Origin of the sequence: Mesorhizobium comanense (genome assembly GCF_005503535.1) — a bacterium.
Classification (GTDB): Bacteria; Pseudomonadota; Alphaproteobacteria; order Rhizobiales; family Rhizobiaceae; genus Mesorhizobium; species Mesorhizobium comanense.
Genome location: NZ_SCNN01000026.1, coordinates 1 through 56417 on the forward strand (window position 1 = coordinate 1; position 56417 = coordinate 56417).

Sequence of the window (56417 nt, forward strand, 5' to 3'; positions counted from 1 at the left end):
GTCTTGCTCACGGTACTCCCCATTTCGGTGTTTCCCTTGCGGCAGGCAGACTGTCGGGTTTAGGCCGCTCCGTCAACAGGTTTGCCGGGCGCACCGAAGGGCTGGCCGTCCCTGGCATTCTTCTCCCGCCAGGCAAGCGGCGTCATGCCGGTTACACGGCGGAACTCGCGGTTGAAGTTCGACTTGGTCTGGAAGCCGGCCGAAAACATGATCTCGGTCACCGGCTGACCGGTCTCGGCGAGCAGCCGGCAGGCCTCGACGATGCGGTGTTCGTTGACATATTGCGAGACGTTCTTGCCTGTCGCCCGGTTGATCGCAGCCGAAATCTGCCGTGCCGGTATGCCGGCGCGCCGGGCAAGGCGATTGAGGTTCAAATTGGCGTCACGGTAGAGCTTTTTCTCCCGCAGCACTTCGTCGACCCCGCGAAGCGTGTCGGTGTCTTCCCGCGTGTCGACCCGGGAGGAGGCCTCGGCATGCTCTGTCGCGTTGGGCGGTATATGGCTCTGGCTGGCGGCGGCCGCGCCCACGCCGACAATGACCAGGATGAAAAGGTTGGCGATGCCGATCACCGTCGCAGCGCGCTCGGCATGGCCGGATGCCACCTCGAAGGATACCAGCATGTCGACCATGCCGGACAGGCACAGCGCCACCGCCGCGGCAATGATGGCGCGGTAGGCCGGGACCGCGCCGTCGAAGGGCGCCAGGCGAAGCCCGTCGGCACCGGAGCGAAGCAGCCAGAGGATGGCGGCTGCGTAGATGAAATCGATCGCTATCAGTGCCGTGTCGAGCGCATCGCGCCGGGCGACTATCAGCACGGCGACGATGAAGGCTGGTGCAGCATGGAGCGCGAGCAGCGCGGGCCATCGGCGATCGCTGGTCCGCACCAGCCTGGCGACGCCGGCATAAAGCAGCGAGGGCATGATCGCGGCCGTCACAGGCGCGATATAGCCCACCGCGCCGATGCCGTAGCCCCAGCGCAGGCCGGCGAAAACCGATTGCAGCGCCGCGAGCAGGATCAGGGCCAGGAAAGGAAGATTGAGCGCCGCGCCGTCCTGGCGTCTCGCCATCACCCAGAACAGGATGAACAGCAAAAGCGCGACGACGAAGGGCAGGGGCACGAAAGGCATGGTCGGTCGAAGGGCTCGCGAAACGGCAGGCGGGCCTGAGATCTAGCCGATGTCGTTTCGATTCCCAAACGCGCCGAACGCGCGCGGTCTTACCGCATATCACCGTTTCACGGAAACGGTGATATGCGGTAACTCTTTGTTTTGTCGCAATTTCAGACGGAAAACCGCTCACACTTTTCCTGAAATTGCTCTAACTCAGACGAACTTGACCAGCATCAGGCTGAAGCAGCCTATGAACAGGAAGGCGCAGAAGGCGAGCGCCAGCGGGCGCAGGCCGCGCGAGCGCAGTTGCGAAATGTCGGCCTGCAGGCCCATCGCGGCCAGGCCCATGGTCAGCATGATGGTGGTGGAGAGCGCCATCGCCGACTTCACTTCGGCCGGGATGGTGACCAGGCTGTTCAACGCCACGACCGCGACGAAGGCGGCGACGAACCAGGGCATTGGCGGGCGGGCGGCGGAGCGGTCGCCGCGGCTGCCGCGCCGTGCCATCAGGCCGAGCGCGATGACCATCGGCGCCAGCATGGCGACGCGGGTGAGCTTGGCCACGGTGGCGATCTCGCCGGACTGGGTGCCGTTCTGGAAGCCGGCGCCGATGACCTGCGCCACCTCATGGATGGAAGCCCCGGCCCAGAGGCCGAAAGCGTGCTGGTCGAGGCCGAGCAGCGGCGCCAGCAGCGGGAAGCCGAGCATGGCGACGGTGCCGAACAGGGTGATGGAGGCCACCGCGTAGGTGACGTCCTCGTCGCGCGCGTCGGTGACGATGTTGGTGGCCACGATCGCCGAGGCGCCGCAGATCGAGGTGCCGGCGGCGATCAGCTGCGCCAGCTTGGCGTCGACGCCGATCAGCCGGCCGAGCGTAATGGTGAACAGGAAGGTGGCGCCGAGCGTGGCGGCAACGATGCCGACGCCGCTCGCACCGATCGAGACGACCTGGCCGAGCGTCAGCTGGAAGCCGAGCAGCACGATGGCGAAACGCAAAAGGCGCTTTTGCGAGAAGGCGATGCCGGCCTTGGCATGGGCGGGCGTGCCCAGCACGTTGGAATAGATCATGCCGGCCACCACGGCCAGGATCATGGGACTGAACAGGGCGAAACCGGAGACATTGTGTGCCGAGAAGGCGACGGCCGTGATCATCGCCACGAGCACGACACCCGGAACAACGCCGTTCCACACCGAATCGAGGCGCTTGCGGCCAGCGGCGAGATCGGCCGAAATCGTGCTTTTCGGAATATCGTTCGTGATGTGGGTGAAGGACGACAATGCAATTCTCCAGGCGAGTACGCCAAGGAAATGCCATTCCTGAACCAATCTTTCCAACGAATTGTTCTGGTTAGAATGATCGATTTTTACGAACGATTGAGGTCAAGGGTCGTACAAACCGCAGCGCCGCCACTTCTTTTGCAACGCCGGTGATTGGCGAAATCGGTAGTGAGAGCGTCCTTCTCCCCGTCACTATACGGGGAGAAGTGCCCGGCAGGGCGATGAGGGGCTGCGCAAACATTCGGGTCGTGCAGCAAAGAGGCCAAGACTACAGCTGTGCTTCGATCGCCGCCTTGTCGATCACCGACCAGACATTCCTGATCCGGTCATCCAGATACTCATAGAAAACATTCTCGCTTAACGAGACCTTCCTGCCGTTGATCGGCAGGTCGAAGAACGTCCCCCTTGGCGTGCAGTGGAACTGGATGCGGCTGGCGATGAAGGGCGGGTCGGAGATCAGCAGTTGCACATCGAAATAGAGATCCGGAATTTCGCGGAAATCGCGCTCCAGCATTTCGCGGTAGCCTGACAGGCCGACGCGGCCGCCGTTGTAGTGCACCTCGTCATGGACGAAGCGATGCAGCCTTTGCCAATCCTGATTGTTGAGGCAGTCGATATAGCCCCGGTAGAGGTCGGCTTGCGTCACGGCGATGGCTCCGCTGCTGTTCGGAATGGATCACGCAGCAAGATAGAAGACGCCTCGGCGCCGTCCAGGGGCGGTTTATTGTCCCAGCGAACGCCGGATCGCTCCTCGTCTTTTCGCGCCCGGCATTGCATCGACTTTGCGGCACTGCCGGCCGGATGGTGCCGACAGCCTACAGTTTCATGCCGAGCCTGGCGGCGATGGTGTGGTCCTGGCTGGCGCCGCTGGTGCCGACGGCGGTGCTATAGTTCAGCCCGAACGTAACGCCGCCGATCCGCGCATCGACGCCGAGCCCGATGGACAGGTAATCCGTCGCGAAGGCATCCGCGTCGAGCGTGTACGGCATGGTGCCGATATCGGCATAGCCGAGGCTGGCGCGGCTGGAGCCGGAAAAGTCATGCGTGTATTCGAAGCGGGCGCGCGGCGTGAGCACGCCCCAGTCGGTCGGGACCGTGTTTTCAAGCCGCAGGCCGAGAGTGCCCGACAGCGTGTCGACCGTCTGCTCGCCATAGGTCAGATTGTAGATGTCCCCGCCCGTCTCGGTGAAGCCGTCGAGCATGGAATGCGACCCCGACAGACGGCCATAGGGCGACATCAGCGAGCCTGTCCGGCGAAATTCGTACCCCGCCGTCAAGGACGCGAAGACCTGGTTTCCGTCGCGCGATCCGGAGGCGAAATCACCGGTGGCGGTCACGTAGCGCAGGCTGTCGAAGCTGAGTGCGCTATAGCCGGCAAGGCCGTCGAGGAAGATTCCCGGCGTCGGCCGATAGCTGCCATAGGCGGCGACGGAGATTGCCTGGGCGCGGCTTTCGGTTCCATTGCTTCCGACATCGGTGACGTCGTGGCCGTATCCCAGTCCGAGACCGGCCGTGAATGTGGGCGAAAAGCGGTAGTCGGCGCCGGCGCTCAGGCCGACCAGCGTATGGTCAAGCTTGATGGCGCCATCGTCGTTGGTGCCGAAATTGACGTAGCCGCCGCTCCAGAAGGCGAGTTCTCCGAACGGGTTTGCGGCCGGCCCGGATTGATAGGCGGTGCTTCCGTTGCCCGTGCCGGGCGAACCGGACCCTGTCGGGATCGATGCCGTCGCGCCGCCGCCGGTCGAAGGGTAGCCGGCCGAAGCCGTCGTCTTCGAAGCCTCGGTTGCATCGACCTGGCTTGGGGGCTGGCCACTTGGCAACTGGCCCCGCGGCAGCTGGCTGGGCATGCCATAGCCGGCGTCTGTGCTCTGCAGGACGCAGGCGCCGTCAGGAACAGGCTGGCCCGGTCCCTTCCGCTGGCCATTGCCTTGCGGGCCGCAATCGTCGCCGTTCGAGGCGCCGTCGACGCTCACGCCGACATTGATCGAATTCTCGCGCTGCTCGCCTTCATTGTGCAACTGCTCCAGCCGCTGGCCGAAGCTGCGGATCTGGTTGTCGGCAAAATGTCTTGCCTGCTCCGTCTGCGCGCGGACGAGGCCGACCACTTCCGGGTCGAGTGAAGGATCGGGGCGGGCCGTCACGGTGATGGTGACCGTGGCGGGCTCCGAAACGCCATCGGAATTCGACAGCGTGTAGGTCAGGCTGGTCGTGCCGGCATAGGTGGCGGAGGCGGCGAAATGCAGCACATAGGTATTGTTTTCGTGCACGATTGAAGCCACGCCGGCCTCGCTTGCCGGAGGCGAGACGATGGCGGCGTCGGTAAACGGCCCGTTCAGAGCGCCCTGCGTGAGGTCGACCGTTCCGCTGGTGCCCGCCAGCAGGCTGAGCGTGTGATCCTGCGCCTCCGGCAATGTGCGGTCGACGACCAGCGTATAATCCCGGTCGCCGGTAAAGCTGTTGTGGTCCGTCGCCGTCACCGTGAAGGTGAAGGTGCCGAACTGGGTCGGAGTGCCTGAAATCTGACCATTGGACACGGTAAGCCCATTGGGCAGCGCGCCCGCTGTGACCGCGTAGGTGTAGGGTGCCGTTCCGCCATCGGCCGACAGCGGGACCGGGCCGTAGCTGTCGAAAAGATTGCCGTTGGCCAAGCTGTCCGGCTCGACGGTGATGCCGGGTGCCGTGATGGCAAACGTGTAGGCGCGCGCGCCGGTGAAGCCATGGGCATCTGTTGCCGTCACCGTGACATTGAAGGTGCCGGTCGCGGTGGGCGTACCTGAGATCTGATCACCAACCAAGGTGACGCCGGCGGGCAGGGCTCCGGTAACCCCATACGTGTAGGGCGCCGTGCCCCCGGTGGCCGAGACCGTCACCGGCCCATAGCTGTTGGAGCCGACACCGTCGGCCAGCGTGGCAGGGTCAACCGTGATGGCCGGTGCGGCGATGGCGAGCGTATAGGCCTGGCTTCCCTTGAAGCCATTGCTGGACGTGGCCTCCACGGTGAAGGTGAAGCTCCCCGTCGCGACGGTTGTGCCCGCAAGCACGCCGCCCGATGACAGGACAAGCCCGGCGGGCAAGGTCCCGGACGTGACCAGGAACGTATAAGGGGCCGTTCCGCCGTCGGTGCTGCTTGCGGTTATGGTCTGGCTGTAGGCGACACCGCCAGTGCCGTCGGGCAGCGCCGTTGGCGCAAGCTGCACCGTCACCGTCGTGCAGACCAGCGCCAGATCGGTCACGTCGGCGCCCGAGATCGTGCCGGATGAGGGCGTAACCTTGCAGATTTGTCCGGCTGGTTCGCTCTGTACCGCGACGCTCCAGCTTGCGCCATCGGGCAACCCGGTGGCGAAGGCGAAGCTTGCCGCCCCGGAAGCCACATTCACCGTCTGGTTGCCGGCGGGGCTCGTCAATTGCAGGTCGACCGCGCCGGTCTGACCCGTGGCGGTGCCGCTGATCGTGTAGAGCGGCGGCCCGAAGCAGACCAGCGCCGAACCGTCGCCGGAGTTGGCGCCTTCCGAGACGGAAGCCGATTGCAGCGAGCCGGAACTCGATGTTCCGCCCGCGCCGCCGCCGCCGCCGCCATTCCAGTTCGCCGAGCAGCTTGTCGTCCCGACGCCGGCGCCGCCACCACCGCCGCCGACCATGGAACCGCCGCCGCCGCCGCCCCCGCTGCCGGCGCCGGGGAAAGACCCAAAGGAAGTAAAAGTAACGGCCGCACCGCCTTGTCCGCTGGACGAACCATTGGTGCCTGGAAACCTTCCGCATCCGGCCCCGGCTGCGCCGCCCGCGCCCGGTGTGCCGCCCTGGCCGCCGTAGGGGCCGTTGCCCGGAATGTCTGCACCCGAAGATCCGCCGCCGCCGCTGTCACCGCCGGCCCCGCCGGCCACGGGATTGTTCGGATAGGAGCCGGCGTTGCCGCCGCCGCCGCCGCCGCCGGCCATGGCGACCGGAGAGCTGTTCAACCGCAGATCGGTGCCGCCGCCGCCATTGCCGCCGTCCGGCGTGGCGGAAGCGCCGCCTGGATTGACCGCCAACGAACCTCGTCCGCCTACCCCGATCGACAGGACATCCCCTGGCGAGACAGCCAATGTGCCGCTGACCTCGGCGCCATGCCCGCCAGTGCCGCCGAGGCCGGGGTTGGCGGCATCGGTTCCGTTCTTGCCGTTGCCGCCTTGCGCGCCCCTGAGATGAATGGTCGCGGAGTGGACCCGTGGGGGGACGGCGATGGTCTGGTCGCTGCCTGTGAAGCTGAAGCTCTCGGCTGTCTCGCCGGCGCCGCATGACTGTGCCAGGCTGGGTGATGCCCAGCCCAAAGTCACGGCAAGCACCACCGCGCCGAGCCTTCGTGCGGTTGCCCGCGCGGCGAAACCCCCACCCATGACGCCCCCGTCATCACTTAGATTTTGAATTCCTTATATTTCGGGCTCTGACGCGGCAATGCGGAATCCTGACCTGCGGAAAGTCCACCCTGAAAAAGTCAGCGGGGCTTTCCGGCCCAGTCGCGCTAATCACGATACCGCAACGCATCGACCAATAACGAGAAGGCCGGCGTCGCCTGGCGGCGGCTGGGGTAGTAAAGGTGGTAGCCGGGGAAGGGCGGGCACCAGTCCGCCAGTACCCGCACCAGCCGGCCGTCGGCCAGCGGCTCACGGACCTGGTCCTCGGGCAGATAGGCAAGGCCGAGGCCGGCGAGCACGGCGTTCATGCGCAGCCCCGCCGTGTTGAACACGAGCTGGCCCTCGACGCGCACCTTCAATTCGCGTCCGGCTTTCTCGAATTCCCAGGCATAGAGCCCGCCATAGGTCGGCAGGCGCAGATTGATGCAGTTGTGGACGGTCAGGTCCTGCGGCGTGCGCGGCTTCGGCCGCCCGGCGAAATAGGCCGGAGCGCCCACCACCGCCATGCGCATGTCGGGGCCGATGCGCACCGCGATCATGTCGCGCGCCACCTGTTCGCCGAGCCGCACGCCGGCATCGTAACGCTCGGCGACGATATCGGTCAGCCCATAGTCGACGATGATCTCGACCCGGATGTCGGGATAGTCCGGCAGCAGCCTTGATATCGCCGGCCACAGCACGGTGTCGGCCGAGTGCTCGCCGGCGGTGATGCGGATGGTGCCTGCGGGCTTCTCGCGCAGCGCGCTGAGTGCGGCGAGTTCGGCCTCGATCTCGTCCAGCCTCGGCCCGATGCTGCGGGCCAGGCGCTCGCCGGCCTCGGTCGGCGACACGCTGCGCGTGGTGCGGGTGAGCAGCCGCACACCCAGCCGCTCCTCCAGCGCGCGCAAGGTGTGGCTGAGCGCCGACTGCGAGACGCCGAGTTGCGCTGCCGCCCGGGTAAAACTCCTTTCGCGCGCGACCGCGAGGAAGGCGGTCAGTTCGTTGAGATTGTCGCGCGGCATTGATGAGCCTTTCTCATAAGTGCATGCCGGATATAGCAGCTAATCGCGATTAATCGCAGGGCCTAAATAGATGACATCACAGCGGACGGCCCAAAGTGGCGGTCTTCAGAGCCGTGGCCGTGCGATGCCCGGCGTCAAAAGGGAAAAGACCATGGATATCAAGCGAAGCGGCTCTCAGCCCTCGGCGAAAGGCGCGGCGGAATACTTCACCGGCACGGTGCGCGTCGACGCCCCCTTCAAGGGCGGCGAACCCGCCCGCGTCGGCGGCGCCACCGTGACCTTCGAGCCCGGTGCGCGCACGGCCTGGCACACGCACCCGCTCGGCCAGACGCTGATCGTTGTTTCAGGCGCCGGCCTGGCGCAGCGCGAAGGCGGACCGGTCGAGCAGATCCTACCCGGCGACATCGTCTGGTTCGCGCCCGGCGAGAAGCACTGGCATGGCGCGGCGCCGACCACGGCGATGAGCCACATCGCCATCGCCGAAGCGCTGGACGGCAAGGTCGTCGACTGGATGGAGCATGTCAGCGACGAACAATATCAGGCTTGAGCGAAGAGCCGGCCTCGTCCGGCAATGAAGGAAATCATCATGACCGACGCACCAGTACCGCACAGGAACCCGTTCTCCGACATCGCCCCGGGGCTCGCCAGATACACCGACGACGTGTTGTTCGGCGACGTCTGGAAGCGGCCAGGCCTGTCGCCACGCGACCGCAGCCTCGTCACCGTCAGCAGCCTGATCTCGGGCTACCGCATCAACGAGATGCCCTTCCACATGAAGCGGGCGCTCGACAATGGCGTCACCCGCGACGAACTCATCGAGGCCATCACGCATCTCGCCTTCTATGCCGGATGGCCTGTCGCCAGCACGGCGATCGGCATTGCCCGCAAGGTCTTCGAACAGGCCGACGCCGAGAACAAGGAATAGGAAAATGCCCTGGTCGAGGGACGAACTCGAAAGCATCGCGGCAGCCGACGATCTTCATGTCTCGCCTTTGCGCGATGATGGCGTGACCTTGGGCACGCCGACGTGGATCTGGTCGGTGGTTGCCGGCGGCGCGCTTTACGTGCGCGGCTACAACGGCCAGCAGTCGCGCTGGTATCGGGCCGCGATCAGGCAGAAGGCCGGGCGCATCACCGTTGCCGGCATGACCCGGGACGTTACCTTCGAAGCAGTCGAGGGAACCGTCGCGGCGCGCATCGATGACGCCTACCGGGCGAAATACGCAGCCAGCCCATATCTCGCACCGATGATTGCGGCGCGCGCCCGCGCCGCCACGGTGCGGATCACACCGAAGGAGAATTGAAATGCAAACGCGCACACTTGGAACAAGCGGCCTCGAAGTCTCGGCCATCGGGCTTGGCTGCATGGGGATCAGCCAATCCTACGGGCAGCCAATGGCAACGCCGGATGCTGTCCGTCTGATCAGGGCGGCGTTCGAGAGGGGCATCACCTTCTTCGATACAGCCGAGGTCTATGGACCGTTCACCAACGAGGAAGTCGTCGGCGAGGCGCTGCAGCCGATCCGCGACCAGGTGGTGATCGCCACCAAATTCGGCATCGACATCGCCGGCAGCGCCGGTCACGAGGGCATGGACAGCCGGCCGCAGCACATACGCGACGTGGTCGAGGCCTCGCTCAAGCGGCTTCGGACCGACCGCATCGATCTTCTCTACCAGCACCGCGTCGACCCGGTCGTGCCGATCGAGGAGGTGGCGGGCACGGTGAAGGAGCTGATCCTGGAGGGCAAGGTGAAGCATTTCGGCCTGTCGGAGGCCGGCGTGCGCACCATAAGGCGCGCGCATGCCGTGCAGCCGGTCGCGGCCCTGCAAAGCGAATATTCGCTATGGTGGCGCGAACCCGAGGAAGCGATCCTGTCGGTGCTGGAGGAACTGGGGATCGGCTTCGTGCCGTTCAGCCCGCTTGGCAAGGGTTTTCTGACCGGCGCCATCGACGCCAACACGACGTTCGACAGCAGCGACTTCCGCAACAGCGTGCCGCGCTTCGCCGAGGACGCCCGCAAGGCCAACCAGGCGCTGGTCGACGCGATCGTGGCGATCGCGGCACGCAAGAAGGCGACACCGGCCCAGGTCGCGCTCGCCTGGCTGCTGGCGCAAAAGCCCTGGATCGTGCCGATCCCCGGCACGACGAAGCTCAACCGGCTCGAGGAGAATATCGGGTCGGCCGCCATCGTGCTGACGCCGGACGATCTTGCCGCCATCGAAACCGCCGTCTCGGCGATTTCCGTGCAGGGAGAGCGCTATTCGCCGCAGCACGCGGCACGGATCGATCGCTAGGGGCGGGCACAGAGGAGAGCGAAATGCGTCAGCCGGGCCTGCTCTCAAGGCGAAGTGCGCTCATGACCGCGCTTGCAGCGCCGCTGAGCACCGGATTGGGGCGTCCCGCCGGTGCGGCAAGCGCGCGGCGGGGCTCGGAAATCCTGGTCGCCTACTACACCCGTACCGGCAACACTGGGATCATCGCCCGGCAGATCCGCCGCGCCCTGGGGGCCGACCTGTTCGAGATCCGGACCGCCGATCCCTACCCGGAAGACTATGAGGAACAGGTGGCCGAGGCACAGCGGCAGCGCGATTCCGGCTTCGAGCCGCCGCTCGCCGCCACGGTGCCCGACATCGGGCCTTATCGGGCGGTGTTCCTCGGATTTCCGATCTGGGGCATGACCGCGCCCGCGGTGATCCGCTCCTTCCTGTCGCGGCACGACCTGTCCGGCAAGACCCTGGTGCCGTTCATCACCCATGGCGGCTATGGGGTCGGGCAGAGCCTGGATGTCCTCGCCGGCCATGCGCCAGGAGGGCGGCTGGTGGAAGGCTTTTCCAAACGGTGCGACCAGGAGCGCGAGACGTTGGCCGAGGTCACACGCTGGCTTGGCCGGGTCGAAATATCCGGCTGAACGATCATTCGAATACGCAAGCTGCCGCTTTGACGGCAGCGAAATCAGAAAGGAGATCATCATGAGCGAGAACATCAAGGGCAAGGTCGTCGTCATCACCGGCGCCAGCAGCGGGCTGGGCGAAGCCGCGGCGCGGCTACTGGCCAAAGACGGCGCGAAACTGGTGCTGGGCGCACGCCGCCTCGACCGGCTGGAGACGCTGGCCGGCGAATTGTCGCTCGGCAAGGACGCAGTGCTCGCGACCGACGTGACCGATGCGGGCCAGGTCCGGCGCCTCGTCGACCATGCGGCGAAGACGCATGGCCGCGTCGACGTCATCATCAACAATGCCGGGCTGATGCCGCATTCGCCGCTGGAGCGCGGCAAGATCGAGGACTGGGACCGGATGATCGACGTCAACATCAAGGGCGTGCTCTACGGCATCGCCGCCGCGCTGCCGCACATGAAGGAGCAGAAGAGCGGCCACATCATCAACGTGTCCTCCGTCGCCGGCCACAAGGTGGGGCCGGGCGGTGCGGTCTATGCCGCCACCAAGCACGCGGTGCGCATCATCTCGGAAGGGCTGCGGCAGGAAGTAAAACCCTACAACATCCGCACCACCATCATCTCGCCCGGCGCGGTGGCGACGGAACTGCCCGACAGCGTGACCGAGGCCGATGTCGCGCAAGGGGTGAAGGCGCTCTACGACCGGGTGGCCATCCCGGCGGATTCCTTCGCCAGGACGGTGGTGTTCGCCATGAGCCAGCCTGATGATGTCGACATCAACGAGATATTGTTTCGGCCGACGGCGCAGGAGTATTGAGGGCTAGGTGATCGTTTCAGATTTCGACCTCGTCCGTTTAGGCGTTGGCGCTGCCCCTCATCTGCCTGCCGGCATCCTCTCCCCGTATAGTGACGGGGAGAGGGGCGCTGTCATCGCCGGCTTCGCCAATCACCTGCGTTGCAGAGTAGGCGCCAGGTTGCGGCCAGCCCCTTCTCCCCGTCACTATACGGGGAGAAGTGCCCGGCAGGGCGATGAGGGGCAGCGCCAACTTCGGCAATTGGCGGACCTGGCCACAGTGGCCTGTCTTGACGCGCCGCTCTTCCTGCTCCAGCCTGCCGTCATGTTCGCCCTCGCGCCCACCGACAACCAGCGACGCCGCCCACTGTGGAGCGGCAAGCTGATCGCGCGACGACAAGACCCGGCAGAATAGATCCGGTTCGTTCGTTTCCAGCCCCGCCCGCGACAGCAGCCGGCGGGGTTTTCATGCCTGGAGTTTCTTCAATGACAGACAAGTCCATCTCCTTTCGGCCGGCCGAGCCCGCTGACGCCGCCGCGATCCGGGACATCGTGCGATCAGCCTACGCAAAGTGGGTGCCGGCAATCGGCCGCGAGCCGCTGCCGATGCGCGCCGACTACGACAAGGCGGTGGCCGAGCATCCGTTCGACCTTGCCATCGAGGATGCGCGTATAGTCGGCATGATCGAAACCGTGCTGGCTGACGATCATCTCTGGATCGAGAATGTCTGCGTCGCGCCGCAGGTACAGGGCAGGGGGATCGGGCGGCTGTTGCTGGAGCGGGCCGAGCGCAAGGCGGCCGAGGCCGGGCTGCGCGAGCTTCGGCTGCTGACCAATGGCGCCTTCGAGGCCAATGTGTTGTTGTACAAACGGCATGGTTATACGATCGACCGGGAGGAGCCGTTCATGGGCGGCATGACGGTCTATATGAGCAAGAGATTGACGCGATAGCGGTCAATCGGAGGCAAGGGTACGACGATGGCTGCCACGGTCAAACTGAAGCAACTGCCCGGGGCGTACGCGGTTTCGCGGCTGGGGCCGAGCGACGGCATTCCCGGCTGGGCGGACGGGCCGGGCTTCGTCAGCATCACCAGGACCGACGACGAGCTTTCGATCACGTGCCTGCAGGATCGCGTTCCAGGTTCGGTCAAGCACGACGGCGACTGGGTCGCCTTCAAATTGCAGGGGCCTTTCGCCTTCGACGAAACCGGCATCGTGTTGTCGGTCATCCAGCCGCTGTCGGAAAACGGGCTGGGCATCTTCCTGGTGTCCACCTTCGACGGAGATCATCTGCTGGTCAAGGCCGCCGACGAGGCCGCGGCCAGGCGGCACCTGGGCGACGCCGGACATACGCTGGTGTGAGGTCGCCGGGGAGCGTGCACAGGGGTAGCGCTCTACGGCGCCCCCCTCAGTCCTGCCGGACATCTCCCCCACAGGTGGGGAGATTGGCTGTCATCACGGCTTTCGCCAATCTCCAACGTTGAAAAGGAAGCGCCGATCGCGCGAACTGCCAATCTCCCCCCTCGTGGGGGAGATGCCCGGCAGGGCAGAGGGGGGCGCGAAGGAACTCGACGGCGGTTTTTGAGGCATCAGCCTCCGTCGGGAGACCACTGCCCACGCTGGCTCAATCACTTCGCGTGCTGGCTCAACCACTTCGGGGGTTGCGTTTGACAGCGCCGATTGTGCATCGTTATCTCTAGCCCGATATCACGGCCGAAAACGGCCTGGCGGCACCCCAAGGAGAAAACCATGTCACACAATCTGCAGTTCTATATCGATGGCGCGTGGGTCGATCCTGTTGTGCCCAACACATTCGATGTCGTCGATCCGTCGAACGAGGATGTCTTCGCGCAGATCTCGCTCGGCTCCAAGGCCGATGTCGACAAGGCGGTGGTCGCCGCCAAGCGCGCCTTCAACACGTTCGGCTTCACCTCCGTGGAAGAGCGGCTCGACATCCTCAACCGCGTCGTGGAGGTCTACAAGAAGCGCTCCAAGGACCTGGCGCTCGCCGTGTCGCGCGAGATGGGCGCGCCGCGCCAGATGGCGCTCGACAGCCAGGTCGGCATCGGGCTGGCGCATCTGACCAAAATGGTCGAGACGCTCAAGAATTTCCAGTTCCGTCACGTCAAGGGCAGTCACCTCATCGTCAAGGAGCCGATCGGCGTCGTCGGCCTGATCACGCCCTGGAACTGGCCGCTGAACCAGATCACCTGCAAGGTCGGCCCCGCGCTCGCGGCCGGCTGCACGATGGTGCTGAAGCCGTCGGAAATCGCCCCGCTCGACGCCATCATCTTCGCCGAGATCATCGACGAGGCCGGCGTGCCGAAGGGCGTGTTCAACCTCGTCAACGGCGACGGCCCGGGCGTCGGCCAGGCGCTGTCCAGCCACCCCGACATCGACATGATGTCGTTCACCGGCTCGACGCGCGCCGGCATCCTGGTGGCCAAGGCCGCCGCCGACACGGTCAAGCGCGTGCATCAGGAACTGGGCGGCAAGTCGGCCAACATCCTGTTCCCGGATGTCGACCTCGCCACCGCCGTCACCAAGGGCGTCGCGGGCTGCTTCGGCAACTCCGGCCAGTCCTGCAACGCGCCGACACGCATGTTCGTGCCGCGCGACCGTCATGACGAGGCCGCCGGTTACGCCAAGGCGGCGGCGGAGAAGTTCGTGGTCGGCCCCGCCGACGGCGCCGACACCAAGCTCGGCCCTGTCGTCAGCCAGGTGCAGTTCGACAAGATCCAGGACCTGATCCAGAGCGGCATCGACGAAGGCGCCACGCTGGTTGCCGGCGGCACGGGCCGTCCGGCCGAACTCAACCGCGGCTACTACATCAGGCCGACCGTGTTCGCCGACGTCACCCACGACATGCGCATCGCGCGCGAGGAGATCTTCGGGCCGGTGCTGGCGATCCTGCCCTACGACACTGTCGAACAGGCCGTCGAGCAGGCCAACGACACCGTCTACGGCCTTGCCTCCTACATCCAGGCCAAGGACATCCAGAAGGCCCGTGACGTGGCGGCGCGCATGCGCTCCGGCAATGTCTACATCAACTACCCGACCTGGGACGCCGGCCTGCCGTTCGGCGGCTACAAGCAGTCGGGCAATGGCCGCGAGTATGCCGAGTACGGGCTCGAGGATTTCCTCGAGATCAAGGGCATCGCTGGCTATGAGGCGGCGGAGTAAGGCATCGATCGCGCGGGGAGGCCGGTGGCCTGAAGCCGGCGCTGCCCCTCACCTGCCTGCCGGCATCCTCTCCCCGTATAGTGACGGGGAGAGGGAAGCTGCATTGCCCTCGGCGCTTTTCTTGCAATGTTGATAATTGGCGAAACCCGTCGATGACGGCGTCTTTCTCCCCGTCACTATACGGGGAGAAATGTCCGGCAGGACAATGAGGGGCGGCGCAGACGACCGCATCTCTCGCGCCCTGACAGGTCATCGCAACGCGTCACCCTCCCGATACCGCTAGTTGTTGGCGCCTGCGGCATCGGGCAGGTTCGGCCGTCCTTGAACAATGGGGTGGCTGGAATGAAAATTGCGAAAATGCTCGGCCTCGCGGCCATGGTGGCGACGGTGCTCGCGGTTGGCGTGGAGGCCAACGCCAAGTCGACGATCGCCAATTCGCCGTGCAAGGAGGACCGGCAGCGGCTCTGCCCGCAATTTCCAAACGGCAAGGCCGGCCCGTGCCTGAAGAAGCATCTGAAGGAACTGAGCCCCGCCTGCAAGGCGAAGGTGCTGGGGGACTAGGCGGGGGGGCGCGAAGCCTGCTTCATGGCGACTTGGCGCATGCATTGTGTTACGCGGCGCTGATCGACCCCCACTCCGTCGAGCTTCGCTCGACACCTCTCCCCCGATCGACGGGGGAGAGGAAAGGCGCTTGGCTTTTTTGAGCTCGACGCCCGTCCGGCGAGGCTCCCTTCCTTTCCCTCCGGAGGGGGAAAGGTGGCGCTGCGAAGCAGCGACGGATTGGGGGAACCACAGCGCAATCAAGCCCCGGGGTGACAATCAAGCCTCGGCTGATCAGTCACGCCAGTCACGGAAGAGGTGTGCATAGCGTAGACGAAAGTGGGGCGGGGAACCCAGGTTTGTCGATGCTCCATCCCCTTGCCAATTGGCAAATTCATGCTATATCTCTGCCAATAGCAGAGGTAAGCACCATGCAGCTTCAGTCCATCGTCACCACGCCGGCTACGGTCGGGTCCGCCATTTCGGATGAAGAGGCGGGCGCCCTGGCGCGCACCACGGTCAACCTGTTCAAGGCGTGGAACCTGACCGATCTCGAAGCCTGCATCCTGCTCGGCGGCATCTCGGCACGCACCTGGGCGCGCTGGAAGGAGGGCGGCATCGGCCGCATCGACCGCGACCTGCGCACGCGCATGGCGCATCTGATGGGCATTCACAAGGGGTTGCGCTATCTCTTCACCGAGCCGGCACGTGGTTATGCCTGGATCCGCAAGCCCAATGCCACCTTCGGCGGGCAATCGGCGCTGGATCTGATGCTGCGCGGCGAAATCTCCGATCTTGCCGCTATGCGCGAATGGCTGGACGCGGAGCGCGGTGCATGGTGAGCGGGCTCGCGGTTCGCCGCCGCGTCCACTGGCCGAAAACCTTCCGCATCATCCGCTCCATCCATCCGCCGATCGATCTGTTCGAGGATATTGCCGATCCGCGCGACTGGGAGGCGCTGGCCTCGGTCGAGGAGAAGACCAACCCGCGCATCCGGCTGGAGATCGGCGATCTCGGCAAGGTGACGGCGGCAAGGCGTGTGTCCGGCCCCGGCGCCAGCTTCGTGATGGCGCCCTTCGTGCATTGCTCGACCTTGCGGCCCGGCCGCTTTTCCGACGGCAGCTACGGCATATACTATGCCGGCGACAGCGAGGATGTGGCGCTGGCCGAGACCATCCACCACCATCAGAAATTCATGCGCGCCACCCATGAGGCGCCGGGCTGGACGGCCGACTTTCGTGTGCTGGTCGGCAGCGTCGATCGCGATCTCGATGACGTCAATGCCGTGCCTGGCGTGCTCGATCCCGATGACTATGCCGCCTCGCAGGCGGAGGGGCGGGAGCTGCGCGCCGCCGGCAGCGACGGGCTGCTGTGGAACAGCGTGCGCATGCCTGATGGCCAGTGCATCGGCGTCTTCTGGCCCGATGCCGTCACGGTTCCCAAGCAGGGCCGCCACTACAGTTACCACTGGGATGGCGGGCGCGTCGATTTCGTGCGCCAGCACGACACGGGCAAGGTGCTGGCGGTGGTGTGAAGCCGGTAGAGCTTCGTACCGAAACAGCACAATAAGCCTCGATGTCGTGGACAAGGACGATTTTGCGGGGATAAAAGGCGATTTGTGGCGCAGTCTGCGCGGGAGGATCGATGCAAACACCGCTTCAGGCCCGTATTCTTGACCAGTTGCGGCAATTGCTCGGCGAGGCGCTGGAGCCTGGCGACCGCATCAACGAGGCAGAGATTTCGGACCGGCTCGGCGTCTCGCGCACGCCGGTCCGGCGCGCGCTGCAGCAGCTGCAGGCCGAAGGCGCCGTCGACTACGAGCAGAATCGCGGCTTCCGGCTCGCCGATGTCTCGCTGCTGCTGAAGAACTCCGAGGCCGAGCAGGAGATGCTACTCGACGAGCGCGTGATGCGCGACATGGCGATCGGCGAGTTGCGCTCGGTGATTTCGGAACGCGCGCTGATGCAGAAATACGCGGTCGCCAACGGCGTGCTGATGTCGACCCTGCGGCGGCTGACGCGAGACCATCTGGTCGAACCGTCGCCGGGGCGCGGCTGGATCTTCGCCGATGTCGGCGCCGAGGCGCTGGCCAACGGCTACCGCTTCCGCCAGATCATCGAGCCGGCGGCGATCCTGTCCGACGACTACGCCATCGATGCGCCGGCGCTGGAGGCGATCGACGCCGATCACGCCCACGCCATCGAGAACCTCGAGGCGATGGACCGTCGGCGCCTGTTCGACCTCGACGCCCGCTTCCACCGGCTGGTGGCGCAGGGCGCCAGGACGGCCGACCTGGTCGATGCCATCGAGCGTCAGAACAACATCCGCCGCGTCACCGAATATCTCGGCTTCGTCAGGCTGGAGCGGCTGCGCCAGTCGATGATCGAGCATCGCGGCATCATCGCCGCGCTGCTCCATGGCGAGCGCCAGACGGCCGCCGCGCTGATGCGCATCCACCTCCAGGTTTCGCGCGACGAGACCTTTGTCCACATGGAGCAGGATCTCGAGCGGGTGAGGGGCGGCAAGGTCAGGCTGAGCGGGGACGACGAGGAAGGCTGAGGCTTGGACGAGGCTGGCGTGAAGGTGACATAGCCGCTCGTTCAATTCGATTATTGCGTTTATTTCGGATATTGCGGATAATGTCGCATCAAGGGCAATGATGGAGACGGACAATGGCCAAGCTTGTCGAGCGCCCGCTTCCGCCCTCGGCCGACGACGCCGAGTTGGCCGCACAGGCCAGCCGCCAGCTTTCGCGCGGCAAGCATGAGGGCGCCGAATTGCGCGTGCAGGTGGGTAACGAGACCTTGCGCCTGCCAAACAGTGTTGGTGACCTGCTTTACCGCCTTCTCACGGAAATGGGCCAAGGCAACGCGGTGACGGTGATCCCGGTTCACGCTGAACTCACCACGCAGGAAGCCGCCGACTACCTTAATGTGTCGAGGCCGTATCTCATTCGCCTGCTTGAGGAAGGCAAGCTGCCATTCAGCCTGGTCGGCACGCATCGTCGGGTCAAGTTCAGCGATCTGGCGGCGTACCGGGGCAGAGCGGAGGACGACCGGAAGAGGGTGATGGACGAGTTGGCGGCGCAGGCCCAGGAACTGGGGATGGGCTATTAGAACATCTCCATACAGCGCGGTCCTGGACGCTTGCGTTCTCTATCCGGCTCCGCTGCGAGACCTGCTGTTGGAACTCGCGGCAGGAGGGGGCCTGTATCGAGCCAAATGGACGCAGGATATCCACGAGGAGTGGACCAGGAATCTTGCAAAGGACCGGCCAGACCTCAAGCCCGAGCAGATAGCCAGGACGCGAGACCTGATGGATCGTTCCGTGCCTGATTGCCTTGTCGAGGGTTATGAGGAGATCGTACCGGCCCTGAAGCTCCCCGATGAAAACGACCGGCATGTCCTGGCGGCTGCCATCGTTTCGGGGGCCGATGCCATTGTCACATTCAATCTCAAGGACTTTCCCAAGCCGATCCTCGACAGATACCAGCTGGATCTGATCCATCCCGACGATTTCATCTTCAACCAGTTCGGGATCAATGACGCTGCTGTCCTGGTGTCTGCGCAGCGATGTCGTCTGCGTCTCAGGAATCCGCCGCGAAGTGTCGCCGAATATCTGGACACGCTGGAAAGGCAGGGCTTGCCGAAGACCGTGAACCGTCTTCGCGCTTACGCGGGAGTCATCTGACTTAGCCGGCTCCCGCCACCCCCCTCAACACCGCTCGAACAGACGGATCTTTTCCCAGTCGGTGACCGCGCCTTCGAAGGCGCCCAGTTCCCAGCGGCCGCAGTGCAGATAGTGGGCGACCACGTCCTCGCCGAAGGCATGCCTGAAGACGGATGAAGCTTCGAGATGGTCGAGCGCGCGGTGGAGCGCGCCGGGGATGCGCGGCACCTCGTCGGCGCCGTAGGCGTCGCCGACAAAGGCATCGGCGAGTTCGAGCCGGTCCTCCATGCCCTGCAGGCCGCTGGCGATGAGCGCGGCGAAGGCGAGGTAGGGATTGGCGTCGGCGCCGGGCACGCGGCACTCGAAGCGCAGCGAACGGCCCTGGCCGAGCACGCGGTACGCGGTGGTGCGGTTGTCGACCGACCAGGCGAGCCGCGTCGGCGCGAAGGTGCCGGCACTGAAGCGTTTGTAGGAATTGACGTTGGGTGCGTAGAAGAAGGTCGCCGCCGGCGCGTGCGCGATGGCGCCGGCCAGGAAATGCCTGAATGTGTCCGACATGCCGCCGGGCCTTCCGGCATCGTGAAACGCGGCCTTGCCGCTGCCGATGTCGCGCAGCGAGATGTGGATGTGGCAGGAATTGCCCGCCAGGCCCTGGTCGAGCTTGGCCATGAAGGAGACGGACTTGCCTATCTGGTGGGCGATCTCCTTGCAGCCGTTCTTGTAGAGCACCAGCCGGTCGCAGGTCTCCAGCGCCTCGGCATATTGCAGGTTGATCTCCTGCTGGCCGGGGCTGCATTCGGCCTTCGAACCCTCGACCGGAATGTCGGCGGCTTCCATCAGGTTGCGGATCGCCCTGATATAGGGCTCGTCCTTGCTGGTCTGGAAGATGTGGCCGTCCTCCGGATACCAGCTGGAGAATTTCAGCGCCTCGTAGCGGTGGGCGCGGGCCTCCTCGAACGTCTCGTTGAACAGATAGAATTCGAGTTCCGCCGCCATGTCGGCGGCGAGGCCGAGATCGGCCAGCCGCCCGAGCTGGCGGCGCAGCATCTGGCGCGGCGAATGGTCGAGCGCCACGCCGGCGGGCGTGGCGACGTCGGCCAGGAGCATCGCCGTCCTCGGCAGCCAGGGAATGGCGCGCAGCGTCGAGAGGTCGGGCACCAGCGCGAAATCGCCATAGCCGCGCGCCCATGATGCGGCCTCGTAGCCCGGCACCAGCGTCATCTCCATGTCGGTGGCGAGGAAATAGTCGCAGAACAGCTGTTGCCCGGCGCCGGTCTCCAGGAAGAAGCGCGCCGTCAGCCGCTTGCCGATCAGCCGCCCCTGCATGTCGGTCATGGCGACGATGACGGTGTCGATCGCGCCTTCGGCAACGGCCTGGCGCAGTTCCTCCATGGTCAGGCGGCCGGCGGCCGGCTTGCGCAAGTCGCCGGGCAGCCAGTCATGGCCGCCGGCCAGCGGCATGCCGAAGCGCGTGGTGAGTTCATGGTTCACGGTCGTTCCTCCCAGGTAAAGTCATTGGCCAGGTAAAGTCATTGGCCAGGTGAAGTCGTTGGCCAGGTGATTGTTCATCGCGCCCGCGGCCGGCATTCGATGCGTAACCCGCCGGAATTGCACTTTTCATATCTCAAGCGCATTCGTGGTGCGTGGTACAGCGGGCCGCTTCGGTTGCCGGCCTTTCCGGTTCTTCCAGCAAAGATCGGCATGAATCAGCGTCTTGCCGAATGATCCGCGTGCCATCAAAGTCAGAAATCTCCCGCTTTCCTTGAATGCGTTTTGAACACGAATTGACAGACGGCGCAAGATGGTGTTCTCTCAAAATAGTTCTTTGAATATGTAAAACGCATTACGAAGTCATCGCGCCGCAAGCCGGCGCACTCTCGGGGAGGATCATATGGACATCGCCGCACAATCATGGGAGCGCCGCGAGGCGTCGAGCTTCTTTCACACGTTCACCGACCTGCCGTCGATGCGCGAGGACGGGCCTGTTGTCATCGACCGGGGCGACGGCGCCTATATCGTCGACACGGCGGGCCGGCGCTTCTTCGAGGGCAATTCAGGGCTGTGGAACATGACGCTCGGCTTCTCCGAGCAACGGCTGGCCGATGTGGCGGTGCGGCAATACCGCGAATTTCCGGGCTACCACACCTTCTTCGGCCGCAACTCCAAGCCGACGGTGGAACTGGCCGAAACGATGCTGGCGCTGGCGCCGCTGCCGATGAGCCGCGCCTTCTTCACCAATTCGGGCTCGGAGGCCAATGAATCCGTGGTCAAGCTGCTGTGGCTGATGTGGGCGGCGGAAGGCCAGCCGCAGCGGCGCAAGCTTCTCACCCGCAAGAACGCCTATCATGGCGCGACCGTGATGGCATCGGCGCTGACCGGCAAGGACTATGTCAAGGCGTTCGGCCTGCCCGGGCCGGAGATCGTGACGCTCGATTGCCCGCATGCCTGGCGCTTCGCGCTACCGGGCGAGGACGAGGAGGAATTTTGCGCCCGTCTGGCCGCCAATCTGGAAGCGCGCATCCTGGCCGAAAAGCCGGAGACCATCGCCGGCATGTTCGCCGAGCCGGTCATGGGGGCGGGCGGCGTCATCGTGCCGCCGGAAGGCTATTTCGCGGCGATCCAGCCGGTGCTCAGGAAATACGGCATCCCGCTGGTCGGCGACGAGGTGATCTGCGGCTTTGGCCGCACCGCCAAATTGTGGGGCGCGCTGGCCGTGGGCCAGCAGCCCGACATCGTCGTGGCGTCCAAGAGCATGTCGGCGGGCTATTTCCCGATGGGCGCGGTGATGCTGTCGTCCGATATCGACAAGCGCGCCACCGCAGCCTGCGAGGCCTGGGAGGAGTTTCCGCACGGCTTCACCACCGGCGGCCATCCGGTGGGCTGCGCCATATCGCTCGAAGCGATCCGCATCATCACGCGGGAGGGCGTGCTGGAGAACATCCGCTCGGTCGGCGCGCTGTTCCAGGCGGGGCTGCGTCGGCTGGCCGACCATCCGATGGTCGGCGAGGCGCGCGGCCTCGGCCTGATGGGCGCGCTCGAAATGGTCGCCGACAAGAAGACCAAGCAGTCCTTCGACGGGTCGCTGCGGATCGGCGAGCGCATCGCGCGCGAAGCCCGCGACCGTGGCTTCATCATCCGCCCGCTCGGCGCCTCGATCGTGCTCGCCCCGCCCTTCATCTCGACGCGCGCGCAGATCGAGGAGTTGCTGGCGGTGCTGAAGGAAGTGCTCGACGTGGTTCATGCCTCGGTGGGGCGGCTCTAGGGGATCCACACGTGTGACTGGCGTGACTGGTCAGGGCGAGGCTTGATTGCGATGTGGTTCCCCCAATCCGTCGCTGCTTCGCAGCGCCACCTTTCCCCCCTCCGGAGGGAAAGGAAGGGAGCTTTTCTGGACGAGCGTTGAGCGCAAAAGGCCTGGCGCCCTTCCTCTCCCCCGTCGATCGGGGGAGAGGTGGCTCGGCGAAGCCGAGACGGAGTGGGGGTCGACCAGCGCGCATCGCTAATGTGCTCCGATCCGCTGGAATAATGGAACGGATTTGCTCCCATATCGTTTCTATCCGATCTATATATCGGACGAGATCGATGCAGGGCGAGAAATGGACCGCGACATCATATTGAAGGCGCTGGCGCATCCGGTTCGGCGCGATGTGCTGGCGTGGCTGAAGGAGCCTGAAAAGCACTTCACCGCGCAGGAGCATCCGCTGGAGATGGGTGTCTGCGCCAGCCAGTTCGAATGCTGCGGTCTGGCGCAATCCAGTGTCTCGGCGCACCTGGCGACGCTGGCCTCGGCCGGCCTCGTCACCACGCGGCGCGTCGGCCAGTGGGTGTTCTACAAGCGCAACGAAGACACCATCGCCGCCTTCCGCGCCGCCCTGTCCGATCTCTGAAGAGCCCCATCCCCCCAAAGTGCATGAAAGGCATTTCTCCATGGCTACCCTCTTTGATCCCTTGAACGTCGGCGACCTTGCGCTCTCCAACCGCATCGTCATGGCGCCGCTGACGCGCAACCGCTCGCCCAACGCGGTGCCCGGCGACCTGGCCGTCACCTATTACAGCCAGCGCGCCAGCGCCGGGCTTATCGTCACCGAGGCCACCGCCATCAGCCATCAGGGGCAGGGCTATGCCGACGTGCCCGGCCTCTACGGGGCGGACCAGCTGGCCGGCTGGAAGCGTGTCACGGATGCCGTCCACAAGGCCGGCGGCAAGATCGTGGTGCAGCTCTGGCATGTCGGCCGCATCTCGCACGACACGCTGCAGCCCGGCGGCGGCAAGCCGGTGGCGCCATCCGCGATCAGGGCGAAATCCAAGACCTTCCTGGTCAAGCCGGATGGCAGCGGCGAGTTCGTCGAAACCTCGGAACCGCGCGCGCTGGAACTTGCCGAACTCCCGGGCATCGTCGAAGATTTCCGCCGCGCCGCGAAAGCCGCGGTCGAGGAGGCCGGTTTCGACGGCGTCGAGATCCACGGCGCCAATGGCTACCTGATCGACCAGTTCCTGCGCTCAGGCACCAACCATCGCGGCGATGCCTATGGCGGTTCGATCGAGAACCGCGCAAGGCTGCTGTTCGAGGTGGTCGACGCGGTCACGGGCGCGGTCGGCGCCGGCAGGACCGGCATCCGGCTGTCGCCGGTGACGCCGGCCAACGACGCTTCCGATACCGATCCGCAGCCGCTTTTCAACCACGTCGTGGCGGGCCTCGGCACGCGCGGCCTGGCCTATGTCCATGTCGTGGAGGGCGCGACCGGCGGAGCGCGCGACTTCAGCCAGGGCGATCGGCCATTCGACTATGCCGAACTCAAGGCCGCCTACCGCAAGGCCGGCGGCAACGGCGCGTGGCTGGTCAACAATGGCTATGACAAGGCGCTGGCCGAAAAGGCCATCGCCGAGGGCTATGCGGACCTTGTCGCGTTCGGCAAGCTGTTCATCGCCAATCCGGACCTCGTCAGCCGGCTGAAGCACGATGCCGCGCTGAACGATCCGGACAAGGCGACCTTCTATGGCGGCGACGCCCGAGGCTACACGGACTATCCGACGGCGGCCTGAGCCTGGCGTTCCCTGCTGGGTTTTGTAGCGGTCCCAGGAAAAAAGAGCCCCTCGCTGGTCATCGCGGACCAGCGAGGGGCAACCGGCTCCACAGGGGAGGGGAACCGGGTCAGGCGCGTTGCGGCACCGCCGATTGGGCGCGCGTGCGGAAGAAGGCGGCGCCGGCGCCGAACCTTGCAATCACCATCATCACGCAGCTGAGCGCGATGATGCCGATCAGCGACCACAGGGCCGCCGGCTCGAGATCGCGGATCGAGGCCAGCGCGATGGCCAGCAGCGTGACCGCGCCCAGCATCGGCACCAGGCCAAGGCTGATGAGGTTTCCGAAACTGGCGGCGACGGTGGCGCGGAAGGCCCAGGTGGCGGTGAAGCCGGTGACGGCATAAAACAGCGCGAACATGATGCCGACGACGCTGACCACCGTGTCGAAGGCACCGGCGACCGAGGACAGGAAAACGTAGAGCCAGGTCGCCACGATCATGGCGAGGCCGAAGATGATCGTGGCCTTGGCCGGCGTGCGGTATTTCGGGCTGATCTCGCCCAGCACGCGCGGCAGCAATTTGTCGCGGGCCATGGCGAAGGATATGCGGGCGGCGCCGACCAGGAAGGCTTGCGTGGTGCCGAGGATCGACAGCACGATGGCCAGCGCCATCACCTTGTCCCAGGGCGAGCCGACGAGCTGGTGGGCGATGAAGATCAACGCCGAATCCTGATGCTGGCTGATGGCGGCGAGCGGAGCAGCCCCCTGCAGCGTCACCACCAGTACGGTGTAGTAGACGCCGAGTATGCCGACCGACCACAGGGCGGCCTTGCCCGGATTGAGTTCCGGCTTCTCGGTCTCCTCGTTGAGGTAGATCGATGTGTCCCAGCCGGTGAACAGATAGACGGCGACGATCATGCCGGCGACGAGGCTGCCGCCGCCGCCGACGCCCGAGGGCATCAGCCAGGCCCAGGACGGCGTCACCGTGCCTTCGCGCTTGAGGATGAAGACCACATAGACGCCGATGCAGCAGAACGAGATCAGGATGACATGCTCGATCGCCGAGATGATGGTCTGGAAGCGGGCGGTGAGCTGGATGCCGATAATGGCATAGACCATGGTGATGCCGCCCAGGATGGTGGCGGAGATCACCTCGCCCCACGGGTTCGAGACATCGGCGAAACCGAACAGGGTCAGGATCGACGGGCCGATCGGCAGTATGTCGCTGACGGTGCCCAGGATGTAGCCGGCGAGCATGACGCAGCCGACGAGATAGCCCAGATACGGGCTGACGGCGCGGCCGACCCAGACATAGGCGCCGCCGGCATTCTGGTCCCACATGTTGAGCCGGTGATAGGACCAGGCGATGGCCAGCATCGCCGCCGTCGTCGCCATGATCGACAGGCCGCCGGCATAGGCGGTGGCCGGAATGAGCAGGCCGAGCGAAACCGCCGTCGCCTGGCCCGGCGCCGAGGAGGCGATCGAGATCAGCACGCTCTCCCACACCTTGATCGCGCCGGGCTGCAGCCCGGGCGACGCGCCACTCGAAGGATTGGTCATGTCAGTGTCTCCCATTGTTGTTTCTGGCATTGTTGTCCCTGCTGCCGGTATCGCCGGTTCGCGACTGGCTTCCGGCAGGCGTCATTGATCGTTCCCCCGGGAGCGTCCTGCCCCCGGAGCCTTGTTCCCTCTTGGCAATGGAATGCCGTGGCGAGCAGCGACGGGCGCTGCTCGCCTGGGCTTCCAGGCCGGTTTTTCGAATGCTGGCTTACGATGCCATCAAATTGCACTTGAGTCAATAATAGTGCAATTTTATGCGATGGTGACGAGAGGCTGGTTTCATAGGACTTTGGAACTCAGAACGCTGACGTTCTGCTTAGTCCGCTTTGCAGAAAGGTTAATCCTGCTCTCAACTGTCGTGATTTTTAATATTGATAAAAGCAATCGTCGCTGACGCCGCGCTCTACGGCGCCCCCCTCTGTCCTGCCGGACATCTCCCCCACAGGTGGGGAGATTGGCTGTCACCGCGGCTTTCGCCAATCTTCACCGTTGAAAGATGAAGCCGGCGCCGCAACCGCCAATCTCCCCCCCCTCGTGGGGGAGATGTCCGGCAGGACAGAGGGGGGCGCCGTAGAGCGCTACGCTTACCGGCGAAGCCCCTTCACCCGAACGTAAACGCAAACGCCTGCGCGCCGGGGTCGAGGAAACGGATCTCGAACAGCCGGTCGCTGACGGCGCCGCTCTGGCGCACCAGCTGGTAGAGGCGCTGGCCCGATACCGTGCCGTTGCCGTCGGCATCGATATCGGTGCCGTGATCCTCGCCCGGCGGCTTGCCGTCGACGGTGACCTTGAAGCGCACCGGCTTGCCGTCGGCCGAGGGTCCCAGCACCAGATGCAGGTCGCGGGCATGGAAGCGGTAGGCGATGCCGCCGCCGGGCTGGTTCAGCAGCGCGTTCTCCTTGGCAATCGTCCAGTTGCCGTCAAGGCCCCATTGATTGAGCTGCGGCGAGCCGGCGGCATAGACATGGCCGGCGTCCCGCACCGCGCCGCCGGGCGAGACGAAGTTCTCCGCCCTGCCATAGCCGACATAGGTTTCGGGCGAGCGCATGTCGGCCTCGGCGGCGGCTGCCTCCGCGCCGGTGGCGCTGACCTTGACGATGTCGCCCGCCACCTTGGTGTTGCCGGCCTCGGCCAGCAACTGCTGGATGATGCGTTCCGACCCGTCATAATCGCCTTCGCCGAAATGGTGATGGCGAATCTGCCCCCTGGCGTCGATGAAGTAGTGCGCCGGCCAGTACTGGTTGTTGAAGGCGCGCCAGATGGCGTAATTGTTGTCGATGGCGACGGGGTAGTTCACCTTGAGGTCGGATACCGCGCCCCTGACATTGCCGACCACTTTCTCGAAGGCGAACTCGGGCGCGTGCACGCCGATCACCACCAGTCCCTGATCCCGGTACTTCTCGGCCCAGGCTTTGACGTAGGGGATGGCGCGCAGGCAGTTGATGCAGGAATAGGTCCAGAAGTCGACCAGCACCACCTTGCCCCGGAGAGTTTCGGCGGTCAGCGGCGGCGAATTCAGCCACTCCACCGCGCCGTCGAGCGACGGCAGGGCACCCTCGACCGGCAGGTCCATGGCCGGCTGCGCCGGCTTGCCAGTCATCGCCATCGATGGGGCCATTGCAGGCGCGCCGGTCATCGCCATGGTGGCTGGCGCCATGGCCGGTGAATTGTCGGACTTGATCGCCGGTTCGCCGCTCTTCATGGCGACGCCGGCCATGGCGGATTGATCGTTCCTGGCGGCGTTGAACTTGTCGAGCAGGCCCTGTTCGAGTGACGAGGTGCTGGCGAGCGAAACCTGGGTGAGGAAGCCGGTGTCCAGCCCGAGCGCTATTGCCGCGACCGCGGCCAGCACCAGCACGCCCAGCCCCCGGCGCACCCATTCGCCGACGCCGAGCGAGCGCTTCATGGCGGCAAAGACGCGGCCGCCGACCAGCAGCGCCAGCGCCAGCGAGGTGGCCGCGCCCAGCGCGTAGGCCAGCAGCAGAAGCGAGGTGCCGACATTGGCGCCCTGCAAGGCCGCGCCTGTCAGGATCAGGCCAAGCACGGGGCCGGCGCAAGGCGCCCACAGCAGGCCGGTGGCGACGCCCAGCAGCAACGAGGGCAGCACGCCGGAGCCGCCGCTGGCGGCGCTGCGGTCCGCCGACATTGACAGCCTCGCGCCGAGATCGACCAGCGGCCGCGTCAGCCGCTCGGAAAGGCCGGGCAGCAGCAGCGCGACGCCGAACAGCGCCAGCAGCGCGATCGCCGCGACGCGGCCATACTGGTTGGCCTGCACTGCCCAGCCGCCACCTACGGCGGCCAGCGTCGCCACCAGCGCGAAGGTGGCGGCCATGCCGGCCAGCATCGGCAGGCCGCTCCTGACGAACGGCTTGTCGGCGCGGGCGAAGACGAAGGGCAGGACCGGCAGGATGCAGGGGCTGACGATGGTCAGCACACCGCCGAGATAAGCGAGCAGGAACAGGATCATGGTGACGGCTTCCCAGTGTCGGTTGCGGCCGGATTGAACATTCGCTCAAGACGACATACAGAGCCATACGAAGGCAAACGCTATTTTGTTACGGATATAACGACGATCACGCGCAGTTGAAGCTCATGGCGGAACCGCGGCTGTGCACGGGTTCTGCCGATGGCTTCAGACACGGCTTCGTTCGAAGGCAAAAGGGGTAAAAGAATGGCTCCAGCGAAGAAGCCGGTGATGATGATCTACGCGGCCGGCAGCCTGCGCCATGTGCTGCCGTCGCTCGTCTCGGCGTTTCATGCTGTCACGGGCGTCACCGCCGAAACCCGCCTCGGCCCCGCCGGTCTGCTGCGCGAGCGTATAGAGGCAGGGGAGCGGCCCGATATCTTCCTGTCGGCGAGCTTTGCGCATCCGGCGCGGCTTGCCGAGCAGGGGCTGGCGCGGCCGGCGGTGGTGTTCGCCCGCAATGCCATGGCCGCCGCCGTTCGGCGCGATGCCTCGATCACCGGGCGATTACGCCTGGGCGATCTTCCGGCGCATCGAGGCGGTCAGGCCGGGCGCCTTCGCGCTGCTCGACGCCAAGGCGCAGAAGCTGGTGGGCGGTTCGGAGGCGCAGAACATGCCCGGCCGCTACGATCCGATCGCGGCGGCGCTGGCCGCCGGCACGGCACATGTTTTCCTCGGCTACCGCACGGGGTTGACGGGTCTGGTGAAGGAAACCGGCGGTCTTCAGATCGTGGAGATACCGGCAGCGGTCAATGTCGTGCCGGAATACGGGCTGGCGACGCTGGCGCAGAGTTCGCCGGCCGCGATGGCCTTCGCGCTGTTCGTCATGTCGGCCGCCGGGCAGGGCATCCTGCGCGATTTCGGCTTCCGGCCGGTGGCGTTGCCGGAAGGGATGTGAGCGTGGCATCTCTTCCTTCTCCCCTTGTGGGAGAAGGTGGCCTCGCGCAGCGAGGTCGGATGAGGGGTGTTCCAGCGGAGTGAGACGATAGCGTTCCCTGGAACACCCCTCATCCGTCTCGGCGCTGTGCGCCGATCCACCTTCTCCCACAAGGGGAGAAGGGAGGCAGCGCGCGATCGCCTGCCGGGGTGAGCTTGCCGCCTCAGGTCTCGCGCTATATGCATTGAAACATACCGATTGCGTCCGGGAGGTTTCCAATGATTTTGCGTCGCGGCTCGATGCTCGCCCTTGCCCTGATCTCCTCGCTCATGGCCTTCGCGCCGGCGATGGCGCGCACGGTCACCGATCAGCTGAACCGCACGGTGACGGTGCCCGACAAGGTCGAGCGCATCGTCGTGCTGCAGCACCAGACGCTCGACATTCTGGTCGAGCTCGGCGCGGCCGACAAAATCGTCGGCGTGCTGCGCACCTGGCCGAAGCTCATTCCCGGCCTCGACAAATACGCGCCGCAACTGACCGGCCTGCCGATGCCCGGCGATCTGTCGACCGCCAATGTCGAGGAGGTGCTGAAGCTCAAGCCCGACGTCGTCTTCGTCACCAATTACGCGCCGCCGGCGATGATCGAGCAGATGTCCCAGGCCGGGCTGCCGGTGGTGGCGATCTCGCTGTCGAAAGGCGAGGGGGTCGAGGCGCCGAAGCTCAACCCGACCTTCGCCGATGACGACGTCGCCTATGCCGAAGGGCTGAAGATCGGCGTGCGTCTGATCGGCGACATCGTGGGGAAACGCGAGCGGGCCGATGCGCTGCTGGATTACGCCTTCGCGCAGCGCAAGCAGGTGGAGGACCGCGTCGCTTCCATTCCCGACGCCGAGCGCGTCAGGCTCTACATGGCCAATCCCGAGATGAACACCTATGGTTCGGGCAAATACACCGGCGTTATCATGAAGCGCTCCGGCGGCATCAATGTCGCGGCCGGTGTGCGCGGCGCGACCAAGGTGTCGATGGAGGACGTGCTGGCCTGGAACCCGCAGGTGATCTTCGTGCAGGACCGCTATGCGCCGGTGGCCGACGAGATCAGGAAGGGCGCCGCCTGGCAGCATGTCGACGCGGTCGAGAACAAGCGCATCTACATCACGCCCGAATATGTGAAACCCTGGGGCTATCCGCTGCCGGAAGCGCTGGCGCTCGGCGAATTGTGGATGGCCAAGAAGCTCTACCCCGAGCGCTTCGCCGATATCGACATGCAGAAGCAGGCCGATGCGTATTATCGCCAGTTTTACGGGCAGGCGTATACGGGGCCGAATTGAGGGCCGGGGTATCAGGACTTGGGTTCCTCGCCCCACGCAGTGGGGAGAGGTGGCTCGGGCGCAGCCCGAGACGGAGAGGGGAGCAACGTCCGTGAAGCCAAAGCCGGCTCAAAACAAGACGCATGATGAGAAGCGGGTTGCGCGTCAGTTAACAGGCAAATCTTGACCGTCGCGCTGCCCCCTCTCCGTCTCGGGCTTCGCCCGATCCACCTCTCCCCCGCTTCGCGGGGGCGAGGAACCGCCAATCGCGAAGCTCGCCATTCAAGAAAGTTGTGCCCAGCCACCACGTGCAGGCGCTAGCCCATGCGCACATCCGTCACCCGCAGCCTTGCAACCATCCTGCTCGTCGCGCTGCCCATCATCCTCTTTCTCATCTCCTTCCTGCTCGGCCGCTATCCCGTCGAACCGCTCACCGTCATCAAGGTGATCGCGGCGCAATTTCTGCCGATCGCGCAGGACTGGCCGCCTGTCGTGACCTCCGTGGTGCTCGATGTGCGGCTGCCGCGCGTGCTTGCCGCCATGGTGGTCGGCGGCGGGCTGGCGGTCGCCGGCGCCTGCTATCAGGGCGTGTTCCGCAATCCGCTGGTCTCGCCCTTCACGCTGGGCGTCTCGGCGGGCGCCGGCTTTGGGGCGGCGGTGGCGATCCTGCTGTTCGGCGAGCGCTACGCCACGCAGGCCTGCGCCTTCGCCTTCGGCCTGCTGGCGGTGGCGATGTGCTTTGCCATGAACCGCTTCTTCCGGCTGAACTCGACCATCGCGCTGGTGCTGGGCGGCGTTATCGTCGGCTCGCTGTTCACGGCGCTGCTGTCGCTGCTCAAATATGTCGCCGATCCCAATTCCAAGCTGCCGGTCATCGAATTCTGGCTGCTCGGCTCGCTGTCTTCCGTCACCACGGCGGACCTCGTGCCAGTGATCGTCGTCACGGTGCCTTGCGTCGCCGGCCTGCTGGCGCTGCGCTGGCGGCTCAACGTGCTGGCGATGGGCGACGAGCAGGCGCGCATCATGGGCGTCGAGGTGGCGCGGCTGCGGCTGGCGATGATCCTGCTGTCGACGCTGATCGCGGCGTCGGCCGTGTCGATCAGCGGCATCATCGGCTGGGTCGGGCTGGTCATCCCGCATTTCGCGCGCATCCTGGTCGGGCCGGATTTCCGGCGGCTCTTGCCGGCCACGCTGTCGCTCGGCGCCTGTTACCTCCTGATCATCGACGATGTCGCCCGCACGGTCACCGCGGCGGAAATACCGCTCGGCATCCTGACGGCGATCGTCGGCGCGCCGGTGTTCATGCTGCTGCTGGGGCGCGGCAGGCTGGGCTGGGCGTGAAGGGATGATCCTCGCAGCCGCCAATCTGGCCTTCTCCTATCCCGGACGCGCCAGTCCGGTGTTTTCGGGCGTCAGTCTCGACATCGCCGCAGGCGAGGTGGTCTGCGTGCTGGGGCCGAACGGCGTCGGCAAGTCGACGCTGCTGCGCTGCCTCGCCGGGCTTTCCGCGCCGGGCGCCGGTTCGGTGCTGCTGGAGGGCCAGCCGATCGCTTCCTTGTCGCGCGCGGCGGTGGCGCGGCTGCTGGCGCTCGTGCCGCAGAGCTACGAGACGGTGTTCGCCTTTTCGGTGCGCACGGTGGTTGAGATGGGGCGGGCGCCGCATCTCGGCCTGTTCGACGCGCCGGGCGAGGAGGCGGCGCGGATGACCGAGGACGCGCTCAAAACGCTCGGCATCGGCCATCTCATCGACGCCGCCTATTCGGAGATCAGCGGCGGCGAGCGGCAGCTGGTGCAGATCGCGCGCGTGCTGGTGCAGGCGCCCCGGCTGATGATCCTTGACGAGCCGACCGCGCATCTCGATTTCGCCAACCAGGCGCGCTTCCTTTCGCTGGTGCGCCGGCTCGCGGCAAGCGGGCTCGCTGTCATCCTCACCACGCACGCGCCCGACCATGCCTATGCGCTGGCCGACCGCACGCTGGTGATGTCGCCGCACCAGCCGCCGGTGCTGGGGGCCACGGGAGAGATCCTGACGGAGACGGTTCTGTCCGGTGCCTATGGCGTGCCGATCCGGCTGATCCGCTCGGGCGGGCACGTCGCCTGCGTGGCCGAGCTGGACGCCCAGTAAACCTTGCCGGCATCGACTGGCTTGCATGATTTCGTCGTCAGGCCGACTTGCGCGGCTCAAGGATTTGTCTGATCAAGCCTTTATGAGCACAGCAACCGGCAGTCGTGATCCTGGTATTGTCTGCATGATGTTTCATCGATACCGGAGCGGGCATGCGCAGCGGGCCTTGAGCAGCGTTGCCATGCTGCTCGCACTTGCCGTTCCCGCTCTGGCCGCCGGCCCTCTGGAGGATTGCGGCAACGACAAGCTGACCGCGCCCAACCGCATCGTCGCCTGCACCAATGTGTTGGAGGACAAGGCCGCTTCGGCGAGCGACCAGGCGCTCGCCTATTTCAACCGCGCCAACGCGTTGGACACGACCGGCGAGTATGACCGCGCCATCGCCGATTACGACAAGGCCATCGCCTTCGATCCCAAGGATGCCGACGCCTTCAACAATCGCGGCCTCGCCTGGGACCACAAGGGCGACTACGACCGTGCGTTCGCCGATTACGGCAAGGCGATCGAGCTCAACCCGAGGCTTGGCATCGCCTATGGCAACCGGGGCGTGATCTGGAACAGCCAGAAGCGAGACTACGACAAGGCAATCGCCGATTTCGACAAGGCAATCGGCCTCGAGCCGGAAAACAACAGTCTCTACAATCTTCGTGGCAACGCCTATCTGCGCAAGGGCGACTACGACAGCGCCATCACCAGCTACAGCCAGGCGATCTTTCTCGACCCCGAGGATCCCGACCAGTATTTCAATCTCGGCCTGGCCTGGACCTCCAAGGGCAATCCGGAGCGCGCCATCGCCGATTACAGCCAGGCGATCAGCCTCGATGCGAACCATGTCCATGCCTATCGATGGCGCGCTGACGCCTGGATGAAACTGGGCGACACCGACCGGGCGCTGTCGGACTACAGCGAGGCGATAAGGCTCGATCCCACCGATGGCGAGACCTTGCGCGACCGCGCCGACATCTGGCGTGGCAGGAAGGACTACGACCGCGCGATTGCCGACTATGCCCAGGCGATCACCGTCAACGCGAACGACGCGGTGGCTTACAACAATCGCGGCTGGACCTGGTCGCTCAAGAACGACCCCGACCATGCCCTGGCGGATTTCAACATGGCGATCGGCATCGATCCGAATTACGCCAGGGCCTACGACAATCGCGGCCTGATCTGGGCCGACAAGGGTGACTACGACCGGGCCATCGCGGACTATGAGCAGGCCATCGTCCTCACGCCGGGAGATGCCTGGGTCTACAATGACAGAGGCCGGGCCTGGGCAGCCAAGAACGACTTCATCCGCGCCATCTCGGATTTCAACGTCGCCATAATGATCAAGCCCGACATGGCCATTGCGTTCAGGAACAGGGGCTGGGTGTTCAGCCGCGAGGCGCACTATGACAGCGCCATCGCGGACTATGATCAGGCCATCAAGCTCGCCCCGCGCGATACGTTGGCCCTCAGGAACCGGGGCTGGGTGTTTGCCCGCAAAGGCCAGTATGACCGCTCGATCGCCGACTATGATCAGGCTATCTCGGTCGATCCCGGCTATGCCGGAGCCTATAGCGGCAGGGGCCGCGTCTTTATCTACAAAGCCGACTACGACCGCGCCGTGGCGGATTGCAGCCAGGCCATCAGCCTCGATGCAAAGGACGTGTCCGCCTTTGCATGCCGCGGTCTGGCGCGGGTGTACAAGGCGGACTACGATCAGGCCCTGGCCGACTATGACGAGGTGGTGCGGCTCGATCCCCGCGATGCCGGCGCCTATGGCGACCGTGGGCTGCTGGGCTTCTATACGGGCTCGCTGAAAAAAGCGCAGGCCGACTTCGAACAGGCGTTCGGGGTCAATCCCGACGGTCGCTACAACGCCTATTACGCCATGTGGCTCGATATAGCGCGACGGCACGACGGGCTGCCGAGCGTTTTGGGCAATGCCAGGCTGGATGTCACGAAATGGCCGGCGCCCGTGGTCAGCCTGTTCCTCGGCCGGCAAGGCCCCGAAGCCACGCTGGCCGCCGCCGACGATCCCGACGCCACGACGAAAAACGAGCATCTGTGCGAGGCGCGCGTGTTCGTCGCGGAGTTCCTGCGGCTGCAGCATCGCGACGCCGAAGCCGTGGATCTCTACCGGCTCGCCCTGCGCGACTGCCCGCGCGCCTTCACCGAATACACGGCGGCTTTCATGGCCCTGCGAGCCATGGGCAAGACGCCGTGAGGTTTGGTTTTCGCCCAACCCTGACCGCCGTCACGATGCTCCTCCTCGCGCTCGAGACGGCGGCGGTGGCGGCCGTCAAGGACCATGCCGACTGCGTCAATGAAGGGGTCGAGGCGGTCCGCAAGACAACCGCCTGCACCGCCATAATCGAAGACAAGACGGAGACCGTGGAAAACCGTGCCGCGGCCTATTTCAAACGCGCCGGCGTTCTGGCGAGCCGCGGCGACAAAGACAATGCGTTCGCCGACTACGACAAGGCAATCGGCCTTGATCCGGGGATGTCGGGCGCCTACTACAACAACGGCATCATCCTGATATTCAAGCGCGACTACGATCGTGCGATCACCTACCTGAATCAGGCGATCTTCCTGGATCCGGACAATGCCGAATTCTACTACAACAGAGGCCTTGCCTGGTCCTACAAGGGCAATGACGAACGTGCGATCGCCGACTACGATGCGGCCATCAAGCTCAATCCCACGGACGCCAGGGCATACCACAACCGGGGTCTAAGCTGGGCGCGGACCGGCGATGGCGAGCGCGCCAAGGTTGACTACGACCAGGCCATCTCGCTCGATCCGAAAAATGCCAGCTCGTACAGCCTTCGGGGTGATGTCTGGGACGCCAAGGGCGACGATGACCGCGCGATGGCCGACTACAGCAAGGTGATCGGCCTCGATCCCGAGAACGTTCATGCCTACTATCGTCGCGGCATGATCTGGTGGCGCAAGGGCGACTACGACCGGGCGATCGAGGACTACGGCAAGGTGATCGACCTCGATCCGAAGGACCCCAGCGTCCGTTACAACAGAGCTCTGGCGTGGTCGCGCAAGGGCGACAGCGATCGCGCGATCGCCGATTTCGATCAGGCGATCACTCTCGATTCCAAAATGGCGGCCGCGTATTTCAGCAGGGGCACGGAGTGGCTCAAGAAGGGCGAGAGAGACCGCGCCGTTGCCGATTATAGCGAGGTCATCACGCTCGAGCCGACAAACGCCATGGCGTTGAACGATCGAGGCCTGGTCCTGAACGAGATGGCCGAGTATGAGCGTGCGCTTGCCGATCTGGACCGGGCGATCGCGCTCGATCCCAACCAGGCCAAAACCTACGGCAACAGGGCGATTGCCTGGATGGGCAAAGATGATCTTGCCCGCGCCGCTGCCGACTACGACCGGGCGATCGCGCTCGATCCGAACCTTCCCAACTCATATGCCGGTCGTGGCATGGTGCGTTTCTATTCCGGTATGCCGGCCAAGGCGCAGGCCGATTTCACCAAGGCGGCAGCGCTTTCGCCCGGCAATGCCTATTTTGCCATCTGGCTCGACATTGTCGAACGGCGCAATGGTGAGCTCGGCCATCTAAAGGATGCGGCCGCAAGGCTGGACATGTCGAAATGGCCGGCTCCGGTGATGAAGATGCTGCTGGGGCAAGAAACTTCCGCGCAGGCCCTGGCCGATGCCGGTTCCGCGGACCTTGCGGTGAGGGGCGGGCGCGTGTGTGAAGCCAATTTCTACACCGCCGAACTCGATCGGCTGCAGGCCCGCGACGACGAAGCCCTGCAACTCTACCGCATCGCCGTCAGCACCTGTCCCAAGGATTATGTCGAATATCGTGGCGCAGTTGCCGGCTTGCGGTCCCTGGGCAAATCGCATTGAAGCTTCCGGGAGGCGAACGAAATGCGGGCATTCGGCCACGATGTGTGCGCAGGCTTTCGCTGCCGGCGCGTGCATTGCGCTCCACCGGTAACACGCCGTCGCTGGAGGACTAGTTTGCGGGGATGGGCGGCCGCCCTGTCGAACTTACCCCTCCAGCAGCCTTTCATAGAAGCCGCCGAAGGCGCCGTCGGGTGAGACCAGGTGGATTTCCAGGATCCAGTGGCGCACGCGGCCGTTGGCGTCGAGGTTGCGCATCGGGTCGGGGTTTTCGGGGCTGACGTGATGGAGCTGCTTGACGCCCGGAATGCGGGCGTGCGGGAATTCGGCCACGATGTGGCCGGCGATCTTGCCGCCGAATTTCCAGCCGGCCTTGCGCGCCGAGTCGCAGGCGAAGGCGTAGAGTTCGGCGCCGGAAATCTCGGGGTTCTCCTCGAAGTGGCGCTTCACGATGTCGAACTGGCGCGGCAGGTCGCGGCAGAGCGCGTGCTTTTGCGGATTGGGGCCGACCGCGTAGCTGCGGCCGACATCTGCCTCCCATTCTTCCAGCACCGGACCAAGGTCGAGGAAGACAATATCGTCGTCCTCCACCGTGCGGATCGGCGGATTGTCGGCGGCGGTGGACAGCGTGTTGATGCCGGCGCGCACGATGCGCTTGTGCCAGTCGCGCTCGATGCCGAACTTCTCCCTGGCCAGCGCGCGGATATCGAGTTCGATCTCGCGTTCGGTGCGTCCCGCCTGGATGAACCCGGCATCCTCGATCGCGTCGAGAAGGTTCAGCGCCATGCGCTCGGCACCCCTGAGCGCTTCGGTGCGCGCCGCTTCGTCGTGCTGTGCCGTCGCTTCCATGATTTCTCCTTTTCGATATATCTGGATAAATACAGCGGTGAGGTATCGGGCTCAAGCATCCACGGCATTCCAGGGCGCTGTCATCGATTGTGACAGCATCCCCGCCGGCGTGCTCCCGGCCGGTTCCTTGTCCCGCCGGCAATATCGGGCGATAAGGGCCGATATTGAATTTCCGGCCGTTTCATCATGGAGTTTTCGACATGACCGTTCATCCCCAGCTGCCATCGGCGCCCCGCAAGTTCCAGAACCTGATCGGCGGGAGCTGGGGTGACAGCCAGGGGGGCGAGATCGTGCGCCTGAGCCCCGCGCATGGCGTGCCTGTCTCGGTGGTGCCGCGCGGCACGGCCGCCGATGTCGACAAGGCGGTCGTGGCGGCCAGGCGCCGGTTCGAGGGTGGCGGCTGGGCGGAGATCCCGGCGGGCAGCCGCGCGGCGATCCTGCGCAAGGCCGCCGACCTCATCCTGCAGCAGAAGGACGAACTGGCGTTGATCGAGACGCTCGAAAGCGGCAAGCCGCTGTGGCAGTCGGTCAACGAGGTCACCGGCGCCGCCGACCTCTGGTATTACGCGTCGGGCCAGGCGCAGGCCATGCATGGCGAGACGTTCAACAATCTCGGCCACGACTCGCTGGGTCTGGTGCTGCGTGAACCGATCGGCGTTGTCGGCCTCATCACGCCGTGGAATTTCCCGTTCTACATCCTGGCCGAGCGGCTGCCCTTCATCCTGGCGGCCGGCTGCACCGTGGTCATGAAGCCGAGCGAGCACACATCCTCGACGACGCTGATGATGGGCCGCATCCTCGAACAGGCCGGCCTGCCGGAAGGCGTGGTCAACATCGTCACCGGCTACGGCGATCCGGTCGGGCAGGCGATCGTCAACCACATGGACATCGACATGGTGTCGTTTACCGGCTCGACGCGTGTCGGCCGCTCGACCGTCATCGCCTCGGCGGCCAACATCAAGAAGGTCAGCCTGGAACTCGGCGGCAAGAACCCGGTGGTGGTCACCGCCGATGCCGATCTCGACAAGGCCGCCGACGGCATCGTCTACGGCGTGCTGCACAATGCCGGCCAGTGCTGCGTGTCGGGCAGCCGGCTGATCGTCCATGAAAGCGTCGAGAAGCCGCTCACCGAGCGCATCCTTGACCTCATGGGCAAGGTGCGCGTCGGCGACCCGCTGGTTCCCGAGACGCGGGTCGGCGCCATCGTCAACGAAACGCAGATGACGCGCATCCTCGGCCTCATCGACCAGGGCAAGTCGCAGGGCGGCAGGCTGGTGACAGGCGGCGCGCGCATGGAGCCGCAGGCCGGCTATTTCGTCGAGCCGACGCTGTTCACCGGCGTGACGCCGGACATGACCATCGCCCGCGAGGAGGTGTTCGGACCGGTGCTGGGCATTTCCACCTTCAGCTCGACCGCCGATGCGATCCGCATGGCCAACGACACCGAATACGGGCTCGCCGCCACGATCTGGTCGAGCGACCTGCGCAAGAGCATGGACCTGATGCGCGGCATCCGCGCCGGGCGCATGTGGATCAACACCACGATCACAGGCGGTCCGGAAATGCCGATCGGCGGCTACAAGCAATCCGGCCTCGGTCGCGAGACCGGGCCGTCCGGTATCGACGAATATACCGAGGTGAAGTCGGTGATCGTCGATCTCGGCGCCCGGCAGCCCTGGGTGATCTGACCGGCGGGACAAGCGGATGGACGAGAGGCTCGCGGGCGGCTGGACAGTGCGGCGCACGGTGATCGATTTCCTCACCGGCGCCCGGCATCGTTTCGAGGGCACCGCCGTCATCACGGCGTCCGCCTTCACCGAGCAGGGCCTGTTGCGGTTCGGCGTGCGCGAGATGCCGGCCAGCCGCAGCTACAGGATCGAGCCCGGCGAGACAGCGACGCGCGTGCTTCATGCCGACGGCCGCGACTTCATCGAGCTTGAAGCGAAGGCCGCGCAGAGCGTGCGCCATCAATGCGGCGCCGATCTCTATGCCGGCCGGTTCTTCTTTCGCGGTGATGAATGGGCCGAGGTTTGGCGGGTCAACGGCCCGCGCAAGAACTATGCGAGCCTTGGCTGGTTCCGGCGTCAAACGGATGCATCGCGCGGAAGACATGACATATACCAATTTTTGGTATAGAATGTCCTGATCAACTAAAGGAGCGTCCGTGCCCCGAAATACATCTGTTTCCCTTGGCGATCATTTCGCCGGTTTTATCGATGCGCAGGTCGAGACGGGCCGTTATGGCTCGGCCAGCGATGTCGTGCGCGCAGGTCTGCGCCTGCTTGAGGAACAAGAGGCCAAGGTCGCCGCTCTGCAAGCCGCCCTTATTGCCGGCGAGGCTTCCGGCACACCGGCTGCCTTCGACAGCGCATCATTCCTGACGAGGATGCGGGCCAAGCATGCCAAGTGAGAGCCGCGAATGCCGGTTCTCACCCATGGCGGAAGCGGATCTGGAAGAGATCTGGCTCTACACATACAGGCAGTGGTCGCTGAAGCAGGCAGACCGGTATCACCGCGATCTGATCGATACAGCCGAAGACCTGGCGCGGGGCGTGAAAACCGGTCGTCGTGTCGATGTCCGCGCCGGCTACTTCAAATACCCGGTTGGCCAACACTTCGTCTTCTTCCGCCTGTCCGAGACCGCGCTCGATGTCATCCGCGTCCTGCATCAGCGCATGGACGTCGAACGCCATCTGTGGGAACGCTCTTGAAGGCGCAGGCCTCAAGCGAGGGCATCGGCCAGCAGCTTCGCCTGCGGCGTCAACGCCTCGAAGCTTCGGGCGCACAGGCTGAGCTGGCGCGTCGCCCATTCATCGGTCAGCCGCAGGCGGCGCAGCGTTCGTGCCGCGCGGCGCGCCGCGCTTTCGGGCACGATGGCGATGCCGGCGCCTTGCGACACCAGCCGGCAGACATTGTCGAGGCCGGGCACGCGGATGCGGAAGTGCAGGTGGCCGCCAAGGCGGGCGGCCTGCCGGGCGATATGTTCCTGAAGGGGATGGCCGGCGCCGAGGCCGACAAAGGCTTCGCCGAGTATGTCGGCGAGGCCGGTGGCGTGGCCTTCGAGGCATAGCGCCCCGGGCCGGTCCCGCGCGGCGATCACCACCAGGCGATCGATGAAGAAAGGCCGCTGCTCCAGATGCGCGAGGCCGGCCCAGGTCGCGGCGATGCCGAGATCGGCGGCGCCGCTGGCCACCGCCTCGGCGATCTCGTGGCTGGGGCGCTCGTCGAGTTCGACGTCGATGCCGGGATGCGCGGCAAGGAAGGCTGGCAAGGCGTCGCGCAGGATTTCACCCGTCGCCGCCGTGTTGGCCATCAGGCGGACGCGGGCGCGCAGGCCGCTGGCATAGGCGCCGAGATCGCCGGCCATCGCCTCGATCTGGTTCTGCACGGCGCGCGCATGGTGGAGCAGCGCCTGTCCGGCGGCGGTCGGCGCGACGCCGCGGCGGCGGCGCTCCAGAAGCGGCGCGCCAAGGCTCTCCTCCATGCCCTTGATGCGGGCGCTGGCCGAAGCCAGGGCAAGGCCGGCCAGTGCCGCGCCACTTGTGATGCTGCCGCGCTCGGCCACCAGCAGGAACAGCCGCAGATCGACAAGGTCGAAGCGCATTTTCGTTTCTCCCCAGCCTTCGGCCTGGACGAAGGCTGATGCCGCAACTTCCACATTGTGGCTTGTCCCCGCATACGTCAAATCATTTGCACGGAGATGTGCAATGAGCGGAAGAACACCACACCGGCAGGGCCTGGGCATTCTTGAGAGCATGGCGGTCGTGCTGGCCGTGGCGGTCGCCTCGCTTGCCATGGCGCGGGCTTACACTGATCCGAGGGAGCGCGAGCCGGCAACGGTTTACGGCCGCGAGGCCGCGCCGGAGCGGGCCGGCCCGGACGCGGTGGACATGCTGCTGCATGACTGAGCGCGCCGACATGCCGGAGATCCATTCATGCTGAGCGCCGCTGTTGTCGCCTGGGTGGGCGCCGTCTTCCTCGCCGCTGGGTTCGTGAAGGGCGTCGTCGGCATGGGGCTGCCGACCGTTGCGATGGGGTTGCTGGCCGTGACCATGCCGCCGGCGCAGGCCGCCGCGCTGCTGCTCATTCCGTCCATGGTGACCAATCTCTGGCAATTGTTCACCGGCCCGGCCTTTGGCGGGCTGTGTCGGAGGCTGTGGACGATGATGGCCGGCGTCATGATCGGAACCGACGCCGGCGCAGGGCTGCTCACCGGCGCATACACGGCCTTCGCCTCGGCGGGGCTTGGCGCGGCATTGGTGGTCTACGCCGTTCTCGGTCTGCTGAAGCTGAGCTTCACCACGCCGGCACGCCACGAAGCCTGGGTCTCGCCGCTGATCGGCCTTGCGACCGGGCTGGTGACCGGCGCGACGGGCGTCTTCGTCATTCCTGCCGTGCCCTACCTGCAATCGTTGCGGCTCGGCAGGGAAGACCTGATCCAGGCGCTCGGCCTGTCCTTCACCGTGTCGACCGTGGCGCTTGCCATCGGGCTGGCCAGGACCGGCGCGCTTGGCTCGCCGACGGCGCAACTGGCGGGATCGATCGCGGCGCTTTTGCCGGCGCTGGCCGGCATGTTCATCGGCCAGGCGTTGCGCCAGAAGCTCAGCGTGGAAACCTTCCGCAAGGTGTTCCTGGTCGGCCTGCTGGCGCTGGGGGCTTATCTGATGCTGGATGCCGTACTTTAGCTGAGGTTTCCGACCGCGGACAATGCCAGCCTACCTAACCTTATCGCATCTAACGCACATTTCCAGGCATTATCCATTTCTTCGAACTTCGAATTTGTAGAACTCGGCCGGATATGTATTTGTAAGTAAATACGTATTACATTGGAAAAATATTCGGCTCGACTCCTTTTGTGAACTCTGTTTTTCTCCACTGTGTGGCAACTGCGCGGCTCGCGCAATCACAGGGGAGAAATTAGATGAGTGAAACACTTCTGGGAGAAGCAAAGTTTGAACTAAACGCTTTGTCATTCAAGCCAAAATCGGCGTTGACTAGCGGCTTCGTAAAGATTCTGGCAAACGGAGAATTGAACGCGCAAGGCGCGGACCGCCGGCTTCTTATTACGGTTAACAACCAAAACAGCGGTTATCGTGGATTTGTTATGATGAATGGTGATGCTTCTGCCGGCGAATGGGAACAAGCGCCTGGCGGCGGTCCCGGGTTCTACGTCGGCAGAAATGGGTGGAGCATCGATGCAACCGCAATGGTGGAATTTACGTTGGCCATATCGCCCACTTCGCAAAAGATAACGGGTTCGGGACTTTCGACATTCGCGCTCGGAGATGGGCGCATTTTGGGTTACCAATCGCATGGATATTTGGTTACGAACCAGCCGATTTCGAGCATCGAAGTCGCATTTGTAGGCGGTGTTGCGGTGGGATACAGCCGCTTCTACCTTCTTTGATCACTAGGATCGGGGGCCCGCCTCTCACTGAGAGGCGGTCTCACGGCGCGCCGGGCTCTTCAAAGACTTGCGCTGACATTGGCAAGCGTGGCCATGAGCGTCAGCGGTTCGATTGGGGAGGGTTCGAACCCGACAGCAATATAGAAAGCTCGGGCATCCTCGGAGATGGCATCCACCAGGATGCCTCTGATCCCCACTATCTCGGCGGCGTGGAGCATCCGCAGTCCGGCATCCCTTACCAGCGCACGGCCAATGCCCCGGCCGTGACAGGATTGGTCGACCGCCAACCGGCCGAGCACCGCAAATGGGATGGGATCGGGCATGTTGCGTGGGAAATGTCCGGGAGCTTCGATCATCTGCACATCGCCACCGTCAATCGCGTAGTAACCGATGATGCGATTGTCCTCGCAAGCCACATAAACGCGGGACGCGCCGCCAGCCTGATTGGGGCGGCCGCGCTTCTTCAGCCATTCGTCGAGCGAGGCGATGCCCGACGAGAAATCGCCGAGTTGATGATGATTGGCAAGCGGGACCGGAGCCGACAGGCTCATGCGTGATCCCAGGGAGCCTTTGTCGTCATCGTGCGGCGCAACCGATCGTTCGGTCGCGGCGGAGCGTCGAGGCGCGCCAGAAACGCGGCGTGGGCCGTCGGCCGTCGCCGTGCGCCACTTTTCGGACCAGCGATGTAAGGCCAGCGGCGGCGCTTGACGTTTTGTCATTCATTGGTACGGTATTGGCGAACATTATTCGTAAATACGGAACCTATGATGAGCCAGATCGAAGCCGATACCGTGGACTGGGCCGCAGCGCGCAAGGAGATGGAGCGCTGGTACTGGTGGGGCATTCCCACCTTTTTCCGCGCGCCCTGGAACGAGGAGCCGGGGGCGGGCGACATCGCCGTGCTCGGCGTTCCGCATTCCTCGGGCAACGGCTCGACGGAGCGCGACCAGCATCTGGGTCCGCGCGCGGTGCGCCATGTCTCGGCGCTCTACCGGCGCGGCCATGGCCGTTTCGGCTTCGTGCCCTGGGATGTCTGCAACGTCGTCGACGCCGGCGACGTGCCGCTGCCGGAAGCAATGGTCAACGACACCAGCGTGCGCCATATCGAGCTCTACGCCAAGCGCTTCGCGGCTGCCGGCACGCGTCTCGTCTCGATCGGCGGCGACCACTCGATCACCGGGCCGTTGCTCAAGGCGGTCGCCGGGCCGGGTTCGCCGATGACGGACGGCAAGCCGGTGGCGCTGGTGCATTTCGACTCCCACACCGACAGCTACCACCACCTGCCGCACTGGCTCGGCAACCGGCGCTCGGCGGCGCACTGGAGCAGCTACACCGCCACGGAGGGCAATGTCGATCCGGCGCGCTCCTCGCAGATCGGCATCCGCCCGAATGTCGGCACGCCCGGTTCGCGCAACACCAGCGAGGAACTGGGCTACCGCGTCATCGGCATGGACGAGATCGAGCGCGATGGCTGGGAGAAGGTGGCAAGCCAGGTGCGCGCCCGCGTCGGCGACGCGCCGGTCTACATCACCTTCGACCTCGACGTGCTCGACCCCGCGGACGCGCCCGGCGTCTCCAACATCGAGCCCGGCTATCCCGGCCTGCGGATCGGCGACGCCGTGCGCATCCTGCAAAGCCTGCGCGGGCTCAACATCGTCGGCGGCGACATCGTGTGCCTGATGCCGACCAAGGACAGCCCCAACCAGATCACCGCGATGAACGCCATGGTTGTGGCCTTCGAGATGATCTGCCTGATGGCGGACCGGATGCGGACCGACAGGCCAGCGTGAGCCGCGTCGCCGCCCGCCAACCGTCACGGTCAGCGCGGCGGCGGCGTCATCACGAACAAGGCCCTTGCCGGTTCGGTCTCCGACGCGTTGGCGAAAGTGTGCGGGCGGCGCGGATCGAAGGCGATGGCATCGCCCACGCCGAGTTCGTGGGTGACGTCCTCGACGACGATGCGGACCGTGCCTTCCAGCACGAAGACGAATTCCTCCTCGCAGGCGAGCGTGTAGAGCTTCTCGCCGCCGGTACCGCCGGGCGCGATGTCGGAATAGATCACCTGCAGGCGCTTGGCCTCGGCCGGCGAGATCAGGAAATCCGAAACGTCGGTGCCGCCGAAGCGGATGGGCGGCCGGTCGTCGGCCCGCACCACGCCGGAGCGGGCAGGGGTGAAGAGGTCGCCGACCGGCAGGGCCAGCACTTCGCAGAGCCTGACCAGCGAGGCGACCGAGGGCGAGGTCTTGTCGCGCTCGATGTCGCTGAGAAAGCTCTTGGTGAGATCGGCGGCGCCCGCGACTTCGTCCAGCGTCATGTCGAGTTCGCGGCGTCGTGCGCGCAGCAGCCTGCCGATGTTGGGGGCGCTTCGCTTGCTGGTCTGTGTGTCCGACACGAACGCTTCCTCCGATTCGGCCTGTTGCCCGGCACTATGGCACAGCTTTAGCCGGCAAGGGGCGCTCTGTACAAGGCTTGTTCGGTAATAGCGAATTATGTTGACTATTTAAGAACTCTGGGCAAGCCTAATGCGAGGCCGCCAAGAGCCGAAACCAGAGGTGAACCATGTCCAGAAAATCGATCTGCCTTTATGTCCTGCTCGCCGCCGTGCCAGCCGCCGCGACACCCGCGCTCGCCGACGGGCCGAGCTTCGTTTCGGGCGGCAAGCTGCAGGCCTGCGTCGACCCGACCTTCCCGCCGATGGAATTCGTCAAGACGCCGGGCGAGCCGCCCGTCGGCATCGACATCGACGTCGTCAAGGCGCTCGCCGCGCACTGGAAGGTCGAGGCCAACATCACCGCGATGGACTTCAACGGCCTGCTGCCGGGCCTGGAATCCAAGCGCTGCGACATCGTCATCAGCGGCGCGCTGCTCAAGCCCGAGCGCCTCGAGAAGTTCAGCGGCGTGCCTTACCTGAAGACCGGCGTCGTCATGATCGGCAAGGCCGATGACGCCACTGCCTACAAGAGCTATGAGGATTTCTCCGGCAAGGTGGTCGCCGTCCAGACCGGCACCTCCTACATCGACCTCCTGAACAAGGTGAACGACGATCTCGCCAAGGCCGGTCGAGACAAGATCACGCTGCAGACCTATCCCAAGCAGACCGATGCCATCCAGCAGGTGATGGTCGGGCGCGCCACGGGTACGATCAGCCAGGATACCGAGTTCGCCTATCGCGACCTTCAGCAGCCCGGCGAACTGAAGATCCTCTACGCCGCCGGCGCGGCGGACCAGTACGCCGCCTATTTCCGCAAGGACGAGGCCGACCAGGCGGCGGTCGCCAGCGCGGTCAAGGCGCTGCTGGCCGACGGAACGATGAAGACCATCGCCGAGCAGTGGAAGCTGCCGATGTCGACGATCGCCGGCGTCGGCGAATAGAGACGGGCGAACGCTGCGGTGAGTTTCGACGCGGGTCTTTTCTGGTCAACGCTGTTTTCGGCGACCTTCTTCAAGGCCGCGCTGGTGGCGCTCGCACTGACCGTGATTTCGCATGTGGCGGCGATCCTACTGTCGCTGCCGCTTGCGCTTGCTCTCGATGGCAAGCGGCTGTGGCTGCGCTGGGCGGCCACGGCCTATGTCGGGCTGTTCCGCGCCTTGCCGGCGCTGCTGCTGCTGCTGTTCGTCTGGAACGGCCTGCCGCAGATATCGCCCGTGTTTCGTGAAGCCTGGTTCTCGCCCTTCATGGCCGCCTTCCTGGCGCTGACGCTCAATGAGGCGGCCTACCAGGTGGAGATCAACCGTGCCGCGCTGTCGGCCGTCGATGGCGGGCAATACCAGGCGGGCGCGGCGCTCGGCCTGCGCAAGCCGCAGGTGTTCTTCCTGATCGCGGTGCCGCAGGCGCTGCGGGTGGCGCTGCCGCCGACCGTCAACGAGTTCATCAGCCTGTTGAAGACCACGTCGCTCGCCTCGGTCATCTCGCTGACGGAACTGATGGCGGTGACGCAGCAGAGCGTCGCCTCGACATTCCGCTACGCGGAATTCTATTCCGTCGCCTCGATCTATTATCTTGCCATGGTCTACGCGCTGATGTTCCTGCAGAAGCGTTTCGAGCGGCGTTTCGCCTGGGCGAAGCCCCGCGAGGCCGGCAACGCGCCGCATGGCTGAGGCGGCGGCGCCAATACAATCAGCATATCAGGGAGTGAGAAGGTGACGGAGACAACCTCCAATCGTTTGCCCGCCAGGGCGGATGTCGTGATCATCGGCGGCGGCGTGGCCGGCTGCTCGATCGCCTACCACCTGACCAAGCTCGGCATTGCCGATGTCGTGCTGTGCGAGCGCAAGCAACTGACCTGCGGCACGACCTGGCATGCGGCGGGCCTGGTCACGCAACTGCGCGCCACGCGGCAGATGACGGAACTCGCCAAATATACCGGCGAGCTGTTCGCCAGCCTGGAAGAGGAGACCGGGCAGGCGACAGGCTTCATGCGGCGCGGCTCGCTGCGCGTCGCGCGCACCGAGGCGCGGCTGGAGGAACTGGCGCGCGGCGCCTCGATGGGCCGCAATTTCGGCCTGCCGGTCGAAAAGGTCAGCCCCGGCGAGATCAAGGAGCGCTGGTCGCCGATCGATCTCGACGGCATCGTCGGCGGCTTCTGGTTCCCGCATGACGGCCAGGTCAATCCGGCCGACGTGACCATGGCCTACGCCAAGGGCGCGCGCATGCGCGGCGCCAGGATCTTCGAGAACACAAGGGTGGACAGGATCCTGGTGGAGAACGGCCGTGCCGTCGGCGTCGTCACGGAGCAGGGGGAGATCCGCGCCTCGCGCGTCGTGATCTGCGGCGGCATGTGGTCGCGCGATCTCGCGGCAAGCGCCGGCGTGACGCTGCCGCTGCATGCGGCCGAGCATTTCTACATCGTCACCGAGACGATTCCCGAACTGCCGCGCAACCTGCCGGTGCTGTTCATGGGCGACGAGTGCGCCTACTACAAGGAGGATGCCGGCAAGCTGCTGCTCGGCTGCTTCGAGCCGAACGCCAAGCCATGGGGCCATGACGGCATCCCGCAGGATTTCTGCTTCGATTCCCTGCCGGAGGATTTCGAGCATTTCGAGCCGATCCTGGAGATGGCGACCAGGCGCGTGCCGCTGCTAGCCGAGGCCGGTATCAAGCTGTTCTTCAACGGGCCGGAAAGTTTCACCCCCGACGACCGCTACCTGATCGGCGAGACCTCCGAGGTCGCCGGACTGTTCTGCGCCTGCGGTTTCAACTCGATCGGCATCCTGTCGTCGGGCGGCGTCGGCAAGGCGCTGTCGGAATGGATCCGCGATGGCCGCCCGCCCGTCGACCTCGCCGATGTCGACGTGCGCCGCACCGTCTCCTTCCAGGCGAACAAGCGCTATCTCTACGACCGTACCACCGAAACGCTCGGGCTGCTGTTCGACATGCACTGGCCTTACCGGCAGTTCGAGACGGCGCGCGGCATCAGGCGCAGTCCCTTCCACGACCGGCTCGTCGCCGAAGGCGCCTTCATGACCGAGGCGGCCGGTTTCGAACGCCCCGGTTTCTTCGCCGGGCGCGATGTCACCCCGACAATCGAATATTCCTACGGGCGGCAGAACTGGTTCGACCTCTGCGGCGCCGAATGCCGCAACACGGCTGAGAATGTCACGCTGTTCGACCATTCCTGCTTCGTCAAATACGAGGTCGAGGGCCGCGACGCGCTGAAGGCGCTGAACCGCATTTGCGCCAACGACATCGACGTTTCCGTCGGCCGGGTCGTCTACACGCAATGGCTGAACGAGCTCGGCGGCATCGAGGCCGACCTGACGGTGACGCGGCTGTCGGAAACCAGCTTCATGGTGGTGACGATCGCGGTGTCGCAGCGCCGCGACATGACCTGGCTGACGCGCAACATTCCCACGGACGCCCATGTCTTCGTGCGCGACGTCACGTCCGGCCTGCCGATGCTGGCGCTGATGGGGCCGAAGGCGCGCGACCTGTTGAAGGCGGTCTCGCCCGATGATTTCTCCGACGCGGCGTTCCCGTTCGGCACCAGCCGCGAGATCGACCTCGGCTATGCCCGTGTGCGCGCCAGCCGTCTGACCTTCGTCGGCGAGCTTGGCTACGAGCTCTACATGCCGGCGGAGTTCGCCGCCCACGTCTTCGACCGGCTGGTGGAGGCGGGCGCCGCGTTCGGGCTCGCCCATGGCGGCTATTTCGCCATCAACTCGCTGCGCATGGAAAAGGGCTACCGCCACTGGGGCCACGACATCGGCGAGGAGGATTCGCCGCTGCAGGGTGGCCTCGGCTTCGCGGTCGCCTTCGACAAGCCGGGCGGCTTCATCGGGCGCGAGGCGCTGCTGCGCCAGAAGGAAGCCGGGCCGATACGCCGCAGGCTGGTGCAGGTGCGGCTGGAGGATGAAGCGGCGCCGCTGCTCTACCACCACGAGCCGGTCTGGCGCGACGGGCGCATCGTCGGCTCGGTCACTTCAGGCGCGTACGGCCATCGCATCGGCGCCTCGCTGGGCATGGCCTATGTCGAATGCGCGGACGGTGTCACCGACGCCTATCTCGCCGCCATGCCGCTGGAGGTCGAGATCGCCTGGAAACGCTATCCGGCGCGGGCGCAGCTCAAGGGCTGGTACGATCCCAAGGGCGAACGGCTGAAGGGCTGAGGACGCGACCGGCGAGCCGCCGCGCCAGAGGCTGAGCGTCGAGGTGGAGAATTGCCGGGGGGCTGTTGTCCCTTGGCGTCCATCTCGCGCCGAAGTCGCTGCGTTTTCATTGCCAGCCCCGGCGAACTGGTCCTCCCAGGAAAAGCCGTTTCCTCACTCGGCAATCGACCTGATGACCCTCGCCGGATTGCCGCCGACAAGCGTATTGGCAGGCACATCCCTGGTCACCACCGAGCCCGCCGCGACAACTGAATTTTCGCCCACCGTCACGCCGCCGATGACGGTAGCGCCGGCGGCGATCCAGACGTTGCGTTCGATGACGATCGGCTTTGCCGTGGTGAAGGCGCGTCGCCGCGACGGTTCGAGGGGATGGCCTGACGTGATGAGGCTGACATTCGGCCCGATCAGCACATTGTCTGATATATCGAGCCCGCCAAGATCGTAGAACGTGCAGTTCTGATTGATGAAGACATTGCGCCCGATACGCATGTCCGGGCCGCCGGTCGTGTAGAAGGGCGGTATCAGCAGGAAGCCGCCGTCCACCGTCTTGCCGATGAGTTCGCCGAACAAGGCGCGGACTTCGTCCGCATCGTTGAACGTCAGACGATTGAGACGGGCGGTGATCGCCATCGCCCGCTTGACGTTCGCCAGCATCGCCGCCGATTCCGGCGTTCTCCCGGGGATTATCCTGGTGCGATCCTCATGCGTCATTTCCAATGTTCCTCAGGGGGCGCGTCCGAACCGTCGCTTGTCGGACGCGCGGACCCTGAGTGTTGTTTGAGCATGATTCCGAAAGGCGGTTCCAGCTTTCAGGTTTCGCCTCAGCGCACCACCAGCACCGGGATCGCGGTGTAGGACAAGACTTCCGCCGTCTGGCTGCCGAGCAGCAGGCGGCCGAGGCCCCGGCGGCCATGCGAGGCCATGACGATCAGGTCGCAGCCCCGGGCCTGCGACAGGTCCAGGATCGCCTCGGCGGGCCGCTTGTCCTCGACATGGACAAGCTGGGCGGTTACGCCCGCGGCATCGGCCGAGGCCTTGCACTTGTCCAGAACCTCCTTGGCGTATTTGCGGGCTTCCTCCTGATAGATGGCGAGTTCGTCGCCGGCGGCGTAGCCGGCCATGGCGCCGCCCCAGGCCAGCGTCGGGAACTGTTCGGAAACGGTGACGAAGGTGACGGCGGCGCCGATGTCCTTGGCCAGCGTGAGGCCATGGGCAACGCCCTTTTCGGCCAGTTCCGATCCGTCCGTGGCGATGAGCAGATGCTTGTACATGATGTGTTGCCCTTGATGCGGAGCGGTCCGCGGGCGGACGCGTCCTGATGGTGTCGATGCGCTAGAGATAGTTATGCCGAACCGCCAGTCATTGTGCCAAGGCCGTGCGGATGAAGGCCAGCCGCCGGCTTGCCGGCACGATCAGCGCCGGCTTGGCTTGTGACAGCTGTCTGGCAAGTATAGCCTAGGCTATGCCATTGAATTCAATGATATTTTTTGTCACGGCGCGTTGACACCGCAGAGAGGCGTCGCTAGATGAGGGCCATCGGGGAGTAGCCACCATCGGCTTGATGGGGCCGCATCAACATGCTCGCGGACATCGCGTGGTGCGGCCGGCCGGAAAATCCGGCCCGGCAAGACCGTGGTGAGGACCGGCCCTCGGACAGGCCGATCGCGCTCACCCGGATCATGTCCCGCGAGATCATAGCCATGTCACCCCTTGCGATCGCCATCCTGGCCGTCGGCATGTCCGTCGATGCGCTGATTGCCTCAATCGGGCGGGGCGCGGGCGCTGCCCGGCCGTCCTGGGCCGATGCGCTGAAGACAGGCGCCGTGTTCGGCGCCGTCGAGACGCTGACGCCGCTGCTCGGCTGGCTGATGGGCGTCGTCGCCAGCCAGTATGTCCAGGAGATCGACCACTGGATCGCCTTCGTCCTGCTTGGCGGCGTCGGCGGCCGCATGGCGCTGCACGCCTTCCAGCGCGACGCCGAGGCGCCCGTCGCCGCCAACCGCTCGCTGGCGACGCTGCTGGCGACCGCCGTCGGCACCAGCATCGACGCCATGGCCGTCGGCGTTTCGCTGGCTTTCCTGCAGGTCAACATCGTGGTGATCGCGCTCGCCATCGGCGCCGCGACGACGCTGATGTCCACCGGCGGTATCCTTGCCGGGCGCTTTCTCGGCGCCCGTTTCGGGCGCTATGCGGAGATCGCCGGCGGTCTGGCGCTGATCGGCCTTGGTGCATCCATCCTGCACGACCACCTGACCGCCTGAGAGACCGTTTGGAAACTCTACTCTGGCAGCCATCTGAAGGCGTTTTCTGCGCTTCCGGTGCTCACGGACCAGAACGTCCGCTGCGCGCCGGTTCTCGAAACCACCATCATATGACTCGCCAGAGCGAATTTCGAAACGGCCTCTGAGGCCGGCGTCGCGCGGCTTTTTCGACCGCGTCGCGACGGACCCTTTCGCGGCGCCGCGCCGGCGGCTACAGATTGGACCGACACAGCCAGTGAGAGGGCAGGCCGTTGAGCAGCGCGTTTCCGCAGATCCATCTGGTTCGTCACGGCGAGACGGCGTGGAGCCTGTCGGGCCAGCACACCGGCCGCACCGACATGCCGCTGACGGCGGTGGGCGAAGCCGCCGCGCGGGGCCTGGCCGAGCGGCTCAAGGGCCTGTCGTTCTCGGCGGTCTGGTCGAGCCCCTCGCAGCGCGCCTACAACACCAGCGTACTCGCCGGCTTCGGTGACCGCAGCGTCAGGATGGACGATCTGCAGGAGTGGGATTACGGCGCCTATGAAGGGCGCACCACGAAGGAGATCCTGGCCGAGCGGCCCGGCTGGACCGTCTTTCGCGACGGCTGCCCGCAAGGCGAGACGGCCGCCGATGTCGGCGCCCGCGCCGACAAGGTCATCGGCCGGCTGCGCGAGGCCAATGCCGATATCCTCATCTTTTCCAGCGCGCATTTCCTGCGCGTGCTGGCCGCCCGCTGGCTCGGCCTGCCGCCGGAAGGCGGCGCGCTTTTGGTGCTCGACACGGCCAGCATCAGCGTGCTCGGCTACGAGCATGACCTCGGCGAGCCGGTGCTGCGCAGGTGGAACCTGAAGTAGGGCGGTCCAGCGCCGGCCTTACTTGTCGAATTTCCGGATCGCTTCCGCCGTCACCGGCTGAAAGAAATTCACCAGATTGCCGTCGGGGTCGCGAAACAGCAGCGAGCGGTTGCCCCAGGGCATGGTCGTCGGCTCCTGCACCATGGCGGCCTTGATCGTGTCGGCCAGCCTGGCGAATTCGGCATCGACGTCGCCGACACGGAACTCGATGATGGCCGTGTGGTTGTCGGCGGGGCGGGCAATGTCGCCGCCGAACAGCATCAAGGTGCGCGTGCTGCCGATCGCCAGCGTGCAGGAGGGCGTCGCGAGCTCGGCGAAGTCCTCGGTGTAGACCGTCACCGGCATGCCGGTGATCTCGCCGTAGAAGCGCACGAGACGCTGGACGTCCGAAGTGATGATGCGGACAGAAACGAAATTCATCTTTGGCTCCTTGATCGCCGAACGCGTTTGACGATCAGTCCGTACACCAGTGCCACTGACAGCTTTCTGTCAGGAGATGACGTGACTTGCTCGCGGGAGCCGCGATCGCGAACGGCCACCATCAGCCGGTTCGACATGGGCAGCGCAGGCGAGGGGAAGCAGACGGCGACGGCGGTTCCCAGGGTTGGATGGTCTCTTCCTGCCTTGACGGAAATTTGATCGCGCGCACCAGTACAAGGGCTGCTTCAATCATTATACAAGAAGCAGTTGCGGTCGATAGATAGCTGTATTCTGCGTGATCTTGCTGAAGATTTCATATGATCGCAGTCTGTTTCTTCAAGTTTCATCGGAGCACTGCGGGGAGTTCCCGATTGTTTGAAGGATAGTCAAGATGAGGCGCCGGATGACTGGTGTGATGACGATGGCCGCAATGCTTGGATTTGCTGGCTATGCTGCGGCCGCTGCCAGCGCTCCGCCGATGACCTATCAGAAGACGGCACTTTCCGAGCAGGAGATTTTCATTTTCCAGGACGCCAACGTCAATCCGGACTGCACGGTTGCGGGCGTGGATGTCGTGCGGACGGCATCGGGGCCAAGCCACGGCACGCTCCGGATCGTCGACGGCAAGTTCTTTCCGAACTTTCCCAAGACCAGCGAACGATACAAGTGCAATTCCCAGAGCAGTGACGGGGTCCGGGCTTTCTACAAATCGGCCCCCGACTTCAAGGGGCAGGACCAGGTAAGCCTGATCGTGCATACGTTCACCGGCAACGTCCGCAATGTCGTGGTAAACATCACCGTCGAATAAGGGCCGTCTGCGCCGCGCGCGGTGTGCGTCTCAGCCCGCCAGCAATTCCAGTTCAGCTGCTGTCAGATGCCGCGCCGCGCCCTTGGCGAGGTCGCCGAGCGGCAGGCGGCCGATGGCGATGCGGATGAGACGCCTGACTTCGATGCCGTGGGCGGCGAGCAGGCGGCGGATGTGGCGGTTGCGGCCCTCGTCGAGCACGATCTCCAGCCAGGCGGTGCGGCCGCCGCTGCGCAGCAACCCGATCGAAGTGGCCGTCAGGGTCTCGCCGTCGATGGTGACACCGGCGCGCAGCGTGGCCAGCATCGCCTCGTCCGGCACGGCGGAGACCTGCACGTGATAGGTCTTGGGCAGATGCGAGGCGGGATCCATGAGCCGGTTGGCGAACCGGGTGTCGTTGGTCATCAAAAGCAGGCCCTCGCTCGCCTTGTCCAACCGGCCGACCGGCGAGACGAAAGGCAAATCGAGCCCTTCGAGGCAGGCATAGACGGTGTCGCGCTGCTGCGGGTCGTCGCGCGTGGTGACCAGCCCACGTGGCTTGTTGAGCATGAGATAGACCTTGCGCTCGGCCACCACGTCGTTGCCGTCGACGACGATGCGGTCGCGGTTCATGTCGACGCGCAGTTCGGCGTCGCGCACCACCTTGCCGCCAACGCGCACGCGGCCCTGCGCGATCAGCGCCTGCGCCTGCGTGCGCGAACACAGGCCGAGCTTCGACAAAGCACGGTTCAGGCTGACGCCCGGTGTCCTGTTGGCGAGCGGCCTGCCGGCGGCAGGCTGGCCGGCGGGGGGCTTGCGGGTTGATGGTGGTCGTGCGGCCATGGTGTTCCGGATCGGTCGATGGCCGACAGATGGCACGTGCCGCGACGGCTCCGCAAGCCGGATGCTTTTCTCTCCCGGGGCCAGCCGTCTTGCCCCGATCGCTGAAGAACGCCTTGAGCGCCGGTGCGTGGGCGGCCGGTTTCAGCATATGGTTCTGGCCGGGCAGGGTGAGATAGCGGGCATCGGGCAGCGCTTTGGCCAGCGCCCTGTTGCCGTTGCGCATCCAGAGCGGGCTCTTGCCGCCATCGCTCACCAGCACCGGCACGCGCAGCGAGGCCCAGCGGGCGGGATCGAGCGGCTTGCCCTGCTGATCGCCGGCGACGATGTCGCCGTCACGGGGCAGCGTATGCGCCACCGCCTTCAGTTTCCGCCAGATCGGCGTCAGCCGCATCAGCGGGATCAGCAGGCCGGGCATGCCGACCGATTTGAGGAAGGCGGTGACGGCGTCGCCGCGCCGGTCTTCCGCGATGGCCTGCCGGATCGCGGCCCAGTCGGCCTGCGTGGTCGCGCGGCTGCCGTCCACGATCAGCGGCGCCTCGTAGAGCGCGAGCCCGGTGATGCCGGGCAGGCGGCTTGCTGCCATCAGCGCCAGCATGGCGCCGGACGACATGCCCCAGACACAGGCCTCGCCGCCGGCCGCGCCGAGCACGGCCTCGATGTCGTCGACCTCGCGCTCGACCGCGTAGGGAAGGGTATCGCCGCTGCCGCCACGGCCGCGCCGGTCGTAGCGAAAGACGGTGAAGTCGCCTGCCAGCGCCTTGGCCAGCGGGCCGCTCGGGCCCATGGCGCGCGAACAGAGCGCGCCGTCGACGAGGATCAGCGGATGGCCCCGGCCGCTCTGCTCGCAGGCAATCGGCGTTCCGTCGCGCGACGGAACCGTCCGCGTGGTCGGCATCTCAGCGGGCATGGTTTGCGCTCCTCCCGATCAGTTGCGCCAGCCGGTCGAAACTCTGCGTCCAGCCGTCGCGCACGCCGAGCGCCAGCAGGCGCTCGCGGTCGGCGGCGCTGGCGAAGGTCACCTCGAAATGGACATGGGTGCGCGCGCCTTCCGGGGTGAAGGTCACCGTGTGGCGGCTCTCGCCCGGCGGCTTGCCGGCCCATTCGCGGATTTCGGGGTCGGGCTCGTCGCGGTAGCTCAGCCTGGCGTTCTCGGCGACTTCGAGGTAGCTGCCCTGGTTGCGGTAGAGCGCGCCGCTGGCGGTCAGCATGTCGATGCGCCAGCGGCCGCCGGCGCGCACATCGAGTTCGCAGCGCGGAATGGTGCAGTTCCTGATGCCCCACCATTGCGCCACCAGGAGCGGATCGGTCCACAGTCGGAAGACGCGCTGCACCGGCGCGTTGAAAACCCGCTCGATGGCGAAGCCGCGGTCGGCGGTCTGGGCGGCCGGCGCGCTCATTCGGCTTTGTCCGCGCCGCGCCGCAGGAGATCCTCCATGCGGTCGAAACGGTCCTCCCAGAGCTTTCGATAGTCGTCCAGCCAGCGGTCGATGTCGCGCAACGGCCTGAGCTCGATGCGGCTCAGATGCTTTTGCGCCGCCCGGCTGCGGGTGACGAGGCCGGCCTGCTCCAGCACGCCGACATGCTTGGAGACGGCGCGCACGGTGAGCGCGAAAGGCTGGGCCAGTTCGGCCACCGAAGCCTCGCCGTCGAGCAGGCGGGCCAGGATCGCCCGGCGCGTCGGGTCGGCGAGTGCGGCGAATGTGTCGTCGAGGGAGGTTTGGCTGATCATTATGGAACCATTTAGTTCTGGAACTAGTCGGTTCTATATATGGATCGACCCGGCAGGTCAATGGGCCGGCTCGCGGCGGCCTTCAGAAGAACGGATAGGACCAGGGAATGCGCGCCTCGCGTCAGACGCGGGTGACGACGAATTTCACCAGGAGAATGTAGAGGAACAGAAGTGTCGCGCGCCCGGTGCCGCCAAAGGAGACCACCCAGGAAAGAAGCGCCGATATCAGCGACACTGCCGCCCGCGCCAGATCTCCGAAGGACAGCCAGGACAGCAATGCCGAGATGAACAAGGCTGCCGGCTGCATCCTGCCTGCGAGCGGATTCAGCTGGGAAAGAAACGCCGATATCTGTTGGCCAATCGTGGCGCCTATCGCCGCCACGCGGACGTCGAATGCGGGGCAGACAATCAGAGCCGGCAGGAACACGACGAAGACCGCCACGAGAAGCACGGGAACGGCACGGCTGTCGGACAGAAGCTTCAGCCACAGAGGCTGTTTGCGGATGAAACCGGCCGAACGATCGGACGGTATGATGCCGTCGACGACAAAGTTCGCGATGCCTGGCCATTGGGCCTCGGCGATCCCGGCGCTGTGACTGCCTTCGACATA

Annotated in this window: 56 protein-coding genes, 4 pseudogenes and 1 riboswitch (1 of these 61 running past the window's edge); of the genes and pseudogenes, 39 read left to right on the forward strand and 21 right to left on the reverse strand. The window is 65.4% G+C overall.

The features are described from left to right. Positions 1-59: 59 nt before the first annotated feature. From FFS37_RS29675 to FFS37_RS29700, 5 genes are all read right to left on the reverse strand, one after another. Positions 60-1127: a helix-turn-helix domain-containing protein gene (locus FFS37_RS29675; protein WP_137934522.1), complete on the reverse strand. Its 1068-nt coding sequence runs from the start codon at positions 1125-1127 to the stop codon at positions 60-62. Between the two features lie 195 nt (positions 1128-1322). Beyond that, positions 1323-2387 carry a YeiH family protein gene (locus tag FFS37_RS29680; RefSeq protein ID WP_137934523.1) on the reverse strand — a complete coding sequence of 355 codons (1065 nt, stop codon included), beginning with the start codon at positions 2385-2387 and terminating at the stop codon, positions 1323-1325. Positions 2388-2655: 268 nt separating this feature from the next. Next, positions 2656-3033, reverse strand: a complete 378-nt coding sequence (locus FFS37_RS29690) for an ester cyclase (protein ID WP_137934525.1) — start codon at positions 3031-3033, stop codon at positions 2656-2658. 169 nt (positions 3034-3202) lie between these two features. Beyond that, positions 3203-6760: an autotransporter outer membrane beta-barrel domain-containing protein gene (locus FFS37_RS29695; RefSeq protein WP_137934526.1), complete on the reverse strand. Its 3558-nt coding sequence runs from the start codon at positions 6758-6760 to the stop codon at positions 3203-3205. Between the two features lie 125 nt (positions 6761-6885). Further along, on the reverse strand, positions 6886-7779 hold the full coding sequence (locus FFS37_RS29700) for a LysR family transcriptional regulator (protein ID WP_137934527.1): 894 nt from the start codon (positions 7777-7779) through the stop codon (positions 6886-6888). Positions 7780-7930: 151 nt separating this feature from the next. Between FFS37_RS29700 and FFS37_RS29705 the strand changes: the two genes are divergently transcribed. The 15 genes from FFS37_RS29705 to FFS37_RS29790 all read left to right on the forward strand — a co-directional run bounded on the left by FFS37_RS29705 (position 7931) and on the right by FFS37_RS29790 (position 18879). Further along, the gene (locus FFS37_RS29705) at positions 7931-8326 is read left to right on the forward strand and encodes a (R)-mandelonitrile lyase (RefSeq protein ID WP_137934528.1); all 396 of its coding nucleotides are present in this window, start codon (positions 7931-7933) and stop codon (positions 8324-8326) included. Between the two features lie 39 nt (positions 8327-8365). Then, positions 8366-8704: a carboxymuconolactone decarboxylase family protein gene (locus FFS37_RS29710; RefSeq protein WP_137934529.1), complete on the forward strand. Its 339-nt coding sequence runs from the start codon at positions 8366-8368 to the stop codon at positions 8702-8704. 4 nt (positions 8705-8708) lie between these two features. Then, complete coding sequence (locus FFS37_RS29715) at positions 8709-9083, forward strand: DUF2255 family protein (protein ID WP_137934530.1); 375 nt, start codon at positions 8709-8711, stop codon at positions 9081-9083. Between the two features lies 1 nt (position 9084). Further along, complete coding sequence (locus FFS37_RS29720; RefSeq protein WP_137934531.1) at positions 9085-10074, forward strand: aldo/keto reductase; 990 nt, start codon at positions 9085-9087, stop codon at positions 10072-10074. Positions 10075-10136: 62 nt separating this feature from the next. Continuing rightward, a complete protein-coding gene (locus FFS37_RS29725; protein ID WP_137934532.1) occupies positions 10137-10688 on the forward strand; it encodes a flavodoxin in 552 nt (183 codons plus the stop codon). A gap of 61 nt (positions 10689-10749) precedes the next feature. Next, the gene (locus FFS37_RS29730; protein ID WP_137934533.1) at positions 10750-11490 is read left to right on the forward strand and encodes an SDR family oxidoreductase; all 741 of its coding nucleotides are present in this window, start codon (positions 10750-10752) and stop codon (positions 11488-11490) included. A 462-nt stretch (positions 11491-11952) separates the two neighbouring features. Next, positions 11953-12417, forward strand: coding sequence for a GNAT family N-acetyltransferase (locus tag FFS37_RS29740; RefSeq protein WP_137934534.1), 465 nt, complete (start codon positions 11953-11955; stop codon positions 12415-12417). A 27-nt stretch (positions 12418-12444) separates the two neighbouring features. Then, the gene (locus tag FFS37_RS29745) at positions 12445-12828 is read left to right on the forward strand and encodes an ACT domain-containing protein (protein WP_137934535.1); all 384 of its coding nucleotides are present in this window, start codon (positions 12445-12447) and stop codon (positions 12826-12828) included. A gap of 387 nt (positions 12829-13215) precedes the next feature. Then, positions 13216-14649, forward strand: a complete 1434-nt coding sequence (locus FFS37_RS29755) for an aldehyde dehydrogenase family protein (protein ID WP_137934536.1) — start codon at positions 13216-13218, stop codon at positions 14647-14649. A gap of 342 nt (positions 14650-14991) precedes the next feature. Continuing rightward, positions 14992-15210 (forward strand): hypothetical protein, encoded by a 219-nt coding sequence (locus tag FFS37_RS29765; RefSeq protein WP_137934537.1) that lies wholly within the window; start codon positions 14992-14994, stop codon positions 15208-15210. Between the two features lie 410 nt (positions 15211-15620). Beyond that, entirely contained in the window at positions 15621-16031 is a 411-nt protein-coding gene (locus tag FFS37_RS29770) for an MbcA/ParS/Xre antitoxin family protein (protein ID WP_137934538.1), read from the forward strand. Continuing rightward, entirely contained in the window at positions 16025-16723 is a 699-nt protein-coding gene (locus FFS37_RS29775; protein WP_137934539.1) for an RES family NAD+ phosphorylase, read from the forward strand. The genes FFS37_RS29770 and FFS37_RS29775 overlap by 7 nt, the downstream gene beginning before the upstream one ends. Before the next feature lie 110 nt (positions 16724-16833). Continuing rightward, positions 16834-17748, forward strand: a complete 915-nt coding sequence (locus tag FFS37_RS29780; protein ID WP_137934540.1) for a GntR family transcriptional regulator — start codon at positions 16834-16836, stop codon at positions 17746-17748. Between the two features lie 113 nt (positions 17749-17861). Beyond that, entirely contained in the window at positions 17862-18305 is a 444-nt protein-coding gene (locus tag FFS37_RS29785; RefSeq protein ID WP_137934541.1) for a helix-turn-helix domain-containing protein, read from the forward strand. 22 nt (positions 18306-18327) lie between these two features. Continuing rightward, positions 18328-18879 carry a PIN domain-containing protein gene (locus tag FFS37_RS29790; RefSeq protein ID WP_269750959.1) on the forward strand — a complete coding sequence of 184 codons (552 nt, stop codon included), beginning with the start codon at positions 18328-18330 and terminating at the stop codon, positions 18877-18879. Between the two features lie 24 nt (positions 18880-18903). On the opposite strand, the gene FFS37_RS29795 is transcribed toward FFS37_RS29790, so the two are convergent. After that, positions 18904-20250, reverse strand: a complete 1347-nt coding sequence (locus FFS37_RS29795) for a glutamine synthetase family protein (RefSeq protein WP_232375819.1) — start codon at positions 20248-20250, stop codon at positions 18904-18906. Positions 20251-20749: 499 nt separating this feature from the next. Between FFS37_RS29795 and FFS37_RS29800 the strand changes: the two genes are divergently transcribed. The 3 genes from FFS37_RS29800 to FFS37_RS29810 all read left to right on the forward strand — a co-directional run bounded on the left by FFS37_RS29800 (position 20750) and on the right by FFS37_RS29810 (position 23901). Further along, positions 20750-22120 carry an aminotransferase gene (locus FFS37_RS29800; protein WP_137934543.1) on the forward strand — a complete coding sequence of 457 codons (1371 nt, stop codon included), beginning with the start codon at positions 20750-20752 and terminating at the stop codon, positions 22118-22120. A gap of 334 nt (positions 22121-22454) precedes the next feature. Beyond that, positions 22455-22745, forward strand: a complete 291-nt coding sequence (locus FFS37_RS29805) for an ArsR/SmtB family transcription factor (protein WP_137934544.1) — start codon at positions 22455-22457, stop codon at positions 22743-22745. 40 nt (positions 22746-22785) lie between these two features. Beyond that, a complete protein-coding gene (locus FFS37_RS29810; protein WP_137934545.1) occupies positions 22786-23901 on the forward strand; it encodes an alkene reductase in 1116 nt (371 codons plus the stop codon). A gap of 109 nt (positions 23902-24010) precedes the next feature. Here the strand turns inward: FFS37_RS29810 and FFS37_RS29815 are convergent, their stop codons facing one another. Both FFS37_RS29815 and FFS37_RS29825 read right to left on the reverse strand, forming a co-directional pair. Further along, a complete protein-coding gene (locus tag FFS37_RS29815) occupies positions 24011-25441 on the reverse strand; it encodes an APC family permease (RefSeq protein ID WP_171026474.1) in 1431 nt (476 codons plus the stop codon). 601 nt (positions 25442-26042) lie between these two features. After that, positions 26043-27908, reverse strand: a complete 1866-nt coding sequence (locus FFS37_RS29825; protein ID WP_137934547.1) for a cytochrome c biogenesis protein DipZ — start codon at positions 27906-27908, stop codon at positions 26043-26045. A 231-nt stretch (positions 27909-28139) separates the two neighbouring features. Between FFS37_RS29825 and FFS37_RS36650 the strand changes: the two are divergent. From FFS37_RS36650 to FFS37_RS29860, 7 genes and pseudogenes are all read left to right on the forward strand, one after another. Beyond that, a pseudogene (locus FFS37_RS36650) lies at positions 28140-28337 on the forward strand (substrate-binding domain-containing protein); the annotation flags it as partial. A gap of 55 nt (positions 28338-28392) precedes the next feature. Next, positions 28393-28803: a substrate-binding domain-containing protein gene (locus FFS37_RS29835; RefSeq protein WP_171026475.1), complete on the forward strand. Its 411-nt coding sequence runs from the start codon at positions 28393-28395 to the stop codon at positions 28801-28803. Between the two features lie 257 nt (positions 28804-29060). Continuing rightward, complete coding sequence (locus FFS37_RS29840; protein ID WP_137934549.1) at positions 29061-30110, forward strand: ABC transporter substrate-binding protein; 1050 nt, start codon at positions 29061-29063, stop codon at positions 30108-30110. Positions 30111-30413: 303 nt separating this feature from the next. Beyond that, the gene (locus tag FFS37_RS29845) at positions 30414-31430 is read left to right on the forward strand and encodes a FecCD family ABC transporter permease (RefSeq protein WP_137934550.1); all 1017 of its coding nucleotides are present in this window, start codon (positions 30414-30416) and stop codon (positions 31428-31430) included. Positions 31431-31503: 73 nt separating this feature from the next. Then, positions 31504-32214, forward strand: a pseudogene (locus tag FFS37_RS29850) (ABC transporter ATP-binding protein); the annotation flags it as partial. 166 nt (positions 32215-32380) lie between these two features. Further along, positions 32381-34423: a tetratricopeptide repeat protein gene (locus FFS37_RS29855; protein ID WP_171026476.1), complete on the forward strand. Its 2043-nt coding sequence runs from the start codon at positions 32381-32383 to the stop codon at positions 34421-34423. A 35-nt stretch (positions 34424-34458) separates the two neighbouring features. Then, a complete protein-coding gene (locus FFS37_RS29860) occupies positions 34459-36078 on the forward strand; it encodes a tetratricopeptide repeat protein (RefSeq protein ID WP_171026477.1) in 1620 nt (539 codons plus the stop codon). Positions 36079-36222: 144 nt separating this feature from the next. On the opposite strand, the gene FFS37_RS29865 is transcribed toward FFS37_RS29860, so the two are convergent. Continuing rightward, positions 36223-36924, reverse strand: a complete 702-nt coding sequence (locus FFS37_RS29865) for a M24 family metallopeptidase (protein ID WP_137934554.1) — start codon at positions 36922-36924, stop codon at positions 36223-36225. 200 nt (positions 36925-37124) lie between these two features. Between FFS37_RS29865 and FFS37_RS29870 the strand changes: the two genes are divergently transcribed. From FFS37_RS29870 to FFS37_RS29885, 4 genes are read left to right on the forward strand one after another with little or no spacing between them, the layout of a single operon-like run. Next, positions 37125-38612 (forward strand): aldehyde dehydrogenase family protein, encoded by a 1488-nt coding sequence (locus FFS37_RS29870; protein WP_137934555.1) that lies wholly within the window; start codon positions 37125-37127, stop codon positions 38610-38612. Positions 38613-38628: 16 nt separating this feature from the next. Next, positions 38629-39060: a DUF6314 family protein gene (locus FFS37_RS29875; RefSeq protein ID WP_210240490.1), complete on the forward strand. Its 432-nt coding sequence runs from the start codon at positions 38629-38631 to the stop codon at positions 39058-39060. A gap of 28 nt (positions 39061-39088) precedes the next feature. Beyond that, positions 39089-39334 carry a type II toxin-antitoxin system ParD family antitoxin gene (locus FFS37_RS29880; protein WP_137934556.1) on the forward strand — a complete coding sequence of 82 codons (246 nt, stop codon included), beginning with the start codon at positions 39089-39091 and terminating at the stop codon, positions 39332-39334. A 25-nt stretch (positions 39335-39359) separates the two neighbouring features. Next, a complete protein-coding gene (locus FFS37_RS29885; protein WP_232375816.1) occupies positions 39360-39635 on the forward strand; it encodes a type II toxin-antitoxin system RelE/ParE family toxin in 276 nt (91 codons plus the stop codon). An 11-nt stretch (positions 39636-39646) separates the two neighbouring features. Here FFS37_RS29885 and FFS37_RS29890 read toward each other — a convergent pair whose 3' ends face one another. Further along, positions 39647-40528: a LysR substrate-binding domain-containing protein gene (locus FFS37_RS29890; protein WP_137934558.1), complete on the reverse strand. Its 882-nt coding sequence runs from the start codon at positions 40526-40528 to the stop codon at positions 39647-39649. A gap of 103 nt (positions 40529-40631) precedes the next feature. On the opposite strand from FFS37_RS29890, the gene FFS37_RS29895 reads away from it, so the two are divergent. From FFS37_RS29895 to FFS37_RS29905, 3 genes are all read left to right on the forward strand, one after another. Further along, a complete protein-coding gene (locus tag FFS37_RS29895) occupies positions 40632-40832 on the forward strand; it encodes a hypothetical protein (RefSeq protein WP_137934559.1) in 201 nt (66 codons plus the stop codon). A 27-nt stretch (positions 40833-40859) separates the two neighbouring features. Further along, on the forward strand, positions 40860-41609 hold the full coding sequence (locus FFS37_RS29900) for a sulfite exporter TauE/SafE family protein (RefSeq protein ID WP_137934560.1): 750 nt from the start codon (positions 40860-40862) through the stop codon (positions 41607-41609). A gap of 236 nt (positions 41610-41845) precedes the next feature. Next, on the forward strand, positions 41846-42331 hold the full coding sequence (locus FFS37_RS29905) for a hypothetical protein (RefSeq protein WP_137934561.1): 486 nt from the start codon (positions 41846-41848) through the stop codon (positions 42329-42331). Positions 42332-42390: 59 nt separating this feature from the next. Here the strand turns inward: FFS37_RS29905 and FFS37_RS29910 are convergent, their stop codons facing one another. Both FFS37_RS29910 and FFS37_RS29915 read right to left on the reverse strand, forming a co-directional pair. After that, positions 42391-42882, reverse strand: coding sequence for a GNAT family N-acetyltransferase (locus FFS37_RS29910; RefSeq protein ID WP_137934562.1), 492 nt, complete (start codon positions 42880-42882; stop codon positions 42391-42393). Then, positions 42879-42971, reverse strand: a pseudogene (locus FFS37_RS29915) (type II toxin -antitoxin system TacA 1-like antitoxin); the annotation flags it as partial. The pseudogene FFS37_RS29915 and the gene FFS37_RS29910, both read right to left, overlap by 4 nt. 127 nt (positions 42972-43098) lie before the next feature. Between FFS37_RS29915 and FFS37_RS29920 the strand changes: the two are divergent. After that, positions 43099-44121, forward strand: a complete 1023-nt coding sequence (locus FFS37_RS29920) for an arginase family protein (RefSeq protein WP_137934563.1) — start codon at positions 43099-43101, stop codon at positions 44119-44121. Positions 44122-44150: 29 nt separating this feature from the next. Here the strand turns inward: FFS37_RS29920 and FFS37_RS29925 are convergent, their stop codons facing one another. Then, the gene (locus tag FFS37_RS29925; RefSeq protein WP_137934564.1) at positions 44151-44723 is read right to left on the reverse strand and encodes a helix-turn-helix domain-containing protein; all 573 of its coding nucleotides are present in this window, start codon (positions 44721-44723) and stop codon (positions 44151-44153) included. 167 nt (positions 44724-44890) lie between these two features. On the opposite strand from FFS37_RS29925, the gene FFS37_RS29930 reads away from it, so the two are divergent. The 3 genes from FFS37_RS29930 to FFS37_RS29940 are packed head-to-tail and all read left to right on the forward strand — an operon-like array spanning position 44891 to position 48937. Beyond that, positions 44891-45703 (forward strand): transporter substrate-binding domain-containing protein, encoded by an 813-nt coding sequence (locus tag FFS37_RS29930; RefSeq protein WP_137934565.1) that lies wholly within the window; start codon positions 44891-44893, stop codon positions 45701-45703. A gap of 18 nt (positions 45704-45721) precedes the next feature. Continuing rightward, the gene (locus FFS37_RS29935) at positions 45722-46429 is read left to right on the forward strand and encodes an amino acid ABC transporter permease (RefSeq protein ID WP_137934566.1); all 708 of its coding nucleotides are present in this window, start codon (positions 45722-45724) and stop codon (positions 46427-46429) included. Between the two features lie 42 nt (positions 46430-46471). Further along, a complete protein-coding gene (locus FFS37_RS29940) occupies positions 46472-48937 on the forward strand; it encodes a GcvT family protein (RefSeq protein ID WP_137934567.1) in 2466 nt (821 codons plus the stop codon). Between the two features lie 153 nt (positions 48938-49090). On the opposite strand, the gene FFS37_RS29945 is transcribed toward FFS37_RS29940, so the two are convergent. Both FFS37_RS29945 and FFS37_RS29950 read right to left on the reverse strand, forming a co-directional pair. After that, positions 49091-49648: a sugar O-acetyltransferase gene (locus FFS37_RS29945; RefSeq protein ID WP_137934568.1), complete on the reverse strand. Its 558-nt coding sequence runs from the start codon at positions 49646-49648 to the stop codon at positions 49091-49093. A gap of 110 nt (positions 49649-49758) precedes the next feature. After that, the gene (locus tag FFS37_RS29950; protein WP_137934569.1) at positions 49759-50208 is read right to left on the reverse strand and encodes a universal stress protein; all 450 of its coding nucleotides are present in this window, start codon (positions 50206-50208) and stop codon (positions 49759-49761) included. Between the two features lie 255 nt (positions 50209-50463). Beyond that, positions 50464-50560: riboswitch (yybP-ykoY riboswitch) on the forward strand. A 77-nt stretch (positions 50561-50637) separates the two neighbouring features. On the opposite strand from FFS37_RS29950, the gene FFS37_RS29955 reads away from it, so the two are divergent. After that, a complete protein-coding gene (locus FFS37_RS29955) occupies positions 50638-51198 on the forward strand; it encodes a manganese efflux pump MntP (RefSeq protein ID WP_137934606.1) in 561 nt (186 codons plus the stop codon). Between the two features lie 251 nt (positions 51199-51449). Next, positions 51450-52031 (forward strand): histidine phosphatase family protein, encoded by a 582-nt coding sequence (locus tag FFS37_RS29960; protein WP_137934570.1) that lies wholly within the window; start codon positions 51450-51452, stop codon positions 52029-52031. A gap of 18 nt (positions 52032-52049) precedes the next feature. On the opposite strand, the gene FFS37_RS29965 is transcribed toward FFS37_RS29960, so the two are convergent. Next, positions 52050-52451, reverse strand: a complete 402-nt coding sequence (locus tag FFS37_RS29965; RefSeq protein ID WP_137934571.1) for a VOC family protein — start codon at positions 52449-52451, stop codon at positions 52050-52052. A gap of 412 nt (positions 52452-52863) precedes the next feature. Here FFS37_RS29965 and FFS37_RS29970 point away from each other — a divergent pair, with 412 nt between their 5' ends. Continuing rightward, positions 52864-53259, forward strand: coding sequence for a hypothetical protein (locus FFS37_RS29970; protein WP_408631457.1), 396 nt, complete (start codon positions 52864-52866; stop codon positions 53257-53259). A gap of 30 nt (positions 53260-53289) precedes the next feature. Here the strand turns inward: FFS37_RS29970 and FFS37_RS29975 are convergent, their stop codons facing one another. The 5 genes and pseudogenes from FFS37_RS29975 to FFS37_RS29995 form a co-directional block, all read right to left on the reverse strand. Continuing rightward, positions 53290-54078, reverse strand: a complete 789-nt coding sequence (locus tag FFS37_RS29975) for a pseudouridine synthase (RefSeq protein WP_137934573.1) — start codon at positions 54076-54078, stop codon at positions 53290-53292. Positions 54079-54280: 202 nt separating this feature from the next. Continuing rightward, positions 54281-54985: pseudogene (locus FFS37_RS29980) on the reverse strand (alpha/beta fold hydrolase); the annotation flags it as partial. Continuing rightward, positions 54975-55475 carry an SRPBCC family protein gene (locus FFS37_RS29985; protein WP_137934574.1) on the reverse strand — a complete coding sequence of 167 codons (501 nt, stop codon included), beginning with the start codon at positions 55473-55475 and terminating at the stop codon, positions 54975-54977. The gene FFS37_RS29985 and the pseudogene FFS37_RS29980, both read right to left, overlap by 11 nt. Continuing rightward, a complete protein-coding gene (locus FFS37_RS29990; RefSeq protein WP_137934575.1) occupies positions 55472-55807 on the reverse strand; it encodes an ArsR/SmtB family transcription factor in 336 nt (111 codons plus the stop codon). The genes FFS37_RS29985 and FFS37_RS29990 overlap by 4 nt, the downstream gene beginning before the upstream one ends. Positions 55808-55928: 121 nt before the next feature. Further along, positions 55929-56417 carry the 3' end of an alpha/beta hydrolase gene (locus FFS37_RS29995; protein ID WP_171026478.1) on the reverse strand. The gene runs 1566 nt beyond the window's last position, so the window shows 489 of its 2055 coding nt (coding positions 1567-2055); its start codon lies beyond the right edge, outside the window; it ends in the stop codon at positions 55929-55931.

Coding starts and splice junctions, on each gene's coding strand:
- FFS37_RS29865 (WP_137934554.1), bottom strand. CDS start 36,924: ATGGAAGCGACGGCACAGCACGACGAAGCGGCGCGCACCGAAGCGCTC.
- FFS37_RS29885 (WP_232375816.1), top strand. CDS start 39,360: ATGGCGGAAGCGGATCTGGAAGAGATCTGGCTCTACACATACAGGCAG.
- FFS37_RS29950 (WP_137934569.1), bottom strand. CDS start 50,208: ATGTACAAGCATCTGCTCATCGCCACGGACGGATCGGAACTGGCCGAA.
- FFS37_RS29835 (WP_171026475.1), top strand. CDS start 28,393: ATGCCTCGATCACCGGGCGATTACGCCTGGGCGATCTTCCGGCGCATC.
- FFS37_RS29720 (WP_137934531.1), top strand. CDS start 9,085: ATGCAAACGCGCACACTTGGAACAAGCGGCCTCGAAGTCTCGGCCATC.
- FFS37_RS29730 (WP_137934533.1), top strand. CDS start 10,750: ATGAGCGAGAACATCAAGGGCAAGGTCGTCGTCATCACCGGCGCCAGC.
- FFS37_RS29990 (WP_137934575.1), bottom strand. CDS start 55,807: ATGATCAGCCAAACCTCCCTCGACGACACATTCGCCGCACTCGCCGAC.
- FFS37_RS29895 (WP_137934559.1), top strand. CDS start 40,632: ATGAGCGGAAGAACACCACACCGGCAGGGCCTGGGCATTCTTGAGAGC.
- FFS37_RS29975 (WP_137934573.1), bottom strand. CDS start 54,078: ATGGCCGCACGACCACCATCAACCCGCAAGCCCCCCGCCGGCCAGCCT.
- FFS37_RS29740 (WP_137934534.1), top strand. CDS start 11,953: ATGACAGACAAGTCCATCTCCTTTCGGCCGGCCGAGCCCGCTGACGCC.
- FFS37_RS29725 (WP_137934532.1), top strand. CDS start 10,137: ATGACCGCGCTTGCAGCGCCGCTGAGCACCGGATTGGGGCGTCCCGCC.
- FFS37_RS29905 (WP_137934561.1), top strand. CDS start 41,846: ATGAGTGAAACACTTCTGGGAGAAGCAAAGTTTGAACTAAACGCTTTG.
- FFS37_RS29900 (WP_137934560.1), top strand. CDS start 40,860: ATGCTGAGCGCCGCTGTTGTCGCCTGGGTGGGCGCCGTCTTCCTCGCC.
- FFS37_RS29745 (WP_137934535.1), top strand. CDS start 12,445: ATGGCTGCCACGGTCAAACTGAAGCAACTGCCCGGGGCGTACGCGGTT.
- FFS37_RS29755 (WP_137934536.1), top strand. CDS start 13,216: ATGTCACACAATCTGCAGTTCTATATCGATGGCGCGTGGGTCGATCCT.
- FFS37_RS29705 (WP_137934528.1), top strand. CDS start 7,931: ATGGATATCAAGCGAAGCGGCTCTCAGCCCTCGGCGAAAGGCGCGGCG.
- FFS37_RS29710 (WP_137934529.1), top strand. CDS start 8,366: ATGACCGACGCACCAGTACCGCACAGGAACCCGTTCTCCGACATCGCC.
- FFS37_RS29930 (WP_137934565.1), top strand. CDS start 44,891: ATGTCCAGAAAATCGATCTGCCTTTATGTCCTGCTCGCCGCCGTGCCA.
- FFS37_RS29785 (WP_137934541.1), top strand. CDS start 17,862: ATGGCCAAGCTTGTCGAGCGCCCGCTTCCGCCCTCGGCCGACGACGCC.
- FFS37_RS29715 (WP_137934530.1), top strand. CDS start 8,709: ATGCCCTGGTCGAGGGACGAACTCGAAAGCATCGCGGCAGCCGACGAT.
- FFS37_RS29985 (WP_137934574.1), bottom strand. CDS start 55,475: ATGAGCGCGCCGGCCGCCCAGACCGCCGACCGCGGCTTCGCCATCGAG.
- FFS37_RS29845 (WP_137934550.1), top strand. CDS start 30,414: ATGCGCACATCCGTCACCCGCAGCCTTGCAACCATCCTGCTCGTCGCG.
- FFS37_RS29920 (WP_137934563.1), top strand. CDS start 43,099: ATGAGCCAGATCGAAGCCGATACCGTGGACTGGGCCGCAGCGCGCAAG.
- FFS37_RS29870 (WP_137934555.1), top strand. CDS start 37,125: ATGACCGTTCATCCCCAGCTGCCATCGGCGCCCCGCAAGTTCCAGAAC.
- FFS37_RS29945 (WP_137934568.1), bottom strand. CDS start 49,648: ATGACGCATGAGGATCGCACCAGGATAATCCCCGGGAGAACGCCGGAA.
- FFS37_RS29675 (WP_137934522.1), bottom strand. CDS start 1,127: ATGCCTTTCGTGCCCCTGCCCTTCGTCGTCGCGCTTTTGCTGTTCATC.
- FFS37_RS29800 (WP_137934543.1), top strand. CDS start 20,750: ATGGACATCGCCGCACAATCATGGGAGCGCCGCGAGGCGTCGAGCTTC.
- FFS37_RS29775 (WP_137934539.1), top strand. CDS start 16,025: ATGGTGAGCGGGCTCGCGGTTCGCCGCCGCGTCCACTGGCCGAAAACC.
- FFS37_RS29875 (WP_210240490.1), top strand. CDS start 38,629: ATGGACGAGAGGCTCGCGGGCGGCTGGACAGTGCGGCGCACGGTGATC.
- FFS37_RS29700 (WP_137934527.1), bottom strand. CDS start 7,779: ATGCCGCGCGACAATCTCAACGAACTGACCGCCTTCCTCGCGGTCGCG.
- FFS37_RS29765 (WP_137934537.1), top strand. CDS start 14,992: ATGAAAATTGCGAAAATGCTCGGCCTCGCGGCCATGGTGGCGACGGTG.
- FFS37_RS29815 (WP_171026474.1), bottom strand. CDS start 25,441: ATGACCAATCCTTCGAGTGGCGCGTCGCCCGGGCTGCAGCCCGGCGCG.
- FFS37_RS29805 (WP_137934544.1), top strand. CDS start 22,455: ATGGACCGCGACATCATATTGAAGGCGCTGGCGCATCCGGTTCGGCGC.
- FFS37_RS29860 (WP_171026477.1), top strand. CDS start 34,459: ATGCTCCTCCTCGCGCTCGAGACGGCGGCGGTGGCGGCCGTCAAGGAC.
- FFS37_RS29965 (WP_137934571.1), bottom strand. CDS start 52,451: ATGAATTTCGTTTCTGTCCGCATCATCACTTCGGACGTCCAGCGTCTC.
- FFS37_RS29825 (WP_137934547.1), bottom strand. CDS start 27,908: ATGATCCTGTTCCTGCTCGCTTATCTCGGCGGTGTGCTGACCATCGTC.
- FFS37_RS29810 (WP_137934545.1), top strand. CDS start 22,786: ATGGCTACCCTCTTTGATCCCTTGAACGTCGGCGACCTTGCGCTCTCC.
- FFS37_RS29840 (WP_137934549.1), top strand. CDS start 29,061: ATGATTTTGCGTCGCGGCTCGATGCTCGCCCTTGCCCTGATCTCCTCG.
- FFS37_RS29955 (WP_137934606.1), top strand. CDS start 50,638: ATGTCACCCCTTGCGATCGCCATCCTGGCCGTCGGCATGTCCGTCGAT.
- FFS37_RS29890 (WP_137934558.1), bottom strand. CDS start 40,528: ATGCGCTTCGACCTTGTCGATCTGCGGCTGTTCCTGCTGGTGGCCGAG.
- FFS37_RS29695 (WP_137934526.1), bottom strand. CDS start 6,760: ATGGGTGGGGGTTTCGCCGCGCGGGCAACCGCACGAAGGCTCGGCGCG.
- FFS37_RS29795 (WP_232375819.1), bottom strand. CDS start 20,250: ATGGAGGAACTGCGCCAGGCCGTTGCCGAAGGCGCGATCGACACCGTC.
- FFS37_RS29780 (WP_137934540.1), top strand. CDS start 16,834: ATGCAAACACCGCTTCAGGCCCGTATTCTTGACCAGTTGCGGCAATTG.
- FFS37_RS29910 (WP_137934562.1), bottom strand. CDS start 42,882: ATGAGCCTGTCGGCTCCGGTCCCGCTTGCCAATCATCATCAACTCGGC.
- FFS37_RS29770 (WP_137934538.1), top strand. CDS start 15,621: ATGCAGCTTCAGTCCATCGTCACCACGCCGGCTACGGTCGGGTCCGCC.